We start from the raw sequence: 57,671 nt of genomic DNA, 5'->3' as shown, positions 1-57,671 counted from the left end.
ATGTTGTGCGTGAATCTCAGCTTCTTCAGGCACATCAACTGGACCAACGTAAGTTGGTTCTGAGCCCTCCGCTTCGTATGGAAGGCCCTCAACCTCGTTTTCTTCAACTTCTGGCTGGTTAATTTCGAAAGACCAGTCCCCTTCTGCCTCAACGCTAAGCAAGTATTCTCCTCCAGTCACTACACGTGCTAGTTCTGCTTCAAGTGGACCTGACCAATTTAACAGAAGTGTCTCGGTCCCGTCATCCATTGAGACAAGATGTGCAGTTGTTATATCCTCTTCAGGTATTTCATAGTCTATTTCAACAATTCCTTCATTGAGGTCAAATCTGTCTGTTTCTTCCATACCGCTGCTTTCGAATTGGTGGGTTTCACCCCCGTCGAATATCTTTCCGTCTTCATTACTTCCAGTATTATCTTCTGCACACCCAGCTAAGCCTGCAACAACAACTGCTGAACCCGCTAAGTATTGTCTCCGAGTCCATTTTTCATTCATGTGAGATTTCTTTTTTCTGGATAACCTTGGTTCCATTGATAATGTACTTAAATATCTATGAGTTTTATTCTTTAATATCCAATCCGAAATATTTTCACCCGTTTATCATTCTAGGCACGAAATCCAGATGTGATGTCAGAACAAGGACCTCGATGCGAGATGATGCAGTCGGACGATACCGTGTTCGTGTCCGTTACAGGCACTCCGAGCGACGACCTAGATACCGTAATACATGCGTGTCACAACCAGTTTCAATTTTTAACTGACGACTGGACATCGGTCTCCGTTAAAGACGTGTCCGTCGTGCGTCCCGATTGACATTCTATGGCTGATTTAGGCGAGGTTGGGTATTTTACTGTATTGTGTGACCATTCATCCATCCTCCGTCGAAGAGGTTATAAAAGTAAATCTCAGAACGGGCAGTGCATGGCTGAATTCAGAAATAAACTCGACCTCAGCGGATTGAAGAAGCACGACACTCTTCCACTATGGTGGGACAATAACGCATTCAAACCATGGGAAGGGGACCAGTTAATGCGCATCTATCCTCGTATTGACTCGGACAAGTACATCTCAGTCACGTGGGGACGTCATCAAAACCTGTCGTCGACCAATCCAAAGCACAATAGCAAGTACATCGTTTGCGGCGACCGGAAGGCGAAATTCGCTACAGTATGGAGCGATAGGGCACTCATCGCCGCACAAGTAGTCGATGACGACGTGGACCCAGAGGGGCACTTCCAGACACAACCACCACGAGAGCGTCGTTAACGCCTCTGGAAGTGCTCGTAGACTCGTTTAGTCTGACTCGTTTTTCATCGGTTGAGCCGTGCATAGTATTCTTCGTTGATGTGCCCCGGTGCTCCTACTGTCCTATAGAATATCTTATATTCAAGATTGTCTCCAGTATAGATATTCTCAACGTCATACGGCCTTTGACCGTGCTTATCGATGTATCCTTCGTAGTAGCCGTCATTAGCTTTGTACACCCATCCCGGCAATGACGATACCTGAACCCAAAATCCAAATTTAAACTTGAGGTATCCGAACAACCCCATTTCCTCTTTTGGTGACCAATCAGTCATACGAAGATATTGTTTATTCTAACTAAAAGTAGCTATCCACGCAAAAGGAAAAGCCGCTGGGGGTGGGCGAGAGCGAACATGCTTGACAGAAATAATACTACCTTTGCAGTGGATGGTGTGGAAAACACTCCCCCACTATTCAGATGGTGTTTGTTTTAATTCCACATTATCCAATTTTTCGCAAATCTCATTAATAAACTTGGTAGCAATCATCGAATCATGTTCTAAATTGACGTTTAGTGTAGAATCATTCCAATACTTTTCCCATCTCACGGCAATGTTCTGTTCTGAATTGTCTATGTATTGAAGATTGTACTTATCACAAATTTCCATGATAGCGTCTCGGTTAACTTGGCCACTAATAGGAATCTGATGTATAGTCGAGATATATTGGTAGATTGGGTTTTTATCATTTCCCGAGAATGCATTCATGTACTGGGAGTTGCTGAGAAGGTGTTCTCTAATCCCATCACGAATAAATGTGGGTACCGTTACATCAGGTACCGGGTCGTCTTCTGCTATTTTTGGGAAGTCGTTGTCTCTATCATACCCTGATAATGTCCTACTTTCTGAATTCGATGATTCCCGGTCTACCTCGGTCGGCTTCTCAGATGTTTCAAGTTCAGCAGCATCGTTCACGCCTTTGTAACCATTTGGCTCTCGGGTGAATTTTGATAGTTGGAGTTCAGATATATGCTCATCAATAAATCGTTCAATCTCGCTGCGGTCAACTAATTTTACCCCAATCTCTCTGGCTTCATCCCGTGCTTGCTTAGTGAAGAATCCAGTAGTCACAATGACAACTCCATCAACATTTGGTCGATGAAGAAGCGAACTATATTCTCGTACGAATTTCACCCCAATCTTATTATCAATTGAGTAGTTCTTTACCTGAATTAATATTCTTTCTTGATATGGCACGCTCCGCTCGGCAATGACATCTATCCCTCCGTCCCTTCCGGGCGGCGTAATCCTAGTTTTGTAGCCAAATTTCTCCCACAAAACGGCAATTAACTCTTCAAACTCTCTCCACTGAATATTCTCTAAATTCATGAAAATTGGATGTACTCTTTACCTATATTGTATGGTGTCTCATTATATTTTCCACCCATGAAACAGGTGTGGTCATTGAATCCTCACGGTCAGAGTCGGTGTTTTGTAGAAGCAACTCCAAGTGTTCCTCCAAATAATGGGCATGAAGTCTCATCGGCATCTCAGCCATTTCGTCGCTTTCGTAATGCCAGAACACGTGACCTATAGTTGTCTGTGTTTTCCGCAAAAAATCGGTTATAGCGAATAAATCGGTAGATGGAAAGACGACTGTTAGAGCAGGTGCTTTGTAGGATTCAAATAGTTCGGCCCCTCGTATCTCTGGTGTTTCCTTTGTTAGCAGGTTGAACGTCCATGCGAGGTCTTTAGCCGCATCATTAGCGACATCATCATCACGAGAATCCCACGGGAATTCCTCGATATCAAATTCAATTACAACCAGTGTATGCCACTTCCACGGACGACGGCCACTCTTCACATCGATGTTCACGACCTCGAAGCAGTTGGTTTCATCCTCACCTGTGATTTCGAACTCATATTCATTGCCAACGATGGATTGGTAGATGTCCCGTTGCTTTTCGTATTTATATTCCCGGTATTTGATATACGAAATTACAACAGAAACGCCAGCAATAGTTAGAGATACTGCTTGGAACAGACTCAGGCTCATTGAGTTGTCGAATACTCTAACTGTAGATAAATAGAATTATCGGCGTTGGAAGTGCTCATAGACTCGTTCGGTCGTCGTGATGCTGCGGTGACGGAGTCTGTTGCGCACGTCGACTAATCGTGTGGACTCGTCCGCCAGCATGTAGTTGGCGAGTGAGTGCCGGAATGCGTGTGGATGCGCTTCTGACGGGTCGGCAGGCTGTCCGTCTGTTCTCCGGGGCGAAACGTCGGCTTCGACAGCTAACCTACGCACGATGTCTCGAGCGGCCTCCGTCGACATGTGGTCGCTCTGCCTGCTCGGAAACAGGTAGTCGTGACCATCGTCCTCAAGCTCTTTGAAGTACACTCTGAGCAGTCTGACCGTCCCGAAGTGGCCGTACGGGTCCAGTCGGAGCGTCGCAGCCTTTGGCGACTTACCGTCTACTGGATAGTCCTTCTGGATTCCAGCAGGAAGCGTTACTTCCCCGTTTTCGAGGTCAAACATTTGGTGAGTCAGTGGGACGGTCTCGCCTACCCGGGTTCCAAGGTCGGTTGAGAGTACTACATAGACCTCATCCCGCAGCGACGAATCATAGCGTGCGTCTCGACTATGCGCAGCGTCTCGCAGGTCGTCTATCTGTGCCAACGTAAAGTGACGGTGTACGACGGTTTCACTCATTGCTATCACCTGTTGGTAAGTGAGCATCCGACCCCTCTAATACGGCTGAATTATTTTCGCCAGCCACTTGGCCGAGCTTTTGGAGCAGCAGGTCGGGGTTATCCAGCGCTAATCGCACGATTGCTTCGCCAATGTCACACGAGTCGGCGTCCCAGAGGTCATCGTGCTCGAGTGAGAGTCGGTCGAGTGCTCGTCGGAGGTCTCGTCGGTCGTGGACTTGGAGGGTGAAATTTTCACTCATGTCCAGAACACCCCGAACATCGTGAGCCCGAGCCCGGTTTTGAATATCAAGGCAGCCACGAGCAAGCGTACGTTGGGTCTCATCGTCCGACCACCTCGTTGACCTGCCCTTCGAGCAATTCTGGCAGTTCGCCGTGTTTCTGCCGGTATATCTCAGCGTATTTGACGAGGAGCTTGTCAGAGGTGTTCATCGCTCGCTCACCTCTGCAATGCACTCAATGCTGCAGTAGTAGTCTGTACGGCTACAGACGTAGGATGGTGCATCATCCGGAGTGTACTTGTGCATAATGACCTCGTTCAGGTCACCATCTTCAACCTCTCTCTGAGGATAGTCGGGAAGTTCTTCGCTACAATTCTTACAATTCATGTGTGTATTATAATATGTCAATAGAGTACTAAGGTGTTGTGTGAGTCGGGGAATCTGCAGAGAAGCCTATTTTCGAGGTGAAATCAGGGGGTTATCAGGCCGAAATCACGGTTGAGTTTGGGAGTCCTACAATAGACTCCCAATGTGAGAAATTTGAACAACAAAACCGTCACCCTAACGTATCTGGTTCTACCTGAGGCCAGTCTGAAGGTACATTGTCTATGTAGAATCCCCGGGGATGGAACACATTTTCCATTTCTGGGTCACTGCTATCTGAATTGGTAACTATATCCTTTTTTTCAACCACAGCCGCTAACCCCTCTCCACGACCAATCTCATTCATTGGTATTGTTTTCTCATCTATATCTCCATAGTGACGTTTCCCGGCCATATCTTTGTATGACAGCCCTATCTTCACATAAATCTCATCAACATCCTGCTGTGAATACAACTTTGAGAGAAAACTAAATGGGACTTCTACTACATCTTCATATGTCCACACAAAAAATAAAGGACGAACCCAGAACTTCCCGCTCTTTTTGGATTCAATAAAATCTCTATGATTCTGGTCAGTATCTCTCTGCATTTCTTTCTCACGGAGTGCCTTATTGTTGTGTCGGTACTCAGACATTGGCTTTCCAATTGCCTCTTGGCTGAAGAGTGTAAGACTCTGTTCACTATTGCCCTCAACTTCTACCTCTAATCTCAAATCTTTTGCAAGGCCGTTGCCAACATTGTGAAGAGATAGCTCAACCACGTCAACGTTAAATTCACCCATTTCACCAAGCTCGAATCCTAATTTCGAGTCAGCAATTTTCTTTGAGACACTTATCGGCATCTTCTCTTGTTCAATTTCAATATTTTGCAGGTAAAGGTGCGGTAGGTGTTCCGCTTCCATTATTTTTTGCTGCTGAGTCATTATCGATTTTTGCTGACCCTGTATGTCACTCATACGGAGGTACAAGTATGCAAGAACAGCAGACAGAGATATGGACGCAAGCGCACCAACGACGTTCATCACGTCCAAATATGGCGTTGATGTATGTATTGAAATGATAGATGCCCCGCTAACTACACCTACTAAGAGTGCGACTAATAAAGCACCAAACCAGCGAAAAGATAAGATATCAGTGATTCCCTGCGAATCAGGCTCGTCTGTCATGAAGACAGAATGATTCTGTCTATTCAAGAAACCTATTGTTCTGGCTACCCGAGATAGTCCGGATGAAACTCACTCAACTACGTCTTAGGTACATCTTTGGAGAACCAGATTTATAACCCGTATCTTCGTCATCATTGATACATGACAGACGTTGAATCCCGAATTCCCGATATGGCGGACGACCGTGTTGTCGAATTCTGCACACTCGTCGAAGAAGGAATAGGCAACCGCGTCTCAACAGTAGACCCGATGATGGAGGATTGCCTTTGCTGGTTCGCTCTTCACGCGCCCCTAGAGTTTGCAGGCGAAGAATTCGACGCAGAGTTTGAGATAGAATTGTCAGAAAATGATGTTCGGTTGATTGTCGCGGAGATTACTTGTGAGCGGCCGATGGAAGACGACCGCAGAGAGATAATCGAGACGAGTGCATCACTACTGGACAAGATGGATGACGAATTCCTGTTTGAATACCACCCGAGTGCGCAGGAAGTAGAACCAATACTCTCGCAATTAGAGGATATCCATTCTCGCGTCTTCGCATAGGGATGTCTTGGGAGGAGTTTGACGACCCGCCGTACTGGTTAGAGAAATTATATGAAAAAGATGGTTGGATGGTCAAGGAACTGGAAGACCATCTCATAGCCAAAAGAGAAACTTTTGTTTACAAAATTGAGATCGGTTGCACCCCCACCCCTACAACTTATCCTCATGCTTGATGAATGTTCAATTACAAAGCATGAAAAACCTTGGAGAACTATTCGGGATTGGAGCGACTGCCGCCGTCAGTCTCTTCATGCTATTCTACTTAATGCGTCTTCAAGCGGCAGACGGCCCGGCAGAAGCGATTGACGTCTTCGCCCACACTCTCGTCGTCCTCGTCTTTGTATGGGTTCCGACGTCGCCATTAGGCGCAATCATCAGCATCGTAGCAGGGCTCGTCGGTGCTGCAATTACGCTTGATAAGGCAAAACCGGCGTTACTTGTTGTTGGCTTCGGATTCTGCTATACAGTAACAAATATTGTCATCAATTGGTTTACCATCTCGACGTAACTCTACTCGTTAATGAGGTCTCGTAGCAGTCGGCCCATCGCGGCCGCGATAGTCACTACGACTTTAGAACCATCTTTCCCGTCAACACCAGCGCAGAGACCGGCATTCCTCCATAATATCAGATGTAGAGATAATCCGACTGCCAGAGGTCTGCTACAATTCCGCCAACGAACCGACCGACGTACAGCGGCACATCAACCAACATCCTGTATATGAGGGCGACCAGTGCAGTCAGCCCCTTGTGCGTCAGTATTAGCGCTTGTGACTCGCCGGTTGACGCGGGGTCCCGACTGACGGGTCGAGTGATACGGTCTCCGCACCACGGTTCCCGAATCCATCTCATGAAACTCCCGGCCTTCCTCTTGATGAATACAATCATATCATATAGTGTGATAGTAATTCACTTAAGCAATTCTCAGCGTTTCCTTTTCACGACTTTCTTTAGGTCACCTCGGCTCTGGTGAACCACCTAGAGTACGGCGACTTTCGATGAGAAATCATGTCGCTCGAGAAATCGGGTGGTGCCGAACCAATTGCCCGGGCTCAGAAAGACAGCAAGGCACTAAAACCCGACACAGCATGGCGATTCACCAGAGCCGTCACTTCGGTTTCATGAGGCTTGTCTCCGCAGAATACACCCAGTCGAGATAGAGACATCTTGAGCACTATTCTTGGGTGTCCCTCCCAAAGCAATATTTATGCAAGAGATAGAGTCCCCTTCTTTGACCACTGATTACCTCAATTCACCCAGAGAGTTTTCAACTCTTACTTTATGGAGGTGTGTCTATACAAAGTAGTCGTCGCAGGGCTCTGCTGACGGCTGTTGACGATATTTTCGACAATTCACTTTTGACGGATATTATCCTCTAATGTCTTCGATTATTGACCACAACACCAATGCACAAAATATCATTTAATTACCATATGGAACTTGACGAGGGCTCGCGTGACATCGTTCACGCTATTGAGCGCCATGGCGGGACAGCTTCTACGACAGATGTTCGGAGAGCAACGGGCCTTGGAAACTCGTCTGTCAGATACCGGTTCAAGAAACTGGAGAACATTGGCCTCATCGAGACAGAGTACAACTCCAACGCGACGCCATCAGGGGTAGCTCCAATTACGGTTGCATCCCTCTCTGATTTCGCTCGTGAGGAGATTCAGAAGGGGTTGACGGTCGAAGCTGAACAGCGCCGGGCCACTATCGAACCTGAGGATAACGCAGAGCGGATTGAAGAGTTGGAGCGACGACTCTCGACGAAAGAGGAGGAAGTCCACAACTTAGAGGTTGAGAAGGAGTATATAGAAGCGTGCATTGACGTCCATCGTGACTATCTGTCGAACGCGTCAGCTCTCCCGAATTACCAAGATATCCACGAGGAATCACTCAATGTATTTAAGGAGCGGATGGACTCTAGTAGTTAGGCGAGCATAAGGAATAATCCGTGCAAGAACACAAACAGGAGCTATGACAGAAACTGAGTTTCATTCTCCTCAATGGCTGAACCTCGACTGGTCTGACTGGATGCCACTCAACGCAGGGTCCTTCACTACAGTGCCAAAAGAGCCGGGAATTTACCGAATCCGGCATCAGAAGGAGGAACGGGATTTTCTCGAATACATTGGTGAATCTGGGGATACACGGAGGCGCATCCAAAGTCTTGCACGTGGAACGTTCGCAGACGAAATGCCTTACCGCGACCCACATACAGCGGCCCCCTGTCTGTGGGCGGTTCGAGACGCTGTAGGTTCCGAACTTGAGGTTTCATACACAACACCAGACTACGCCGATAGCGAGCAAGACCGTAAAGGGACGGAGGAGGCATTAATCGCGCTACACCGGCGAGAAACGAGACGAAGTCCAACTGCTAACTTTGGACGGATGCTTGACGGATATAAGCAGTCGTGCTATAGCTACAATGACCCTGCCTACAAAGGTGGCCCACTGGATTCAGACGAGGTTGAACCGAATTGTGTAAGTGGAATAGAGCCTCCAGAATGGCAGAATTGGAAAAAAACCACGTCCCCAACGTGGATGGGGCTCAACTGGTCGGAACCATATGAACTGCAAGAGCGACTCGACGCCAACCCACCCAAAAACGGACTCTACCGAATTTGGTACGAAGATTGCCCAGACGGACCAGCATTAGCCTACATCGGGGAATCTAGTAATATCGCGTCCCGATTGTACAACCACGAACAGACGTTTGGAGAAGACGCTTACTTTACTTATGCTGAGGGGGTTCACCTTGACGCGCCGCACAAGCGAAGCGAAGTCGAGACGGACCTCATCGGGGCTCACTATCTCGCCGAGAATGACGTGCCACTCGCTCAGTTTGGTTACGAGGAACGCCTTCCCTGAGACCTCCTATTTCGACCACTCGATTGACGTAGTATCATATGCCCATGGTGTGAATTTGCATCAAATGGCCGATGGCCGACGTTTGACCACCGACCGATTCTACGGAGGGACCAGTCGACGCCTTCAGCTACTCCAGCGCTTCCTTTCCTATATTGAGATGGAGTCTCCCTCCCGGTCAGAGGCAAAAGACTGGATTTTGGAAAATACAAACGCTACAAGCAGGGATGCCATTGACCATCATTTGGGCTTCTTAGAAGCTATCGAATTGATTGAACAAAATGAGGATGCAGTCATAATTGGACGGAGAGGACAACAATATATCGAGTCTACCGACCTAGATGTCCTATACAGAGCCCTCCAGTCGAATGTGAAAGGTTTCGACACAACCCTTGAACAACTACTGCAAACCCCGCTCACTGACAAGGAGATTAGAGATGTGTTGGTCAGCGAATTTGAAGATATAAATATGGAATCAGTCGGTGTCGCTACTCGCCACCGGGAATGGCTACAGGTTCTAGGCTATATTGAGCGGTCTGGGAACGTAAATCAGTTAACACAGAAGGGACACGACCTCGCAACCTCCGCGGCTACTGAAAGCGAGAAAACCGAGACTAAGGAGAACACCAATACACAGTTGTCAGAAGGTACTTCTGTCACCGAACGCCGCGAGGCCTATCGAGAAGAAGTAATTCGTGATGATGCCCTCGTCCGAGAACTTAAACGACTGTATGATGACCGCTGCCAGATTTGTGGTGAGCGACGTCAAAGTAGTCCTGAGAGTGGCTATTCAGAAGTTCATCACTTGATGCCACTCGGGGAAGATGGGCCAGACAAACCAGAGAACATGGTTGTTGTCTGTCCAAATCACCACGTCGATTTCGAAAATAGAATGGTAACAGTGGACCCTCAAACACTGGAAATCACGCATCAATACGAGTCTGAAATAGATGGGAGACGACTTCTAGTACGAGAAGAACACGACATTGGACCGCAGTATCTCGCGAACCACCATCAAATTGCAGACCATAGTGCCGATTCTGGCTAAAGGATGGTGAGTTACGATTAGCCAGTCATCCACCGGGAGGTGTCGGCAGAGATAGCGTTTATGAAAGCCAGATTTCCTTAGCTTCCTGTTTTAGGCGTTCGTGCCGTTCCCGGAGATTTTCGGGTGTCCACTCATCGTACTCTTCGAGTTCATTGACGAGCGGGAAGTCACTCTTCTTCTTGAAGTACTCCTCATACTTCGCGGTGAAGGGCTTGTTACTCACCTTGTAGTTTTTCCGCCCGTCGAGAGGTACGAGGTTCCCCATACGGTCAGTCCACGTGTCCCGCCAGTGCTCATCGTCGAATCTAATCAGCCAATAGTCGTTGTTTGGCGTCTGGGGGAGAATATGTTCGATAGTGACGTTATTGCCGTACTCCACCTTCGAGTTACGATTGTCGAATCGCTCACCGTTAATCCGCATGAGGATGTACTTCGGCCACTGATAGTTCCCTTTCCGGTAGAAGTTACTGAGGTCAAGTGCGTTCTCGAACGCCTCGCTCTCCTCCACGATTTTCTCGTTGAGCATCGGGAGATTGAGAACGTCTTCTGGCGTACTGGCCTCCTCAATTTCGCGGAGAAGTGAGTATACACGACTATACCGACCTGTGTTCGACGAGCCCGTGAGCCAGTCAACAGTGAGTCGGCGCTCCAGTTGCTCAACAAACGACAACAGAGTAGAGTCATCGTCGAATTTCGCATCGAATTGGATGAGTGCGACCATCCATTCATCGGAAGGATAGAAGTCACGCATCAGAGAAACCAAATTGTGGTAGTAGACCTCCTCCGCGTAGGAGGCAGCATCTAACTCTGCATTATAGATACGATGTCGATGGACATCGAAGACAGTCTCTAGATAATCGACGAACCTCTCACCCCTGAACGTGTTATCTTCGGGGAACACGCGGTCTTTGAACTCGTCGTAGACCGATTTCTGAGACTTTTCCTTCACGATGATATGGCGCATGAAACCGATAAACCGCTCCAGCCCCTCGTTCCCCACCTCTTCTTCCATATCCTCCCACTTTCGCTGGTATTCCTCCCGCTTGTCGTCATCGTCAATGTGGCTCAGGTTCTCCGACTTCAGCAGGTCAGCATTGTTAAGCGGCATCCCTCGCGCATTTGTGACGTTGAACAGCCGGAATGCAGAACTTAGTGAGTTCGTCGAGATGCGAACCATCACGACGCGGAGTGTGAGATAGGTCGCGAAGTCACCGAGGTCGCCGTATTCTTCGTCTTGCCATTCGGCCAGTTCCTCCCGGAAGGTTTGAATGGCCTGCAGGATATTCTGCTTGGGTTCGCTGTCACCCGTTGAAGGGTCGGGGGCGTCCTCGGTCGCTCCCCGGGTGAGAATGTGCTTGTCAAAGAAGTCGCGGTCGCGTTCTCGAATTTCGAGCCGTACCGTCTCTGATTTCCCCTTAATTGGGTCGCTCTCTTCGTAAATGAGTCCGCCGAGCGAATTCGCTCGTGGTTCATCATTTACTAAGTCTCTCAGAACGGCAATCAGAATCGCGAGGGAGGTCAATCGTTGTTGTCCGTCGATGATGTCAGAGCGTTCACCGGAGTCACTCCCATCGTTCAGGATGATGCTCCCGAGGAAATAGGGCTCGTACGCATCGAGAGTCTGCTTCTTTAGTTCGCCTGTTTCGTCGAGCAGCGTCCCGTGAGCATCTCGCCCGACATCGTATGCATCAGTAAGGTCGTCGATGAGGTCCACGAAATGTTCCTCAGTCCACGAAAACGGGCGTTGGAACTTAGGAATCTTGTAGTGGTAGTCGTCGTAGAGTTTGCTCAGAAACTCTTCCTTTGCGTCAATCTGACTTGCACTCATTCTCTCGAAACATTATATTGCGACATTATAGTGATGTGGGTCTACTGTTAGATTCTTCTTGATGTTGATTTGCCATACATTGATATGATGTGAGTTACTTGCCCTGCGTATGGCTCTCCAGCAAATTACGGCGTCTGACATTGCGGGCTGGGACTCTCTACAGGACATCGCAGATTCATTTGAGAAACGCGGGCTCAAACCACGACCGAACCTTGGGGAAGACCACGAACTCGTTCTCCAACTCGCAGATGACGAGTTCGTCACCATCGTTGAGGCCGGACCCGGCGAGTCAGCGACCGACTTCAAGCCACAAAATCGCACGCGTCACACGAACCTTGTCGCCACCAACGACTACGAGGGCTTCACCTTCATCACGCGCGTCCGCAGTTGGGAAGGCCAACAGCACGGTCGAATCAAGCATCAGAAACTCTCGTTTAACAAGGAGCAATTTCGCTCTGAGAGCGGCGAGAAGAACACTATCCTGCAGAAACTGAACTCCATCGAGTACGGTTCGTCCGCGGCCATCTACGACACGCTCTACGACACCCGGCAGGTCGTCAAGGAGTTCTACCAGCAGTTCGAGAGCCTGCGCACCGACCTTGTGCAGGAGGTCTCCGGCATCCCCGACGACCGAGGTGACGCGAAGCAGCGGTACGTTCAGGTCATTCTCGACCGAATGATTTTCCTCTACTTCATCCAAGAGAAACGTCTGCTCGACCGGAACCCAGACTATCTTCACGAGCAGCCTGCTGAGGTTGTGGACGATGGCGAGGACCGCTACGAGGAGTTCTACGCGCCGCTGTTCTTCGACTACCTCGCGGAGGACAAGCAGAACCCGGACTTCGGCAAACTCCCATACCTGAACGGTGGTCTGTTCGCGAAGAACCCCATTGAGGAGGAGTTCGAAGACGCGAAACTGGGCAACTCCGCTAAAGAGACGAACGAACTGTACGACGATATTCTCGACTTTCTCTCCGACTGGAACTGGAACGTTGACGAACGGCTCGACATCGTCGACCCGAAGAACCTCTCCCCAGCTGTCCTCGGGCACATCTTCGAGCAGACAGTCAACCAGAAGGAGATGGGCGCGTACTACACGCCCGAGGAAATTACGGGCTTCATGGCTCGTCGGACGGTCCATCCCTACCTCCTCGACCAACTGAACGAGACCGTTGGAGCATTTTACGACGAAATCGACGATGTATTCGGCTTCCCTGAGGCTAGCGCGAGTGCTGATACGACAGCCATCGCTGACGGAGGAATGGTCACTCATCAGGCTCCGACCGAGAACGTCGATGTTGGGCACGTCGAGACGCTCTACCACGACATCCTGAAGGAAGCAAAACTCCTTGACCCTGCAGTCGGTAGTGGGGCGTTCCTCCTCGCCGGACAGGAGGTGCTGCTCGACCTCTATATGCAGTGTATCGAGTTCTTTCAGCGCCTCGAAGACGAGGGGAAGGGATGGGAACTCTCCTCGCAAACGCGTGACGAATTGGACACTATCGCGTCTGGGAAGGGGAACGCATCGCTGTATGCGAAGCGCACAATCATCCTGAACAACCTCTACGGGGTGGACATCGACGAAGGAGCGGTCGAAATCTGTAAACTACGGCTGTGGCTTTCGATGGTCGCAGACATCGAGGACGAGCCCGGCGAGGTTGAACCGCTCCCCAACATCGACTTCAACATTCGACAGGGGAACTCGCTCATCGGATATACTCAATTAGTCGAAACAAATGACGATGGCGACGCCTCATTGAACAATTGGGGTGGTGGGACTGGTACCGGTGTTAAAGAATTCTACGAGGACGTTATCAAAGCGATTGAGCGACATAGGGATGCGACGACAGCAGAGGAGGTAGCAAACGCGCGAAAGGTCGCTGAATCCAGAATTAAATCATACCGCGACGAATTGAATAATAAAACTCTTCGAGACTTTCATAGTTCCGGTGTAGAGGCCGTGACAATAGAGGATATTCGGTCCTTCTCACCATTCCATTGGGTACTCGAATTTGCCCCCGTTTATCGGGATGGTGGATTTGACATTGTTCTCGGAAATCCACCGTGGCGGGCTCTTACTCCTGACCGGAATGACTACTTCGGGCAGTACGAACCGAGGTTTAAATCGCTGAGTGCGAATGAGAAGGAGGCACGGATTGAAGAATTATGCGAGGATGACGAAATTGCGGAAGGTTGGGAAGAATACAAGGATAATATCGACCGTCTCCGAAAATTCTACGGGGAAAACCCAGCCTACAACTTGCAGAGCCCCGAGGTCGGAGGACAAGGTACGACAGACCTGTCGATGCTGTTTTTAGAACGGTCTTTTGACCTTGCAAGCACGCAAGGTTATACTTCGTTCGTTTTACCCGGGAAACTCTTCATCGGTACTTCTTCTAGCGACTTACGTAATTACTTACTGTCTGATGTGAGACTTGACTACCTCATCGGATTCGAGAATAAAGGAATCTTTGACGACATTCACAACCAATACAAGTTTGGGATAGTCTCGTTCAAGAACTCTGGCACAACTAATCACATTAATACCAAATTCCTCCAGAGAGATTTAGAAATACTACGGAATAAAGAGAACTTACTAGATGTTCCGGCAGAAATTCTAAAGAAGTATTCACCAGTCACGACCATATTCCCTCAAATCACAAACCAGTCAGAAGTGTCTGTCCTCAATAAGGTTGTCCAGTATCCACCAGTTAGCGAAAAGAGGGAGGAGAAGTGGTACATCAACATATACGGTGAGGAACTTCACCGTACGCGAGACACGGAATACTTCGTTGAAGAGAAAGAAGACGGGGATTACCCTGTCTACGGTGGTAAGAATATTTGGCTATTTGCCTACAATAATGAAATTGAGGACCTTGAAGAATTTGAATATTGGAGTGTTGATGAAGAGTCTAACCCAAAAAAGAGTGCCAAAAGGAGGATTAGAGAGAAAAACCAGAAGAGACTGAAGAAAGAGATTTACGAAGCGTTTGATGGAAGTGGTTCCCAAATCGGATTCGTGAACGATTTGCTCGAAACCCATAGAGGTGACCCTCTAAAACTGGAAGACGTACTATTGGACTGTACGTCTCACCGTATCGGATTCCGTGATGTGTCGAATAGTACGAACGAACGGAGTATGGTCGCAGCAGCACTCCCGAGAGGGGCAATCTGCCACAACAAATGTCCCACCATTCGACCATATGAGATTAATCCTGAGCGGGAAGACCTTGCAAAGGAGACTCTCCATGACGTGTATGACCCAATTTTCACGGGTGAAGAGTTATTCCTTGCACTCGGTCTTCTAAACAGTATTCCCTTTGATTATATTGTCCGGACAAAGTTTGATACAACTATGAGCGTGAATACTATTGAGGAATCGCAAATTCCCCGTCTTACACAGGGAGACGACTGGTTTGAATATATCTCGTCTAGAGCAGCCCGGTTAAATGCATATGGAGAAGAGTTTGCTGACATTCGGAGAAAAATTGGAAATCCAGAACCCGTAAAAACGAAGCAAGAGCGTCGTCATGTTCAGGCAGAACTGGATGCCGCAGCCTTCCATGCCTACGGTTTCAACCAAGGAGATGTGGGATTTATCCTAAACGACTTCTATCAAGTGAGCAATCCTCGGTTTATGGATGATGAGTACTTTGAATTAGTCTCTGAGAAGTTCCACCAACTTAGTGAAGATAGTCATCAACAGTAAGTTCTAATCAAGACCCGATAATACCCCAGCAGATAAGGTCTGCGTGTACCTTACTCTCACCGACTAACGTCTCCTGATACTCGGTAGACGCTTCGATGTTCTCCCCGAGGAAGACTTCAAGCGTTTCGAGGAACTCGATGGGCGGCCAGTCCGGGAACGATTCGTACTCCTTGTGGTGCCGGAACGTCTCCCGGAGAATCCTGTCCTCGTCGGTGTTCCCGAGTTTCACGTTCTTCAGCCGACTGTGAAGGTCGTCCGCCCACTCACCTATCGTCTCATATTCCTCGTGTGAGCAGGGGTCGTCCCCGAAGTTCGGCTGGATGTAGTATGAGATGAAGTCTAGAATCGTCTCCTGCTCCTTTGAATAGGAATCGCCCTGCTTGAACGCACCCTCAACCTGTCCTTCACGTATCGCTTCGAGCCGGTCGTCGAGTACCTCCTCAATCTCTTCGCGGTTCGTCAGCACGTGGTCGGTATTCCCCGAAACCGGCTCACCCTCGACAGATGGGCTGATTGAGAGCGTTTGCACGGACCGTTCTTTCACGTCATCGCTAAACGGCTTGTAGTAGAACGCCCGACGTACCCGTCCGAGCGGAGCGTTCTCGTCTTCATTGTCGAACCAGAGGTGTGCGAGCCCGAACAAACCGGGGCGCGGTCCCTTGTCGTGGTTGATGGCGTTCGTGTAGAGGAACTCCCGCTCGTCTGGTGGGTCGTCGAAAAAATCCTCAGCGTACTCAAAGTCGTCAGTCGTGAGCCCGTACTCCTCGTTTAACTCGCGTTTGAGCAGGAAGCGGTCGTACGCGGCCTCTTCATTACTCCCAGCATTTCGCAGGAGCGGGTTTTTCGAGGTGTCGTCAAGTTCATTCACGTCAGAAACCTCGCGAGACTTCCGTAGCGAGTCCTCGATTTCCTCGACCTCCAGTTCCCCGATGGTCTTCTGCGTCTCGACGCCCGCCTTCTCCAGAATCTGGTCCTCGTTCGGGTCGAGGATGTTGTTCTCCTTCCCGACGATGAGCGCGATATCGTTGATTTTCGCTTGCAGTCGCTTCAGCAGCTTAATGGCCGCCTCGATGTCCCCGTCGGGGTAGAAGTTGTGGACGTGCTTCTCCGCCGTACTCCCGATGCGGTCAATACGACCGACGCGCTGGACGATGCGCATTGGGTTCCACGGCAAGTCGTAGTTGACTGCGACTTGAACGTCCTGCAGGTTTACGCCCTCGCTGAGCGTGTCGGTCGCGACGACGTACTGAAGTTCAGTTTCGTCCGACTCTGCGAGCGTACTCTGATACCCGGATGCTTGCGGCGCGAACCGCTGAATGATGTCTTGCTTGTTCTCATCGCCGCCTTTCACGACCGCGCTGTTCTCCGCCGTCAACGGTGAGTCCGGGTTGTCGCGGAGCGTCCGATACACGTAGTCGGCGGTTCCTCGATACTGGGTAAAGATGAGGACTTTCTTATCGTGACTCTGGAGGACGTTTGCGAGGCGGTCGATTTTCGGGTCGCGGAACTCGCGCAGGGAGAACACAGCCTCGTAGAAGTCCCGAGTCGCGGAGTCTACTTCCGTCAGGTCGCTCCTCGGGTACAGGATGGGATTCATCTCTTCCTCCGGTACGTCGGGGAGTGTGCCCGCGTTGTGGTCGTGGAGCCACTGTCGTACCGTGACTGCGTGGTCACTTACGTCTCCAGTGTCCCGTGCCACATCCCCGATGAACTGCGTGAGGAAGTGCGCGAGCAGCGTCAGGTCCTCGCGGATGTAGGTCTTGACCTCCCCAACAGTCGCGTCTACCAGTTCGTCCTGCGTCTCCGATTCACCCTCATCAGCACGCACGGCGGTCGAGTCGAAGCCGAATTCTTCGAGCGTCTGTTCGAGGTCTTCGGCGGCGTCCTTCCCTTCAACGAAGTCGTCGATGGTTGCAGGGGCTTCTCCATCCTGTACCGCACGGAGCATTTCGATGTCTTCGTCTTCAGGCAGGTCCTCCAGCAGACCGAGCAGTCGCCGCTCACTCTGGTGCAATGTTTCGATGGACTGCACGAACGCGTATGTTGAGGATTCCAGTCGCTTGAGGAGGTTCAGTTTGTAGAGGGCTTTGAGTGTACTCCCTGCCTTCGGGTTCTTCACCGTGATGTGCGGGAGATGGAGTGCGTCCATTACGTCGGGGAGCATCCGGTAGATTGGCTGGTAGGCGGGCGGCAGTGAGTACTGTTCCTTGTTGAGTTTCGGTGGTTTGAAACTCATCTCGAAGTCCTCGTCGTCCCGAATCAGGTCCTTGACATGCTTGCGCGTCCGCAGAACCATTACTTCGTTGAGGATGTTCGAGATTTCTTTCGACTGGCGCTGCAACTGCTCGGTGATTTGTTGCTGCTTCTCGTCGGAGACCTCCTCTTTGCCAGCGGCGATGCGCTTGCGCGTCTCCGCGAGTTCGATGTACTCGTCGAAAGCGTCGAAGTCAAGTGAGGCCTTGTTGCGAATCTCCTCCGGGCTCGTAAACAGGCTGATGAGGTTCTTCAGGTCGGTAGCGCTGTTGTTGATGGGCGTCGCGGTCAGCATAATCATCGTTTTTCCACGCAACTGACGGAGGTTCGCGTGCCGCCGCGTCCCCTTGTAGTCGTCATCGTGGTCGGGGTTCGGTCGCCACTTCCCAAAGTTACGGAAGCGGTGGGCCTCGTCGATGAGCAGCACGTCGAAGTCGTCGCGGAGTTCTTGAACCTCCTCGTAGGTGAGATTTTGGAACTTACTGACGCTCATCACGTCGAGGTGAGTTCCGTCCATCTCCAGCCCGAAGTAGGGATTACCGTCCTCGTCAGTCCCATCTTGGAGAAGGTCTTCCCACTGGTCAGTCAGGTTCGCGGGGACGATGAGGAGACAGCGGTCACCGCGCTGTCGATAGTCGTAGAGGAGTTCACCACCGATGAACGACTTCCCGAGCCCAACAGAGTCCGAGATGATACAGCCGTCGTACTGGGAAAGTTTCTCACGTGCGCTCTCGTAGCCGAGTTTCTGGAAATAGTATAGCGGGCTGTCTCGGGCACTGACGTTGCCGCTGAGTTCGTCGTATGCGAGGAGTTTGTAGAGTTCGAAGGGTTCGAGATAGGTTCCGAGTTCTTCGTCGTCAGGCCCACCATCGGACGTTTTCTTTTCTTGCTTCTCCTTCCACTCCTTGTACTGGTCGCTGTTCTCGATGATGCGGATGATTTCTTCGGAGAATTCCTCGGCGTTCGCCCACTGATTATCGTACCACTCTTCGAACTTTTGGGTCTGGTAGCGGTCTTGGCTGGTGAGGTTGAGTTCGATGTTATTCCGATGGCCGCTTGCCGAGAAGTTTGAGGAACCGACGATAGTTGCGCAGGCACGTGTATCCTCTTCGTCCTCTGACGGGGGGCCCTCATCCTCTTCAAGTGGGGCGCGGAACGCTGCCCCCTTCGCGTGAAAATACCCGTTCTCGGGGTTTCGAACACGGACTTCAACGATTCCCTCCGCGACAAACTCTCGAAGCCGGTTGAGTCGTCCGAGTTGCGCGTTGTTCAGACTCTCGATGTCGTCCTTAAGTTCCTGTTTGAACGCTTCCCGAAGGTTCTGTCCCTCCTCGATTTCATCGGCGGTCTGCTGGTTGGTCTGACGGCCCATGAGAATGCGAAGCGGTGCATGACCGAGTTCGTCGGGGTCGGCTAGATTGCCCAAGTCCTCCTTGTAGAGGTCGAAACCGGAGAGATAGAAGTAGCCAGTCGCGATTCGCGCCTCTTCGATTTTCGGAATAATTTTTTTGTAGACTTCTTCGAGATTTTTATTCGTGTTATCGACAAGTGGGGGGACGGAGAGCATTCTGGATACTTGGAATTCTCATCAAATCAACTTAGTCTTTCGCTGCAGTATCTGGGGATTCGCAGTTAGACCAAACTCAGAAAGGTAGGTACCCGAATACGGATAACATGGCTATAGGGACACCGCGAATCAGAGCATGTCGTCGGTCGTTTCGGCTGTCCGAAGTGCTCCGAGCGCGGAATAGCGAAGATTCTGCGGATATTTCGTCTCGTAAGGAATGGGGTCTTCCAATTCATACAGACTTTCCGGCTTAAATCGAATAATCATCTTGTCCTCCGCTATTTTCTCCCCGTCAGCATATTCTTCGATGGGACGAGATAATTCGGCTGTCTCCGGGCGAACAACATCCTTGACCGTAGCGAAGTATTTGACCTGACGCACGTCGCCGGTCACGTACATCGCCACGTATTCGAACTCGCTCCCAATGCGAACGAATCCCCATGCGTTGTTCTCCTTTAAGAACGATAGACCTGATTCCTTTGTCGGGAAAACAGCGACTTTCGCCTCATCCCCACCCTCAATTTTAGTCCGTTTGATTTGACTGACAACGTGATTATCTGTGGGTTCGACACCACCACTACCGCCACCACCTATCAGGACGTCTATACCACCGCTGTCAGCGTCTATCTCGGATTCAATATCTGCGACAAGCCTGTCAATCATCTCCTTTGTTTGTGTTTCAGCGAGTGATGAGATAGAACCGGAAACGCGGTCGGCCAGCACGTTTGAGAGTTCAACAGCCAAATCATCCTTTTTGGCTTCAAGAACCCGGCGTGCTTCTCGTAACTCGTTAATACGACCGAGTATTTTTCCGGACTCTCCCGACTCGATAGCATCTCTCTCATAGGCCTTTAGGACGGCGAGACGGCTAGGCAGGTTTCTGAGGTCTACGTCACCAACCATCTGTACGTCCACGTTGGACGCGTCCACCCGCCGTTGGAAGAAACGATATTGCTTGCCGTTCGTGAGGATACCATAGGTGACATTCTTGTTCATCATATAGGAGGACAATTGTTCGTCGTGGTCGGCAGTCAGGGCAGTGTCAGCCCCTTTTGCTTCAAGAAAGGCGACGGGTGTGCCTTCGAGAATGAGCGCGTAATCGACTTTGTATGTCCGTCCGAACGCTTCAACGGGATATTCGAGTTGTGTATTCTTCGGAATTTCCCAATCAAGAAGGTCTAAGAACTCGCGCAGAACAGCGGCCTTCGTGTTGGCTTCATCCATCTGCGGAGAGGAGTCCATGACGGCTTCAGATTGCTTCACAAACTCCTGAACTGCATTTCTATCCATCTTATCTTGCCACGTCTTACTGACAGCATATCAATCCCTGTGAACAAATCTCTCTTTTTGTTCTGAGGCAGGTTCAAATTCTGTGGTGATGTGAGCAGTTAGCCCGTTCCACTACCACGTCATTGCCAACAAACGGCGGCCTAACTAAATATAATATATTCTATTAGATAGGTCAAAATTCAATGCATGTTATATGAGTTTCAACAGAACTACATGACTATGATTCAACAAAGAGTGACAGTCATGGGAAATTGCTTTATTGGTGGCGTGCATAGAGTAGAGCGACTGAAGTCCTCGGTTGGCGTGGCGGAGGACGCCTTCCACATCCCCCGCTGGGTCCTAACAGCGTTGTTAGGACGATTCGAAGCGGTCCTGTTAGGCAGGAGGTGAAATGGCTTCATCACACACTGCAGCCTGATAGAAAGAAAGGGTGTGTATGTGTGTAAGTAATACTAGAAAACCTTCGTTAGTGTCCTGTCTATTAACGAAGAAGCGAAGAAAAGAAGCTTCGAGTAACAGGGTAAGCCGTTTCTCGCCTAACAACACTGTTAGTACGTCAAGAGTTAACACACTATGGCTGGACAACCGCCATGCTCAAGCCCAAGTATTGTTTGCTTCATTCGCTGAGGTACTCCCTTAAGAGACCCTAGTAGTTCTGCGCAATTCGGAGAAAGACTAGTATGATTTACGAGAGCAATATCGAACGATGATGGGAGCAGTGATTGAGGGTATTAACCAAATATCTCCTTCATTTCCTCTTCCAACTCCCCATGCCACTGGCTGCCAACAATATCGTGCAGGGTCCTATCTACGTATAGTTCGTAGAGTTGCTGATGATTTTCGATATCGTGTTTCAGTAGTAGATATTCCGCAGTTCGTTCGCTGATTCCTGTAAACTCAGTCAAATCCTCCTCGAACTCGATTGAGGACGTTTCCATCCAACCAATAGCAAATCCAACGGCCTCTTCAACCGTTTCTATTCCATCCTTCAGAATACGCCGCTCCTGCTTCGTCTGACGTGGATTATGGTTTTCGTCGTCTTTTGGGGGTTGAATTCCGCTCACTTCGAATGTCCATCCGTTGCCATCGCGAGTGGACTGGTTAGTGATGGTGACCGAAAAATCGGAGGGAGAGAGCCAGACGATACGGTCCCGGCTCTGGCGCTCCAACACCCATCCGTCGACATTTTCGATAACATTAACCTTGCGTAAGTCCGGTGGGTCTTTGACCTCGGACGCGGTCTGAAATCCACCGCCACTGGCTTGCTCTCTGGATATTGATATTATCTGCTCTGCCTGCTGTTCCCCGATTCCGAGAGTCGCACGCAGTTCAGCGGGACTGGCGACAGCGACCGTCATGTAATCGCTATAGCCCGCGTCCTCCATCCTCGCCGCCGTGTCCTCGTCAATGTCAAGCAGGCCAGCGTCAAACATGACAATATGTACTAAAGTAAATAACAAAATTGTTTCGAATGAGTTGACTGCTACTTGAATCTCGTTGCGCAGAACCAATTTGGACACGAAGTCCATCCCTCTACTGTCCGATTCCCCTTACCAGATGTGGATGGATGTCCGCGAATACCTCAAAATACGACGTTAGCTCTCGTCAGTACGTTGTCTGCTACTGGCCTTCCTTCGGTACATCTCACGGCAGGTAGAAGAACAGAAAATGTTCGGGCTAAACCCAGCTGATACTCCTTCCCCCGGTCCGACCCTCTTGCTACATTCGTCACAAGTTGCCATAGTGGGCGTCTATCGTTTGTGATTATGAATCTATTCTTAGAGTCGGAACGTGAGTGAGCTACTACTTGTCGGCGGACCGAGTCGGAGAACACTCCAAATACGACAGGTGGGTGCAAAACCTTTTCAACTATACATACAGTCATTCTAAGTAATGGGTACAGTACCCCCAAGAGATGACTTCATGACCCTTAGCGAATGGGTTGACGCTGCCTCTGAGAATACAGACATAGAGCGAGAAACCCTATGGGACATCGTAGAGGAGTTCAAACCCGGTGCGGGGTTGATGACCGGAGGCGAGAAGGAAGTTCAGTTATTAACTCTCCTTGAACACCATCACGAAAAATTAACTGCCGCAGGAGACAACCCCGGCCCCGCTCCTTTCATTAACGTATATTTTCCGTATGAAGGAGAGGTAGAGAGTCTATATCAATTTCAATGGGGGGCATACAACATAGTCAATCTTAACGACGAACGTGAAAAGGCATTTAGAGAACTTATTGATGACGAGGACTTAGAAATAATGATTGAAGACAAGTCCCATATCACGGCAGCAGACTACGATTGGACTCCTGAAGAAGCATTGAGAGTCTCAACCCGGGTATTGAACCATGTTTTTGGAGTTTCGCTAGAAGATGTAGAGCGAGCCGTTGAAATTGATGGTAAAACGGGCGAAGAGGTTGCTTGGACCCAAGTATAACTCGCCATCAGGATATCGGAGAACTCGTAGGAATACGACGCTATTGATTGCGAACACTAAGACTGCGAGCCCGTTTTGCGTAGCACTGGTCCAGAAACCTTACAGTAAAGGGAATAGTTCGGGGTAGCTTTGGCTGACTACTACTCAGGATATCCCGATATCTTGAGTGGGGCGGAGTAACACCTAATGTAGTGCAATAAGTAGTGCAAACCAGAGATGGCTAAATCAACTGTTTCTGTGACCGAGTATACGGTCGAAAATGAGGATGGTTCAGAACGAACCGTGACACAATATCGCACGACTGTCCCGAAAAGTATCGCTGAGGCCATGCGACTTGGGGGAGCCGAGATAAGTTGGGAGGTGAAAGGTGCTGACGCACTCCGAGTAAGCGTGAAAGAGCGTGACGACGATGAGTAAGACGGCCATCGGCTACACCCGGCTCTCCCAAACGAGCGATACCAGCATCCCGGACCAGAAACGAGAAATTCGGGACCTCGCCGACGAGCAGGGGTTCAAACTGCTTGAAATTTTTGACGACGGGCAGAAATCATCTGGGTTCGACAATGAGCGTGACCAATACCTCGAAATGCAGGCCGTCCTCGAAGACGAGGAGATTGACGTTCTCATCGTCCGCGACCGTGACCGGTTATCGAGAGACAAGCGGGAACGGTCGATGCTCTACTACGACCTTGATGAGTGGGACGTGGAGTTGTGGACAACCACTGATGGACAACGCGTCGATTTCGGCGACGACGAAAGCTGGCTCATCGAGATGATTCGAAACTATATGGACGACGTCGCCAAACGTAGAGATATCCAGAAGGCCAAACGAAAAATCAAACAGCGTGTTGAGAACGGCTACTATCAGGGACGACCGCCGACAGGAACACAGTTCGATGAGAATGGACAGTATCTCGTCCCAGACAAGAATTTCGACGCCGTACTTCGCGTTCTCAGCATGCGAGCCCGGGGATATTCGTACTCAGAGACGGAGGAAGAGACGGGAATCGCACAGGGAACCATCGCGAACATCATGGACCGACAGGACGAATATATCGAACTTGGACTCGCATACGGATATGATGTTGACGGCCTGCTTAACGAAGACGATGAGTCAGAGGAGACTGTCGTCGCCTAACCCGTGCGTATTCTTCTCACTGAGGTTTAAATGAGAAAACGCAGGGAGCAACTGTATGCACCGCTTTGCACGTGGTGAACGCGTCCGTATCGATATTCCAGATGAAACACCCCCTCATCACAAGTTGCACTCCGAACACGGGATAATTATCGACATTAATGACAAGAATTCGATGGTTCGGGTTGGGTTGAAAGACCTCTGGATAACGTTTGATGCCCACCCGTGGGAATGGAGGCCATCAATCGAATAATGAAATACGGTGAAGATGAGAAGTTTGCATACATGCAAGTCTCACTCCCAGCACATCCACAGAGTCAAGATGAGCCTGCCACGTTTCCCGTGGAACTCTTCGAAGTCTACGCTATTGAAGCCACCATTAAATTATAATTATTATTTACATATATTTGGTAGCAAATTTTATAAATCAAACCCCAAACAATCCCTCCTGATTTCTTATATTATACAACTGACTATTTATGCATATTGTTGGTTCATGGTTGAGCGGGCAGAGACCCGCACGAAAGTACTGTATTTGCGTGAGGCCTAAATTCTCACAACGGATAGACAAATATAGAGCATTCATCCAAATATATGGGTTAAAACCTTCGTTCGTAAAGTTTATATCTGGATAAAGCAAACAGTTAATCACACGATGACTGAAGAAACGGATAAGCGGCTCGCGAATAGTCGACAACCGAAATCACCCGAAACCGACGCGGTCTCGCTCGAAGAGCCAATTCAGAGACTCATCTCTGAGGGGGCGGCTGCAATTGGACTCGAAAAGGAACTATCCAGTGCGAATGGGCTCTGCTTCAAAGTCTATCTACCACCGGCTACCGGTGCTACTGTTGTCGAACAGTGTGACACGGTCGAGTTCAACGGAGAGACGTATAATACTGACTGGATATTCGACATGGACGGACCAAGCTTCTTCGGTAGAGTCCCGATATACTCCGACTTCGCAATTGGGGAAATACAGCCGGGGCCCGCTAAGACAGAAGAAGTAGAGCCGGTTCCCGTTGAAGCCGGGTGGGAAAACCTTCGAGAATTCCTCCATGAGAGGGAGGAAATGGGGCATCATGAGTGAATCATCACTAGAGCCGCTCCGAGTCGGGCATCTTACAGCCACTCCGGTTTGCCAAACACGTGGCTGTGATGAGGATGCCAAATATGCGATATCCAGTCAGCACGGCCATCCAGATGAAGAGTGGAAATTCTGTGAGGACCACTTCGAAGAAGTCGATGGACGCGACCCGTATTTCCTCACGAATAAGGGGTGGACACTCCGAAAACTGTACTATCAGTGTGATGAATGCGATGAATCGATATCTCACAACGCTATAGATGGACACGACCGCCTGTGCTCGTCAACATAGGGGGCCCGCAGATTTCCAACAGATAACGCTCACAATCGATAATATCGAGGAAATTGCAAATGGTCGGAATCTCTCCAAAGTGGTTGAACTATTCGACGAAGCACTCGGTGATTCCGATATAGCGTATGTCGAATACTGGCAGAATAACCAAGAACTCGTGATGAATGTTCCATCCAACACACAAGTGAACGAACCCACCATTGCATTCATCTTAGCAAAGATGGAACGTGCAGATATCGTTCGAGAGGTGAACTCCACATTAGATAGCGACCTGTTGTGTGTCCGCTTTGTTGACAATCGATAGGTCCTTCGGACACATGTGGAAGTCATCTGCAACGATGGTGCGACCGACTAACAGCTAGAAACCGCCGAAGGCTGCCAATTCTACTTCGAAGGCTAATTCCCTGTGGTCGCCATTCGACTCCCGGATGGGCAGCCAATCAACGTAGACCTCGCGAGTGGGGAAATCTACATCGAAGGCATGGACGTCGAATACATCGACCTGCAAGAATATTTCGTGGGTGAGTAAGCATGGGTCCATGCGAGAGAATCCGATGCCGGGGCGAGACCACGGACGGAGACCAGTGCAGTACGTGGTTCGGTATCGACCGATACACTGTAGACGCCGAGGACCACTACTGCCATCATCACGAAGAGCAAGCAACCGAAGTATGACTATTATATTCAATCAAACCCATTCTATCCCTGCCAGCGCAGCCGCTATTCGAGTTCTATGTCGTACAAAGGTAATTAGTCAGTTGACGAAGGAACGTCGCATATCAGGACGTGTGGAGGTCATCTCGAACATCATCCAAGTCGATATCCAGTTTGTCCTCTATGTCCCGTGCATTCACAGCGACACAGCGATTGAGCCCCCGTGTTTGTTTGGATGCAGCAACCACGTAGCTGGTCTCGTCACTCTCCATGTCGCCAAAGCGGTCCTTGTAATCATCCGGACCCAGCAAGTCGATATCTAGATTGTGGTCCTTCAGGTATTTGGACACGGCGGGGTAGACCCGGCTGAATTTCAGACGCAGTTCCTCGCCGTCATCATCAAGGTTGACGAACGTATAGTCTCCACGTTGGGTCGTTGACTGAAGTGGGGTAAGGTCGCCGTTGTCGATGCAACGGACTACTTGCTCCATCAACTCGTCGACGTGTGTCTTACGATTCTCAACCCCTTTCTGCCCAGCAACGTATGTAATTGCGTCGTCGATGGCGTCAGTGTCTACGGCTGGTGTAGCGCCTACACGGTCGCAAAGGAGGCCGTAAACGACCATCCCGAGCTTGACCATTGCTAAAGCGTTGATGGCGAGACCTCCAACATCATCGTCGGCGAGACCTCGGACGTGGTCCTTACACTGCTCCCAGATTCCGTCGAGGTCTTCGTCGCTCGCAATCCGTTGCAGGACTTGCTCGACGGAGAATTTAGCGTGGTCATTCAGATTCAACTGTTGAATCTCAGTGAACGCTACTTGGGTCGGGGTCCCCGGGTCCGTCGTCGACCGTTGGAATTGCGTCATAATCGCTCGACGCTGCTCCGCAGACCCTTGGATTTGCTGCTCTCCCGTGATAGCCACAGGTGCCGTCAATCGATACAGATTCTCACCCATACTCTTCTGCCCTCGGGTCTCCGTACGGCCATTCGTTGCAGCACGCAGGAGTGCCTGAAAGCGGTCCAGTTTGTATGATTGGATATCTGCTGGCTTGTACTCATCATACCAGACAGGAACGTTGTTTATAGCACTCAGATGCTTGATGAGGGAGAATTTCGTCGAATCGATAGCGAACGCTGTTCCATCCGACCCGAACGCTCGAGAGACCACACGCATTGACGACGACTTACCAGACCCAGTTTCTCCAGTGATAGAGAGAATCGGAAGCTCCCCCTCAATGTCTCGGATGAGTGGGGCGAACAGAGCCGAATAGTAGTATCCGATAACTGGTATCCATCGTTTAGTGTCCCGAATTTGTGGAAGCAATTCGAGGATGTCACGCACTTCATCCTCGTTATAGTCCAAATCTTCGATTTGGATTTTCTCTGCCACGGAAGCCCCCGTATCTCGGTATACGTGCGTGTGTTCATCGTTCGGTGAGAACGTTGTCGATGGTGCCACAAACTCCCCATCATGTAACCCAATTTTCGTCGTCGACGTACGCTCTGGACTGTCTTGCCTGAGGACGACCTTTCGCAGTTCAGGGAGGTCATGGCTCGAGCCGCTGAATGATGTGCTCAGGCGAGTGCAGACCGCATCTTTGAACGAACGGGAGTCGTTGAACACCTCTGGTTTAACAGTGACTTCGAAATTCTTCCCGTTAGCAGGCCGTACTTCGAGTTTGACGTACTGTTCTCCATCCTCTCGGAGGATTTCCTTGCGAGCCAGAGTAAAGTTAGTAACCTCTCTGAACACGGGGGTGCCAACCTCATCGGTGCCAAGATGGCCGTAACAACCATCCTTGACGTTGAGGTTGATATCATCAGGCAACCCGGTGTGTCCCTGATACACATCAGTCGTGGACTGGACTGCCTTATCGATAGTCATCTCCCCATATGTCTGGTCCCCACGCTTCTCGTCCCATTTGCCACGCATGAGGTCCGATTTTCGGAACAGCGAATCCATCATATCCCGGTCACAGGCCGTCCAAAACGCCAGCTTTGAAACCAGCGCCAAATCTGCAGCCGAATGGTCCCCGGAGTGCATCGACTTATCTCCGTTCCAGAGCTTCACGAACTTCTCATCACTCGATTTTGCCTTGTTCAGAATCTCCTCTGCCGTCATCGAGACCTCTACGTCGTAAAAGCTGTCTCCTTCAGACGGCTCTTGCTCTTCACCGTAGTAGTCTGTGTAGATGGCTTGGAGGTTATCACAAGTTGTGATATCAGTAGACATAGGTTCGATGTGGTCGAATGTGAATATCGCAAACCGACCATCGACGTACACCTCGATTTCTGAGGTCTTGTCCACGTCCACCTTCTCGGCCTCCATCTTCTGCTTATGCGCATGCAGAGCTATATCCCCACGTGCGAGGATGTGATATCCAGTGCCCGATTTCGATAATTCTGTGTACGAATCCACACGGTCTATGATATCTACTGCCCAGTCCTCGACGACACCAGTCTCGGGGTTTCGGCACCCGTCGAGGTCGATGAACACAATATCTTCAGACCCATCCAGCGCAAACCCGAGGTAGTCCCCGGTGCGCTCACAGTAGCCTGATGCAGTCTGATAATCAGACCACGTGCTGCTGTCGTTGATACGGGCAGCATTGCCTGTTTCGGGATTAATTGGCATTTTGTCGGATGTGAACCCCACCCAACTAGGGTAGTTTTTGAGTGAGTCAACTAATTCCGACTCTCCTCTTGCCGATACGCCTAAACTGTCAGACTTTGTATTATTGATTGCGAACATACTTAATCACCTTCTGGTTACATATGCTGAGCGATATCTTCGCTATGATTATTCACCGTGTCAAACGGGTCTGGTTCGTCGATTTTGCCGAAATAATCGTCGTAGTATGACTCCACCGACTCACGCACGAGAGACCGCTTAGTCGTGCGTCCGGGAGTCACAGCATCCATTATCTCTAATTTGAGCGCTACCTCTCCATCCAGTCTAACCATGTTAGACTGCTCGGCAATGTCCTTGGGGTCGATACCAAGTGCATCAATATAATCCATCTGTATTGTGCTGTTATCGAACATATCCATTGTATACAATGTGATATGGGTATATAGGTTTTTGTCAAGACCGAAATACAGTAAAATATCTATGTTGCTCCACCAGTTGCGACTTGTTGCACCCCAAAACCACCCTTGTTGCGGGGGGTGGTGCAACACTCCTACTGCCTGTTCACAGTAGCTACAGAGCTTCTAACTCGATTGGCGATTTTGTGTTGCGGCAAATAGTTTTTGGTGTCTATGTTCTCACAGAGTTCCTCTCAGCTTCTCTCCTCTCACACGTACCCCTCTAGAGAATATAGTGCAACATAATATAGTTAAGTTAAGTAGAGAGCCTCTGCCTTGTGAATTCTTGAGCGAGAGCTGTTGCACCCACCCCCGCAACAACCCCGCAACAGGGCGCAACAACCCGTATTTGGCCGCAACATGGCAGACTGCGTCGGGGTGGCATAGATGCGGATAGGACACACTGTGATTTAGTGGTACGGAGGAGCGTAGCGAGGACGATGAAGCGTCCTATCCGCATCGTCTACGCACGGGCGCAACTGGAGAGTGTGATTGGACACACCACAACGAAAACCGTTGAGAATCGAATCTGAGCCGTTTAATCTCCGAGCGAGAACGTCGGGTGTTGAGGTGAGCATTTTATCAAACTCTCGTCAGCCGACACCCACTTTTGCATCATCATTTGCATCTCGGCGTCCGCTACGTCGGCCAACTCGTCTGCATTCATTGATTCATCGTTGATGTCGACGACGAGGTCTGCTGCTTCCATTCTGACGTGTGCCATGATTGTTGAGACGCTCTAAATCCACTTATAGGGCTTAATTTCATCCAAACACCAATGTACTAATTTCACACCCCTATAGATATGGACAGAAGTGTCAGGAGTGTTCTCGAGCAGTATTACGAGTCGACTGATGATGATGGGTGGTATCGATGCAAGCGGTGTGGTAAAAAGGTCTATTGCGGCGATACTCGACAAGACGACCTTTGGATGCATGAACAACGAGAACATTAGAAGACTAACTCAAAAACAACCCCTGTTCATAAGCAACGTGAATGAAGTAAAGAGCATACAGAATCAGTGAATAGTACATATAACGTTTAGGAGATGCTATTTCTGTAAATGGGGTTTGACCATATCTTCCGTACAAGAACCGAAGTGAGACGATAAGATAGTTAACAGCGATTGCGAGAAGTCCCCCGTCTATGATGATGGATGTAACATTTGGACTCGCGACCATTGACATCAGCAAATAAAATACTACGAGGGGGAGAGAGAAAATCAGGACGATTCCTAATATAGCGAGGAGAGTTCCAATCAGATGGAGAATGCGGATTCTCACGCTGACATTGGGAGAGGACTGAGAGTCAACCGTTTGAATTTTACGCACTTCTTTTGGCCATTCAGATTTTGGAAGTAGTGATGATGAGAGGGATTTCTTCGAAATAGTGAGAGCGATTCTTCCCAGTATCGTCCCTTGATGTTCAAGATGCTGGTTATAAGCGAATATACAAATCAAGAGGAAAAAATCACGAAATAGTGCTTCATATAGAAGAACAAAACCGAGGCAAAAAGCTACTGCATACAGAAGTCCTAGCGTGGATGGACGGGGATTAACGAACGGAATATAAGGTTGGGTAAAACTCCCAAGTACAAGTGTCAAATAGAGCAGTCCGAACGCTGTCGAAATGACTAATAGAGGGGTTGTACTTCGGAGGAGGTCTTTTGAGTAAGGATTCAAGAATGACATCCGCCGAACAAGCGTTGTTGTCAGAAGAAGAAACGCCGAACCGATGGCAACCGGGTAGAGCGGAGTACTTACATTGGGAACGAAGAGTAGAGCGGTCGCAAGAAGGGCGGCGAACGTAATTTCGTATCCAATGGCGGACTCTTTGTCGATTTCAATATAATTTCCTAACGAGATATTGGTCATTGGAAGAGTAGTTGAATCTTAGGAGTATAAAGTCAACCAAGAAGGACTCCATAAATACTAATTGAGATTTGGTTATTCTCTCAAGTATCCTGTGCGTCTTTTTGTTTGTTTAACCAAATGTCATCGGTATAAGACTGTATACTTCACGGGCAGGCCCCGACCCCCTATCAAGATGCTCAATGGATTCAAGCACCGCACGCCCTCCGGTGGTTAGGTCATCGACGAAGTATTGGTCTGATTCGCATATTGTCTCGTACCATCCAGCCACAAGTGAAGCTGCTATACCTTCTCCTCTGTGCCCATTTCGCACGTATAGTTGCGACAGTATTGGTCCTCTGTCATGGTCTTCCCAAGTGAGATATCCAGCCATATTATCACTCTGAATATAACAGAGGGCATGCTGATACTCATGCTTGTACGTGCTGATGATGTCGTCTGACCGGCTAGCAATTTGTGACAGAGTGAGTACAGCGTCTTGAATCTGGGTTGAGCCACCGGGTGGATGATGAATTGCGTATGCATCATCCATTCCTAGTTCAATGATTGATTCTGGCGAGGAGTCGCCACTAAGAAGCCAATCTGCGGAGAAGAGTTTATTGAGCGACGCTTTTCGACCCTTTCGGTAACGTCCGTAAATTTTGTAGCAGTCCTTGCATGAGACCAGTCGAAATTCCTGTTCATCGAAGCTTTCGCCAAGTTCGGCGTTCTCGTTCTCGACCAGAACATTGTTTGAGGAGATACGCTTGCAGTCACAGTCGTCTGGTTGAATGGGTGGCTCTTGGCTCTCTTCCTCGAGAATATCTGTGAAATACGAGGCACCAGTTACGTCTTTCACTTTTGAGATATATTTTGATTTTAGTTGTGAGATACGCTCTCCATCAGGCATTGGCAAGAAAACGGCGTATAGGTCGTTGTTACGGTACTGAGCAAATGGTTCTGAAGATAGTTGGTACTCAGTAAACTTCTTCCAAGAATCTCCATCCAAGTATAAGAAAACACACCTCTCATCGCTAACAATGATACTACCGATTCGGTGTCTGTTGAACTGCTTCTGATATTCAACCGGAACCTCAGCAATATGTGTTTCATCTTTTTGCAGCACGCTTTCGGCGAACGGCATCGTATCTACACGTGAAGTGATAGGATATAAATTCATTGTTGCCGATAAATAGCTACTATGTTGGACAGGAAACAGTGAATATACTCCCGTTGAGAGTCTCAGCAGAGTCCCGTCTTAGATGTTGTCCAAATACACTCTCCGTTGCTCCATTTTCTCCCGCTCGTTCCGACGGTCGTAGTGCTTATCAAGCACGTCAGTTGAGACGTTCGCCCGGTCGCTGACGACGGTCTCCGGCATATCGTTTCTCAAAAAGTGCGTGATTGAACCACGCCGAAAGGCGTGAGCAGCGACTGAATCTGGGCATTCGTAAGCGTAGTTGTCGCTTCTCTCGACACTGCCTCGGCATTCGTCTAGCTCCCGGTCGTGTGGGCATTCACCACTGAACCAACATGGCCGAGTGAGTCGATAGCACCATTTACGTACTGTGTTCCGTGCTATCCTTCCGTGTTTCGTCGTCAACAAGGGTTCTCTTCCGTGTTCATCTTCGATATCGACTCTTTTCTCGGCGATATAGTCGTCGAGTATCCGGCATGTTTCTTCTGAGATTGCAACCATCCGCTCTCCCTCGCCTTGATTTTTGAGAGGTGTCTCGCTACCCGGGCGATGTTCGAGGCGTAGGTATTGTTCATTTGGATTGTAGTCGCCCAAATCCAAACTTCGAACGGCACCAGTTCTCATCGAAGTACGCCACAAGAGCAAAATTAGGGCGTGACGCATCGAAGCGTAGTCGAATCTATCGAGGCGCTGCAGTATCTGGGTCGCTACGTCGGCTTCGACCTCGTCATCTCGGACGTTATCGCCCTTTGAGAGTGTCGGAGAGTCGGCTACGTCGACGAGGTCGTCATCGACGTAGTCGAGACGAGCCATATACGCCAGAAATCCACGGAGTGTGTCGATGTGGGACTTGATTGTGGGCTTCGCTAAGTCTTGGTCATTGAGATGTTGTTTCCACTCGTGGACATCTTGCTTCGTCATCTCTCCTATGTCCCGGTCGCCCCACCAGCCCTCAAATTTGTTTAATCTATATTCGTAGCTCTGTACTGTTTGATGCGCACAGTCGCTCTCTCGATAGTCTAGGTACACGGTCGTTGCTTTCTTTGTATGCATGGGGTTCGTCCTCGATTTATCAGGCGAACCGTCAGACAGAATAGTGAAGGCCTGTAGCTCGGGTCACGAGTTAGGTTGGACTTCGGGTCAGGTCGTGGGTGAGCCGACCCGTGGTCGGCGAACGTTGGAAGGGTTCTGACACGCAGTGTCAGGTTCCTGACTTAAGTTCGAATCCCATCGTGCCCGTTCCGTCGACGAACGCCAGTGAGTCGTGCGGAACGGCTCACGTGGGGTTCGAAGCAGGGAGCAGCTTTGCTGCGATCGTGGTTCGAATCCCATCTCGCCGGTTATTTTGCTAGGAGTAAATTTAGCATCTCGATGCTAGTCAATCCTCGAGTTTCGAGAGCGCTCAAGCGGTCGCCCGCGAGGCGATCGAGAAGTGGCGGCATTCAGGGAACGACCCAGCTCGCTTCTCGAGGCACCTGATGCTGTGGAAAACTCCTGGTCGAGACACTAGACCGATTGGAAAGCTCGAACCCGACTGGTAGCGCCGGAACCGTGAGTGGCAACACTCTCCCGTCCCCAGCAACGCAGACTGGCCTCGAGGAACTGTGCAACTTCGGTCTGGCTGAGCCAGACTTTCATGTCGTCACGGTTTCGGTGTTGTTTGAGATTTATGTCCGGGATGTGCGTACTGGTTCGTTACGCCCGACTGTGGGTGTCGAACCGATAGCGGTTGTCCGGTTCGACACGCACATCGACGCGTAACGGAGTAGTATGCCGGACGGCAACCCGGTGGGTAGTGAGTGTTTTGGTGGGCATGGGCGGCCCGATCGGGCCGATTACGTCCGAGATTTAGTTCTTATCGGACAATATGATGGACTATTTTACAGCAATATCAGTTCTACCTCGCTAATTGAACTGATTAGGGGATTTCGAAACTGTTGATTGCTGTTTCGTCATCCGTATCGTCGGCGTCATTTCCGGTGTATGCAACTACAGAATACGAACCAGTGCTATCGAAAGTAGCAGAGGCACCAACTCTCGTCAGATCAATATCATTGCCATCTGAGTCGGTAACCCGGTCACCTGAGTCATTAACAACAAAGATGCCATCTGCGTTCCCCATACTTTGTACACTGACTGTCACTTCCGAGGTACCATCACCATCGATACTCACACCTGCATTGACATTTGCACTCGAGCTCTGCCCGAGATCCAGCACAAACGCCGCAATCACGGCAGCCAGAATAACAGTAATCGCAACCATCAGGATGACTCCAATGACCGGCGATACCGCCCGGCTGGACGATTCGTCTTCGGTTTGAATTTTGCTTTCCATTCGCATTGTTGAATCACAGCACCTGTGAACGGTAAGAAGACTTATTTGCCGGGACGCGAATCCCGAACCGACGGGGCCGGGTAGGGGGATGCACCCACGCACACCCGAACCGTCACTTTCTGTCTCTTCCGTTGCACCCGATGCTGATAGTGTGGCCTCAGTACTCCCTAATAAACACATCGGCCACCCCCGAAGAAAAGACTGTCACCAGACCTGATTGGCTTTCAAAATTGATAATTAGCGTCTGACGGAAGCCCTACAGCGACCCCTTGAAGCACTTCCGTCTGTCGATTCCCAAAATTTCGCCTCGAGACCGACACACACCCCTTTCGCCCACACTGTGAGTACCGATATGACAAACCCCGTGTTCGTGACCGACAAAACGCTCGCGCGCACCTTCGACGGCGGGGCCTATTCCGACGCCTGGGAGGCCGTCGAACAGTATCGGAAGGCCACCCAGTACGCGAGCAAACACGGGGTCAAATCCGGGGCCACCGCGAGCACCCTCGAGTGCGAACCATCACTTCCTGGGCATTCGCTTATCACAGTTCGTGCCGAAGTAATTCGTTCGCCTCGAGCGACGTACCGACATCACACGGTTGATACACCCCTCCAGCCTCGAGGCCACCTACGGTGACGCTGCGGTTTCGGACAGGGCAGCGACAACGCTGGTAGCGTCTCCAGGAACGGTGAACGTGCGACTGGTGTCGTCGTGATTGGTGGTTACCGAGGCAGTGATAAACGAGTCGCCTGCTTGCTCCATTTGTTCTCTCGCCCAGAGGGCACCGAAGGCAAATAGGAGCGTCAGAATCACCCCGGTGACGCCGATGATCCCGTTCGAGTCGATGACACTGTATCCGAACAGGCCGAGTGAGATGAGTGCCCCGAGCATAAATAGCTCCGACCAATTTTTCATTTCGACATCGTACTCGTCCTCCGTGTATCGATAGAAGGAGACGGCTTCGACATCCTCGAGCGAAGTCGCGGTCAACGACTGGATTTCGTTTTCACCGACGTGCAAGGAGATGAGGCGTCGGTCAGTGACAGCGATGACCTCGCGTTCGCCCGTCCCATTCCTGGCGGCTTTCAGCTGTTCGCCGCTCGCGAGGTGAGGCCGAACCACCTGGTGTGTCTTTTCCGTGAAACTAGTCATGGCTGGAACGATCAAGCAGGATCGTATAAATGCAGCGACATATGGGCGGAGGCAGTGTCTCGAGGTCACTGCACACCGTCCCAATCACATGGGGCCGTCAAACGGTTCGATATCGCCCCGAACATATCGGAATCGTCACTCACTCCTCGAGGCGAAACGGCTGTCTGCTCCGATACGTAAGCGTTCGCCACACCCACTCGACCGGGCCAAACCGGAATCGCTCGAGCCACCAGACCGACAGGGGAATCTGGATCGCCCAGATCAACACGACCACGCCGAGCAACTCGAGGCGGCTCAACTGGCCGAACAGGCCCAGGCCGTAGCCGTAGAAGATCGTCGTCGCGAGGGCGGTCTGGAGCAGATAGTTCGAGAACGCGGTCCGTCCCACGGCGGCCAGGCCGGTAACGATCATCCCGTCACTGGCCCAGCGACAGAGGAGCATGATTCCTGAGAGATACCCAACTGCGAGCAGCGGCGCACCCCAGTAATTGAACTGGAACGAGAGGGTGAGCACCGGCAGCGTCTCCCAGGAAACCGCCTCACGGGACCACACCCCGGCGAGTACGAGTGCTAGGCCAGCCCCGCCGAAGCCGACGAATGCCCGCCGGTAAAAGCGGGTGCTCCGCTCGTTGGTCAACACGCCCCACTTGTACAGCGCCATCCCGATTATCATCATCCCGCCAACCATCCAGAGCACTTCGAAGAGGAATCCGATGGTGTGAAACTCGAGCATGACGGGAAAACGATGTGCAACCTGGTCGACCCAGCCACCCTGGTAGACGGCGATCTCCGCCTCGGGCGACAGGTCGGCCCCGAACGCACCGAGCAGTTCCGCCTCGAGTTCGGTCTGCCCATCCGCCGAGAGTGAGTAGTAGCCAATCGCCGTGAGCAGATAGAGCACGGACGGAATCGCGAACATGACCGTTCCCAGAATGAACTGGCGCGTCGGACGCCACCGCCACACCCAGACCACGAGGAATCCTGCGAGCGCGTAGAAGACGAGAATGTCGCCCCACCAGAGCAGGTAGGCGTGTCCGAGGCCGATCACGAGCAGCCAGAACGTTCGGCTGAAGTGTAGCTTCCGCCCGGCCTGTCCTTTCCGATTTTTCGACTCCAGAAAGAGGACCATGCCGGCCCCGAACAGGAACGTAAACAGGGTGACGAACTTCTGTTCGAAGAAGACGTGACTGACCAGCCACGCGAGGTAGTTACTGCCGGTAAAGTCCCCGTAGAGCGTCGGGTTGAGCGACGCCACCGTCGGTAACCCGAATAGCCAGATGTTGATTACCAGAATGCCGAGCAGGGCAAACCCGCGCAGCGCATCGAGTGAAACGATCCGCTCTGACGGGTCCGTCGGCCCGGGGTCGGCTGTTTCCTGTGTCCCTTCCGACGAAGCCATTGACATAGGTGGCTGCTTCTTTTCGAGTGAGAAAGAGATTGTTATTTTGAATGGGCACCCACCATCTCTCACGCGCTCTCATCATTTCGAAGGCCAAAGCGGTTTCCACTATCGCACTCTTTTTCAGGTGGTTACCTGCCCTCCAAGGCGACCAGCGAGTCGACGCGAAAGCAGAACACCTACGCCTCCTGTCCAGACAGGGCCTGAACAAACGAAAAAACAACTCGGAAAATCGACAATCCGGTTAGCCGAAGACGAAGACCGGGCCACCAGCGCCGTTCCCTGCGCCGGGTCCGCTAGGACCGCTCGAGTCCTCGGACACCTCACCGTCGACGACGATGTCGCCGCCAACGGTGGGATTCCCGCGTCGCTCGAGGCTGCCCTCGAGCGTCTCGATGGTGAGATCGCCGCGGACGAGGGGCACGCCCTGCAAGCTGACATCTCCGCCGACGGCACCCGAAGTGAGGTCGCCGCCCACGGTCGAGACGCCCTGGAGCGTCAGGTCGTCGTCGATCTCACCTGCCGAAAGATCCTCGCGAACCAGGCTGGCCCCCCGGAGTTCGACCGATTCGCCGACGCTTCCCATGACGGTCAGTCGGTCGACCGTGACGAACCCGGTCACGAGAACGCCGCCGTCGACGTCCCCCTCGACGGTCAGATCGCCGACGGTGCTCCCACCGGATAGCACGACGTCGCCACCGACGTCGCCCCGAATCAGGAGTTCGTCTTCGATTGTGGCCGCGCCGGTGACGATCACGTCACCCTCGACGCTTCCCACCTCGAGAGACTCCGTCGCCGTGGTTCCGTCGATCACGACCGTATCGACGTCCTCGACGGTCCGATAGCTGAACGTGGCTTCGGTCGTTTCCGCGCCGATATCGAGGGTCACCGGTTCGGTGCTCCCCAACTCGGTCGTCGTCGCGGTGACGGCGTAGGTTCCGGGCTCGACCCCCGTAATCCGTACCGAACCGTCTTCGATCTGGCCCGTTCTGTCCGGGCCGAAGCCGTCGTCGCCGCTGAACGTGACGAACGTCCCGTCCCGGAGTGGGTCGCCGTCTTCGTCTGTTACGGTCGCTTCGAAAGCTCCGGGAGCCGAGTCGGCCAGCACCAGTTCGACCGATGCCGTCTCACCGGCTTCGATACCCACGGAGACCGACTCGCTCGTGTCGAATCCCTGCCCAGTCACGGCGAGTTCGTACTCCCCAGGTTCGATATCCTCGAGTGCGAACGCGCCGTCCTCGTCGGTCGATAGAAGTTCGACGCGGTCGTCGTCCCCGAAGAGCTCGAGTGCGACGAGTTCGTCGGCCAGGACGGTTCCGTCGGGTGTTCGAACGCTGCCCTCGAGGGCCGTTTGCTCGTCGCCGTAGCCGACTGACACGGCCGTCGTTTCGGCAGCCGTCACCTCGACGGAGACGGGGTCGGTCATCCCGAGGTCGTCGGTCTCGGCCGTAATCTCGTAGCTACCGGGTTCGACGCCCGTAATGTGCACCGAGCCGTCCTCGAGTTGGCCAGTTCTGTCCGGCCCGAAGCCGTCGTCGCCGCTGAAGGTCACGAGGGTCCCGTCGGGAAGTGGGTCGCCGTCCTCGTCGGCCACGGTCGCCTCGAAAGCGCCCGACTCGGCACGCGTGAGGTCGAAAGTAGCGCCGGTCTGGCCGTCGACGGAAACCGTGTCCGTCGCCGTGCCATCACCCTGGCTCGTGACCGTCACGCCGTAGCTGCCGGTTGCAGGGACGTCGACCGTCACGACCCCGTCTTCGTCGGTCGTCACGAAGGCCACGGTTCCTTCGAGCTCGAGCACGACCGGTTCGTTCGCGTACGGCCCTCCGTCTGCGAACACGGTCGCCTCGAGAACCGGTTCGGCGTCGGCCGTCGTTTCGAACGGTGCCTCGAGGGTTTTGGTTCGATCCTCGCTAGTAAGCGTGATCGAGGCCGCGTAATCGCCAGCCGGCGGATTCTCGAGACCGTCGATGGCGACCACGACGTCGCCACCGACGTTCGTGTTGAACACGCCGCTAAGGTCGAAGGTCGCCCGCTCGCCGTCGTAGGAATCACTGTTGACGCTAATCTCGGTTCGCTCGCCGTCACCCGTACGGTCGATTTCGACGGTAACGTCGTCGTTCGTCACCCCGTCGAAATCCGTCCCATCGGGATACTCGACGGTGATCGTCTCGATTTCGTCGTCACCGAAGTCGACGGCCGAAAGCGTCCAGGTGTGGACGGCGGATTCGCCGGCGTCCGTCGGCTCGAGAGCGAGCGTCGCCTCAGCTTCCGGCGGTTCCGGCACCTCGTAGTCCCCCTCGGTCTCGAATGCGTCGGATACCGAGAGCGAATCGTCCGCTCCCTCGAGCGTGAGCGTCGCTTCGTGGTCACCTTCGGGCGGGTTCCTGAGGTCGGCAACCGTCACGATCACGGGACCGTCGACGTCCGTGTTGAAGACGCCGCTAAGATCGAGTGTCGCCGTGTCGCCCGCGTAGGAATCGCTGTTGACGCTGATCTCCGTCGGTTCCGTCTCGCCCTCGCGCTGGATTTCGACGGTGACATCCTCGTTCGTTACCCCGTCAAAACTCGCACCCTCGGGGTACTGGAGAGTAATCTCGTCGACCTCGCCCTCGAAGTCGACCCCAGTCAGTTCCCAGGTGTGTTCGGCCGGTTCACCCGCCTCGTTCGAGTCGACCGACAGCGTCGCGTCGGCGTCAGCCATGCCGAGGACGAACGGGACGCCCGCGACGGCCGCGAGACACAGGACGAGCGTCAGCGCAACGACGCCGAGGCGACTGTTTCGAGAGCGCATTATTACACCTCCGCGACAACAGCCTGCTCCTCGTGAGCCTCGACGACTGCCTCGAGCGTTCGACTGTCGATCCGGTTTTCGGACCAGTCCTCGATTGCGCCGTCGAGTGCGGCCCGGTCGATGAGGCCGTCCTCGTTCGCGATGCGCTCGAGGTAGGCTTGCACCTCGGGAACGAGCATCGGGTTCTCACCGAATGGGTCGAACAGTGGGAAGGACTCGTCGAACCGTCCGGTAACCGGCAGTTCGGGATCGTCGACGAGGTTCGCATCACCGTCCACGATACGGTCGTCGTTGAGCCGCAGGTCAGAGCCGAGGCCGGCCGCGACGTCGTTGAGTTTTGCCCGGGTGTCGGCGGTCGCCGCCGCAGAGCCGACCAGGATCACCGCACCGCCCGCGTCGCGGTACTCGCGCAGTGCCGCCAGTTCCGCCTCGGTATAGGCTCGCTCAGGCGCAGTGAGGAAGACGACCGTCGGGTCGTCCGCCTCGGGCAACGTGTGCACCACATCGTTGATCTGGCGCAGTCGGTTGCCGACCCCCTCGACAAAGCGGAGGAAGAACTCGACGCGCTCGAGGGAGACCGAGCCCTCGGCCCCGAACTGGCCGTGTCCACCCTCGAGCAGGAAGTGGCCGTCGTTGTCCGAGAGGTATCGAGCGAGGTTGGCGAAGAACGCGTAGTTGCCGTACTCGCTGGTGTCCGCCTCGAATCCGGCCCCTTCCTCGTAGGCCTCGTTCACCATGATCCCGCCGACAACGGCGACCGCGTTGTCCTGATCGACGCCGACGAGCGGAGCGTCCTCGTACTCGTCGAACGCCCCACCGTCGTCGAGCGCCTCCTGGTGAGCAGTCTCGCCGGCATACAGTGGCGCACGGTCGTCAGCGAGTGGCCCGCTCGCGGTCGTGACGCTTGAGGCCCGCGGGACGAACACCTCCTCGAAGGGGTCGTTTCTGATCTCCTCGAGGGCGTCGAAATCGGCCGCCGACCAGACTCGGCGTCCGTCGGCGAGGGCGGCTTCCTCGGCAGCGGCGAAGGTGTCGTGTTTCGCGAACCCGGAGGAGTACACGCGAGCATAGCCCTTCTCGACTGCTTCCAGATTGTAGTTGACCGAAAAGTCCCCTGTGTCGGGGGTGGCGTCGTAGTCCTCGGGGTCGTAGTACATGTACGACAGGAGGCGACCGTAGTTCCCCCGGAGGGGTTCTGCCTCGTCGAAGGTCACCTTCACCCGGCGACCCTCGACGTCTGACTCGCCGGCCTGTGCGTCTGGAGCCATCACGTCGAGGGCGAAGTTCGTCGCGTTCGAGCCCCAGGTGTCGAGGTGATCGAGGTCCTCGATGCCGAACCACTCCTCGGGGTCGTTCGTCGCGGGAGCCGTCTCCGCCGTGTCCATCCCGACGTTCCGGATGACGTCCCGGTAATCGAACTCGGTGTCGAACTCGACCTCGAACGTGTCACCGTCGAAGACCCGAACTACGCGCCCGTAATAGGCTTCGTCCCGCTCGAACTCGACCCCGATGGCCTTCTCGCGGTCGGCGAAGTAGTCGTAATCGGTGTTGAAGTTCCCCGTTTCGATGTCGAAATCACCCAGATCGTTGACCTGGTCCGAGTTAAAGCGAAACGACAGGGCCAACGCGTCGGCAATCGCGTTGAGGTTCTCGGTCTCGTCGAAACCGAACGAGTCGTTCCCCTGTCCGCCGAAGTCGGACTGATCGAACAGGAAAATCGCCCCACCATCGTCGCGGAACGATTCGAGTGCGTCGAGTTCCGCCCCGCTGAACGACTCCGTGGGCGAGGTGACGACGAGTCCCTGGGCGTCCTCGAGGCCGGGGCTCTCGAGGCCCTCGAACAGATCGAACCCCCCGTTGAAGTTCGTCGTGGTCGGCAAAAACGGCTGGCCGCTGACGTTGTTCGCGTCGTCTTCGACCTGATCGGCGTTGAACCGGAACGCCACCTCGAGCGTCTCGGCGATTTCGTTCAGATTCGCCGTCTCCTCGTTGACGAACTCGGACTCGTCGAACAGGAAGAGTGCGCCGCCGTCGACGACGTGGCTCTCCAGTGCCTCGAGTTCCGCATCGGTATAGGCATCTGCGGGAGACGCGATGGCGACGGCGTCGGCGGCTGCGATTCCAACCTCGTCGCTCTCGCTCCCACCGAAGAAGTCGAACGCCTCGTTGACGTTCGTCGTCTGGACGACGAAGGGAGCCCAGCCGCTGTTTTCCTCGTCGAGTACCTGATCCGAGTTGAAGCGGAAACTCACCTCGAGCGTCTCGGTGACCGCGTTCAGGTTCGCCGTCTCGTGGCCGCCGAAGTCGGCCTGGTCGTGGATGAAGACACTCCCGCCGTCGTCGACGAAGTCGGTGAGTGTAGCGCGTTCGTCTGCGGTGAACGCGGTCGCGAACGTCGTCAGCATCACGCCATCGGCCTCGGACAGGTCTGCCTCGAGGTCATCGGTCGCCTCGAGCGAGAAGCCGCGGTCGGCAGCGAGCGATTGCAGTTGTGAGTAGTCAGACAGCGACAGTTCCTGGTCGTGGCTCTCGTCGTAGAGCACGGTCCCGTTCGCGCCGATTCTATCTGCCCAAATATCGACGATGAGTTCGCGGTTGGCATCGACATCGCTGGCATCGGGTCCGAGTTCCGCGCCAAACCCGACGACGTTGCCATCGACCGCGACGAGCGGAATGTCCGCATCGGCCTGGTCGTAGCTGACGTAGCCATCGCCGGCTTCGTCGACGTTTTCGGCCGTCGGTTCGGCCCAGACAGCCACCAGCGAGTCGTCGGTCAGCGGTTGCTCGTCGGCGTCGAGCAAACTCGCCGTCGAGAAGAACTCGAGAGTGTCGACGTTCTCCCCGCCCGCGAGCAGGTCCTCGCTGGCCTCGAATTCGTAGCCCTCGGCTTCGATTGCATCGGCGAACTCGCCGAACGTCGACGAGTCATAAAAGCTCTCGTGGGCGTCGTCCCAGACGACCGTTCCCGAATTCCCGACCGTATCCTCGAGGACGTTCAAGACGAACCGTTCGTTCGCCTCGGTCATATCGCCGTCTTCGATCAGTTCCGGCGTCCCGAACCCGACAACGTCACCGTCTCGAGAGACGAGCGGAATCTCCACATTTTCGTAAATATGGGACGCTTCGTCACCGTCGTCGTCGACGTTTTGGGCGCTCGGTTCCGCCCAGACGGCGACGTGGCTCGAGTCGGTCAACGGCCCGCCGTCGGGAGCGACCTGGCTGGCCGTCGACGGGAACAACAGCGAAGCGGTCCCGAGCAGGTTCGTCGTCGCCTCGAGGTCGTAGCCCGAATCGGCAGCGTACTGCCGGAACGAGTGATAGTTCTCCAGCGCGAGACCGCCGAACTGGTCGTGGCCTTCGTCCCAGAGGACGACGCCTTCGTCCATCAGTTCCTCGAAGAGATTCAGTGCGAACTTTTCGTTATCCGCGTCGAATCCGCCCTGATCGTCGCTGAGGAAGTCGACCGAACCGATCCCGACGACCGAGCCGTCCTGTGAGACCAACGGAATCGCTTCGTCCTCGTAGACGACCGTCGTCGGTCCGTCGTCGGTCGTCTCGAAGTTCTCGGCCGTCGGCTCCGCCCAGACGACGACCGTCTCCTCGTCTACCAGTTCGCTCTCGCCGTCTGCGGCGATCTGGCTCGCACTCGAGTAAAACGAGAGCGTCTCGAGGCCCGTCTCGGCGGTGCTCGTGGTCGTTCCCGATTCATCATCCTCGGACGTGACCGCGCCGACGCCCGTAAGTGCGGCCCCGGCGGCCGTTCCGGTTACCGTCAGAAACGTTCGGCGTCCGTAGACGCCTTCGTTTTCGGAAGGGTTTGTCCCCATAGATTTTCGTTTGTGAGGTGGATGTAATAACTTTCTATTGTAAGTCAAGAGTCTATATATTTATATGAAAATTATATGAGATAGTGAATTATACTTTCTCCAAAATCCGACTCACGCTCGAGCAGCACGCGTTTCAGAACCGTCTCGCTGGTCGCGTCGCTCCTCGCTCGCAAAATCTGGACGGAAAGTGAACGATGCCACCTCGAGCGCCTCGATACGCCCCCTCGAGCGCTTCGATTACCATAGCCTGCCTGACCGGTGCAAGGTCCTGCAGGCTAGACGTCTCCACACCAACCCGAACGAAGAACGGAAGCAGCGGTGGCCATACCGCTCGGGACCGTGTTCGTCCCCCATACTGGTTAGGAGAGCGCGAATTATCCTCCCGGGAGAACCCTCAGGTGGGTACCAATTCCATGAAACATCCAAACCGACGGAAGATACTGCAGACACTCGGAGGCACGGGCCTGTTGCTGGCGACCGGTGCCGGAACGGCCACGGCGAGGGGACGACGCGGAGCGAGCGGTGACGATACGATCGTTGATGTGGCCGTCGCAGCCGACGATTTCAATATCCTCGTGGCAGCCGTTCAGGAAGCAGGACTCGTCGACGCCCTCAGCGGAAGGCGACAACTGACAGTCTTCGCGCCCACCGACGAAGCGTTCGTAGCGCTGGCCGAGGACCTGGGTGTCGAACTCGAAGAGCTATTAGCGCTCGAGGATCTGGCGGACATCCTCCTGTACCACGTCACTCCCGGCCGACGAAACAGCGATTCAGTCGTCAACGCGCCGCGTCTACCGACCCTGAACGGCGCCAAAATCGACGTCGACGGTACCGTACTGAACGACGGGCAAGCCGAGATAATCGCCACCGATATCGAGGCCTCGAACGGCGTGATCCACGTCATCGACGGGGTCTTGTTACCCTGATATACGCCTCGAGAGGTACCGCAGAACCTACTTTTGTTTCGCTCGTCGCTACGCTCCTTGCTCGCAAAATCTGGACGGAAACGTGAACAATGCCACCTCGAGAAGTACCTCCCCCTCGAGAAAACCCTCAGAACCCGTCTTCGAACACGAACGTCCCATCGCGCTGGACAACCTCGCCATCGACCTCGATAACCGAATTCTCGCTCATATCGACGATCATGTCGACGTGGACGGCCGACTCGTTGGCCTCGTTCTCCTCGCCAACGGTGTCGTCGTAGGCGCGACCGACCGCCATGTGGACCGTATCGCCCATCTTCTCGTCGAACAGCATATTGTAGGTGAAGCGGTCGATATCCCGGTTCATCCCGATACCGAGTTCGCCGAGACGTCGCGCGCCGTCGTCCGTCTCGAGCACGTCCGTCAGCAGGGATTCGTTCTTGCCGGCGGCGTGGGAAACGACCTCGCCGTTTTCGAACTCGAGGTGGGCATCGGTGATCTCTCGTCCCTGGTGATACAGCGGCATGTCGAACAGCACCTCGCCCTCGACGCTGTCGGGGACCGGCGCGGTGAACACTTCGCCGCCCGGGAGGTTGCGCTCGCCGTAATCGTTGAGCGTGCGATTGCCCGCGACCGACATCGTCACGTCGGTTGTGTCCCCGCTTTTGATCCGCACCTCGTCGGCGGGGTCGAGGAGTTCCACGAGTTGCTGTTGGTGCTCGCGGACGGCGTCCCAGTCTTTGTTGACGGCGTCCCAGACGAAGTTCTCGTAGCCCTCTCGAGACATCTCGGCGAGCTGGGCGTTGGCGGGGGCGGGGAACTGGGTCAGACACCAGCGTTTCGAGAGGCGTTCGTCCTGTACGGGGCGGTAGGCTTTGTTGTAGGCAGCCGTGGTCTCGGCGTCCACGTCACCGGTTTCAGTCGCGTTATCGCCCGCGCGAATTGCGATGTAGACGTCGGTGTTTTCGATGAGCGCGAGTTCGTGTTCGGGCGTCTCGTAGTCGTCATTGCCCGCCCGAAGGAACGCCCGGTGCTGGCGTTTTCCGGCCCGCTTGCTGGTCGTAATAGGGTTCGCGCCGACGTCGCCGATCACTTCGTGCAATGCGACGACGAGGTCCTCGGCGACCGGGTGGGCGTCGACGACGACGTTGTCACCCGGCTGCAGGTCGACCGAGTGGTTGGCGATAACCTGTGCGTGTTCGCGGATTCGCGGATCCATACGTCGCAAATTCTGCCAGCGAGGCCATACCGTTTTCGGAACGAAATACGCCAGCGCGGCCTCGAGCACGGACACTCGAGCAGATGTGCCCCGGTTCGTTTGCACAAAACCAAAGGCCCAAACCATCTCCCGTCGCAGTAGCCTCCAAGTAGGTGGTTCAGTGACAAAGAAACGCGAATACCGAGACGACTACCGCGAAAAGACCCTGTACATCCCCGGCCCGACCGAGGTGCGCGAGGACGTCATCGACGCGATGGCCGAGCCGATGTTCGGCCACCGAATGGACCGGATGACCGACCTCTACACCACCATCGTCGAGGACACGAAAACGTTCCTCGAGACCGACAACGACGTCATCATCCTCACCGCCTCGGGCACCGAGTTCTGGGAGGCTTCGACGCTCAACCTGGTCGACGAGCACATGCTCGTGGCGACCTGTGGAAGTTTCAGCGAGCGTCACGCTAACGTCGCCGAACGTCTGGGCAAATCGGTCGACCGCCTCGAGTACGAGTGGGGACAGGCCGTCAAACCCGAGGATATCCACGAGGCACTCGAGAACAGCGACAAACAGTACGACGTCGTCGCCTGTGTGATGAACGAGAGTTCGACGGGCGTCCGCAACCCGGTCGAGGAGATCGGTGACGTCGTCGCCGAGTACCCGGACACCTACTTCGTCGTCGACGCCGTCTCGGCGCTGGGCGGCGACCACGTCGATATCGACGAACACGACATCGACGTCATCTTCGCCTCCACCCAGAAGGCCTTCGCCATGCCGCCGGGACTGGCGGTCTGTGTCGTCAGCGAGGACGCCTACGAGCGGGAACTCGAGCGCGACACCGCCTCGTGGTACGGCGGTTTCCAGCGCTGTCTCGATTACTACGACCGAAAGGGCCAGACCCACTCGACGCCGGCCATCCCGGTCATGCTCGCCTACCGCAAACAGATGAAGTACCTGCTCGAGGAGGGAATGACCGCACGCGACGGCCGCCACCGGGAGATGGCCGAGTACACCCAGAACTGGGCCCACAAGCATTTCGATATGTTCCCGGAGTCGGGATACGAATCGCAGACGGTGAGCTGTATCGAGAACACCCAGGGCATCGACGTCGCCGACACCATCGAAACCGTCTCCGAGGAGTACGACATGGTCTTTTCGAACGGCTACGGCTCCCAGCTGGGCGAGAAAACGTTCCGTATCGGCCACATGGGCGAACACGACCTCGAGTCGATTCGCGCACTGACCGACGTCATCGAAGACGTCGCTGATCTGTAATCCAGTTGGGGATGGCAGATGGCAACCCAGGGCCAGCACAGCTATAGGCTACACGTCCCTCACTCATCGTATGATCGACTGACATGAGTGGTGGGACAGTCGATATTTCGGTCGCGGACACGACCGTCACCCTCAGCGACGGTGCTGGCAATCGGTTCGAAATCGAGGCGGTCGGCTGGGACGAAACGGACCACTCACTCGATGTTCCCTTTTCGATGACCGAACGACAGAGCGGCCGCGCTTCGAAGTTGCGGTTTCACTCCTCCTCGATCACCCTCGATGCCGTTCGCGAAGACGGTGTAAGCGTCGACCGCGATCACATCGAAACGAACGAACGTCGACAGCTTCCCGACCGACGGAATCTGATCTGGATTACCGGACTGATCGGCGTCTGGATTCGGTTCGACGGCCCGGCAGTAATCGATCAGCGGGGACCGGACGGCTGTGAAATTACGTTTCCGCATCCGACCGTCGTGACCATCGCCGGCCAGAGCACGGTCAACGCCCCCTCACACAGCGTGACCGTTCCCCGAACGCCGGCGGGCGTCGCCGAAGCAATCTCGGTCTTTGCCGCGCCGTTTACCGCCACCGACCCCCAGCGCACTTCCCTCCTCCGCCGGGGCCATCCACCCCGAATCGAGTACGGCGACTCAGTTTCGATTCCCGACGCCGTCGCCGCGTCGGTTTCCGACACCGGAATCGTACTCGAGGTCCCGCCGACACTCGAGGCCCTGTTTCCAGCAGCGACGCTAGCTACCTACCTCGGAGCGCGAGTCGAGACGGTCGAACGCGAGACACCGATACTGAAGATTCCCGCTCGAGACCGTCACTGGACGTTTTCACCCGGCGAACGGTTCAGTGACGAGGCCGCCGCCATGCTCCGCCGAGTGTTCTTTCTCGACGTGGCGGTTCGCTGGCAGGAACGGTCGGATACCGACTGGGTCGAGACGGACGCCTTCGCGATGCTCGATATCGAACCCGAAACGTGTCTCGAAGCCCCGATGGCGACCAGAGTCGACCGTTATCTGTCGGCTGATTTCGAACGGGTTTCGCCGCTCTTTCCGCGCTGGCACGCCTGGGTGTACGCCGAGCCGACGTACGAGCACGCCGCCGTGCTCCCACATCTGGTGTCGACGTTCACGCAGGTGCTCCCCGTGACCGGGAACGGAACACCGACCGTGGGCGAGCACAGAGCCTCCAGCCACCCCGGATCGGATACCCCGGAAGACCCCCACGTCGGCTGGCTCGGTCGTACTCAACCAGCGGGCGTTCGTGGCTACGAGCTGACGCCGGCAGCCCTTCGCCACAGACAACGATACCTCGACGAGGGGGAGGCCATCGACGTCGCTCTCGTCGTTGGACCCGACGCTGACATCGACCGGTTCCGGGCCGCTCGAGACGCTTACAGGGGTAATCCGCCACCGATCCGCTGTACCGTGTATCGGAAACCGAGCCGGAGGGACCTCCGAGCGATCATCGAAGACGGTGCGGACTGGTGTCACGTGATCGGCAACTGTGAGGAGGGGTTGCCCACCGCAGACGGTCCCCTCCAGGTGGAGGTACTCGACGAGTCGGGGATACAGGCGGCCTTGCTCGAGGGGAGGGTCGAGACTTCGGTCGCGCGTGAACTGCTCGAGGCCGGGAGTCAGGCGGTGGCGACGGCGGATGTGAGAGCGACCTCGGACACGTCAACCACGGGGATGACGGCCTCAGACACGTCAACCACGGGGATGACGACCTCGGACACGCCGCTCACACCGAGTGACGCCCACGCCGACGAGGCAATCGACACGTTCCTCCGCGGGGTCATCGGTGGCTTCACGATCGATCTGGCGCGTCGGTTCGCGACCAGGCCGCCCCAACGCCACGGCGACGTAGGGAAGTCGACGACGAGCGCTACTGCATCCGGGCAACGTCCACCGGTCGAATCCTCGTCATCGGCTCTCTCACTCGAGGTGTACGGAGACGGGCTCACCGAACTGTGGTCGTTCGATCAGATACAGGTGTTTCCACTCGAGATTACCCCCGCCGGGTCCGAGCAGTTCAGGGTTCGAATTCCGACGTGGTACACCGACGCAGGCCTGGGCTTTGGCGGGCTTATCCTCGAGGCCTGGCACATCGGGGGGAATCCGTTCGACGTCACCCTCGAGTGGTACGAACTCAAAGAGCTACTCGAGACGCGGTGGTATCTCCCCGTTGTCGATGGGGCGCTCTATCGTCCCGACGAGATCGGCCCATTCTATCCGTTCGTTTGAGAGCAGTCGCTGTCGTCGTCTCACGCTGTTCGCACGAAACGGGAGACGAGTAGGTGTACGCTGGCGATGGGCTGACCGTTATCGAGCCACAAGTTACTTCGCCTCGAGCCAACTCCTGTGTGGTATGACTCTGCGGTCGGAGTCGGTGACGCTGATCGGCGACACCGCGAGCGTCGCTCGCGCGCTCGAGCGATACGGCCCGGACCAACTCGCCGTACGCCGGGTGGCATCCGTCGACGCCCTCGAGGAGGGTGAGAGCGGGAGTGAACCGGGAGCGGTGGTAGTCGCGGTGAGTGACGAGGGAGCTATCCGTACGGTCGTCGATACCGTTCCAGCCGGTGTCCCCGTCGTTGCGTTCCTTCCCGAAACCGGGGTAGACACCCCCCTGGCGCTCGCTGCCGGTGCGACGGAGGTCGTCACTCCCGAGGACCATCCGACCGTCGTCGCTCGCCGACTCGAACGCCTTCTGACATGTCGGCCCGAATCGAGTCAGTCGTCGAACGCGGTCGATTCGGAAGCACTCGAGACGCTCGAAGCGGCCCTTTCCTGGACCGTTGGCGACGGTGAACTCATCGCCCTGGTGACGGCCGGCTTTCGCCACCGGGCTGTCGCCGGCGAATCATTCGAGTCACCGCTCGAGGCGGCGACACTCGAGGGAGCAACCGTCCGAGAGGCCTTCAACGAGTGGCCAGCCGTTCGGGCACAGATAGAGAGCCTGTACGCGGCGACCTTTCAGGGGGACGCGAACGGACGCGAGGTGGGCCTCCGTGATCGTACCTATCGAGTCGAGACCCACCCGATCTCGGCGACGTCCAACCCAGTGTGTATCGTTCGGTTTGTCCCCGTCAGCGTCGATAGAACGCGACGGAGTACGGACGCCGATGTCAGGCGAAAGGTTCGCCGGTTACACGACATCGCAACGGCTCTCGATGACGCGGACGTCGAGAGCGAGATTTTCGAGCTCGCGGTCGAATCCGCGAGCCGCGTCCTCGAGTTCGACGCCTGTTCTCTCGGCGAACTCGAGGACGGTCGAATCGTCGCACGAGCAGCCACAGCCTCCAAGCTATCGATCGATTTCGACCAGTTGAGAGTCACGGAGGGGGTTGCAGGAAAGACCATCGAGTCGGGCGAAACCATCGTCGTGGACGACGTTGCGAACGAGCCGGACGCCCAGCCAGCCCACGAGGCGTTTCAGTCGGCCGTCTCGATTCCAGTGGGCGACTCTGGCGTCTTTCAGGCGGTTTCGACGAGTGCCGATGGGTTCTCCGATCGGGATCGTATGCTCGCTGAGTTGCTCGTCACCCACGTGACCAACGCGCTCAAGCGAGTTCGCTATCAGGCAGCCCTGACCGTCGAGCGCGACCACTTCGCGGCCCTCTTCGAGAACGTTCCCGATCCCGCGCTTCGCTATCGTCGTCAGCCCAGCGGGGGATTGGAGGTCCGGGCCATCAACTCGGCGTTCGTACGGGTGTTTGGTCGTGAACCGGCATCCATCGTCGAGGAGCAGGTTAGCTCGCTACTCGCCGGCTCCGAAGCGGGTTCGACACCCGAGGCACTCACCGACAAAATAGCAGCCGGCAACCCGATCGATACCGAGGTTACTGGCCACACAGCCGATGGGACTCGGCCGTTCTTGCTGCGGAGCGTCCCCGTTGGAAGCCGACCCGACGTCGACGGCCCCGAAGGGTATCTCATCTTCACCGACCTCACCGAGTTGAAACGCCGCGAACGCGAACTCCTCGAGAAGACCGAACGCCTGGACCGCTTCGCGAGCGTCGTCAGTCACGACCTGCGCAACCCGCTCAGCGTCGCGCAGGGGTATCTCGAACACGTCCGTGACACCGACAATCTCGAGTTTCTCGAGCAGATCGAGCGCAGTCACGACCGAGCGTTTGCCATCATCGACGACGTGCTCGAACTCGCCAGACAGGGCGCTGCTGTCGAAACGACCGACACCGAATGGGTATCGCTCGAGGCGGTCGCCGAGCGGGCCTGGGCAGGGGTCGAGACCCAGGATGCGACCATCGAGATTGGACCCGGCAGTGACGCCGAGTTCGAGGCCGCCCCCGGCCGGTGTAGACAGCTGTTCGAGAACCTGTACAGGAACAGCATCGAACACGGTATGCCACCGGCTACCGACGACGGTTTCGAAGAGAGCCACCCCGAGGGGAGTGAACCGGGGGCACTCGAGACGCAATCGACGCCAACGTTGACCGTCACCGTCGACACGTTCGAGAACGGCTTTTACGTGGCCGACGACGGCGTCGGCTTCGACCCCGAGACACGGGAGTCACTGTTCGAGTACGGCTACACCTCGAGTCCAGATGGAACCGGCCTCGGCCTCGCCATCGTTCGAGAGATCGCCGAAGCTCACGACTGGTCGATCACGGCAGCCGAAAGCAAAGCGGGCGGCGCTCGGTTCGAGGTCTCCGTTCCGGAGCTGGCCGCTGACCGATAAACGGGAGTTCGGGTCCGGGAAGCCAGGACGGCAATCACTATGCGTCTCGGGAGACAATCCCGGCCCATGATAGACCTGCGTTCGGACACGGTGACGACCCCAGACGAAGCCATGCGAACCGCCAGCGCCGAAGCCGCCGTCGGTGACGACGTCTACGGAGAGGACCCGACCGTGAACAAACTCGAGGCCCGCGCGGCCGAACTCGTCGGCAAAGAAGCGGCGCTGTACGTCCCCACGGGGACGATGGGCAACCAGATCGCGATTCGCGAGCACACCGAGCGCGGCCAGGAACTCATCGCCGACCGCGAGAGCCACGTCGTCAAGTGGGAACTCGGCGGCATCGCCCAGCACGCCAACGTACAGGTGCGGATGGTCGACGGCGAGCGCGGATTGCCGACTCCCGAACAGGTCGACGCTGGCTACGTGGCCGAGGACCTCCACCGGCCCGGCACCGGACTGCTCTGTCTCGAGAACACCCACAACGCCCGTGGCGGCCTGGCTATCGACCCCGAACGAGTGGCGGCGACCGCGACGGCCGCCCACGCCCACGGCGTTCCCGTTCACCTCGACGGTGCACGGGTGTTCAACGCGGCCACAGCCCTCGAGGTCGACGTCACCGACATCACCGAGCACGTCGATTCCGTCATGTTCTGTCTCTCGAAAGGACTCGGCGCGCCCGTCGGGTCGATACTCGCTGGCTCCGAAGACTTCATCGAAGGCGCCCGGCGAACGCGAAAGCTCTTCGGCGGCGGCATGCGCCAGGTCGGCATCATCGCCGGGCCCGGACTCGAGGCCCTCGAGAACCAAACTGACCTCGCGACCGATCACGAAAACGCTCGCGAACTGGCAGACGGACTGGCCGACATAGCGGGTCTCACCGTCGACACCCCGGAGACCAATATCGTCGTCATCGACGTGGCGGGAACCGGTTTCGACGTCGACACCGTCCTCGAGCGACTGCGCGGTGAAGGCGTCCTCGCGACGCCGTTCGGCCCGACCACGATTCGATGTTGTACCCATCGAGACGTCTCTCGAGACGATATTACGGCCGCACTCGAGGGTGTGCGGCGAGCGCTCGAGTGAGATCGAAGGGTCTCGAGTGAGATCGAAGGGTCTCGAGTGAGATCGAAGGGAGTGGCGGTACTCACTCGAGACGGCGCTGGTCGGAGACCGCCTACCGATCCATGCCTTCGCGGAACTCGAGGACGGTTCGTCGCAACAGCAGATACAGGAAGAAGATGAGCGAGAGCAACACGAGCACCATCGCGATGATAACCGGGTCGCTCGGAATGAGATCAACCATACCGACCGTTTCACTGGAGGTATCAAAACCGTTTCGCCAGTGGTCGAAGCCAGGCTACCGGTCATACTACTGCCGACGGGATAGTAGCCAGTGAGGCAATTTACACACCAACCGCGATCCAACCTCGTAGGGTGTACAGTGACTTTCACGGGCGACGATAACTAAAACCGATATTTCAGCTTGCGGTGGGGCTTTTTACCCAACTGACATACACCAGCGTAGACCCCGGGTGTCACGCGGTCACCCTCGACACTACACCGGGGTCATCCAGCGAACCGTCACGACCGAACGTCAGCAGCGACACGGTGCGGTCGGCTGCTCAGACGCCAATGCGTGATGGAGTGCTGATCGCTCGAGCCACCACCTCCCATCGCCCCTGACATGGACGGGCCCCCTTCCAGGCCCAAGCGACACCGGTGGTTCGGGTGTGTCCCCTCTGACGCAGGCCCACGCCTCGAGAGCACTCCAGCGTGTGTGGTCTCATCCGCTCATACTCGAGTGTGCACTACTTGCCACTATAATCAGAGTGTATGGCATTATATAAGAAGTGTATAGTATAGAAACCATAGTAAAATACGCAGAGAGTGTACCTTACACTTCAGTTGTAAGACCATACACTACGTGTTTCATAGTAATATGGAGTCAGGTTTCCTCGAGAACGAGATGCTGCCAGCTCGAGCGTGTAAAAACGGCAACGGTGTACGCGATCCCCCCAGATCGGCCGTTGCGATGGGTTCCCCTTTGGACGCCCGGCACGCCGGCGAGATGGACCCGCCAAACGCAGGGCAAACGGGGAGGGCAGCAGTGTGGTAACGTGCTGCTATATATTGCTTATGGCCCATCCTATATAATTGTGTAGGTTAGTCCGGTGAGACGACGAACGAATCGCCGGCACAAGGGAACCTTGAATCGGACAGGCGAGCATCGGTGGTTCGAGACGCCCCGAAACGTCGGCCAGGAACCGCCGAGTTATGGGGAGAATAGGTCGCCGTCCGCGCGAGTATATAGCAATGCCGACACCACCAGCACGGCAGCCGTGGACGCGAGTACCACCGTGGCTACTGTGACCGATTGAGGCACCAGACCGAACCAGAACGCGATGGCGACCAGTGCCACAGTCAGCCCCAGACCGAGCCAGTACGTTCCCCAGGAAAACGCCGCTGGGTCATCGCGCTCGAGGTAGGTCTCGAAGAGACTGTGCGTATCTGTCAGACTAACTGTCCCCCTCGATTTATCGTAGGCAACGATTCCGTCACGTTTGAGCACCGGCAAGTGTGATTGATACAGCGAGGTGTACACCCGCTTGCGTTGTTTGTACGTGACTTCCGACGGTGAAATCTCGTTCTCCGTCGCTGCGACCCACTCCGAGAGATCACGCAGCCGAACAACGGTACCCCGATTCTGGCTCAGATACTGCAACGTCAGCCGTCGTCGACGATTCGATAGCGTCTGAAATATCTTGTCTCTGGACAGCTCGCCGTCCCCCAACGGCTGCGCCATCGTGGTTCCCCCGGTGGCAAGGGTGTTGCCACTTCTATTCGAGTCATTTCCCCCCATGTTTACTACTCGGTAGCAAACAGCATAATCTTGACTGAATTACCATTTTGAAGTAGTATTAAAAGTAACAGACATTCACGGCAAACCAAATTAACTCACAGAGACTATTATCGTCTCTGATAGGTGAGTCGTCGGTCCAGTTGGCCAATCACTGATAACCAGTTACAACAATCCTTACCAGCGTTTCGACGGACTGGAACTGTTAAGGGTTGGAGACGGGCGAAACGGTAGCCGACGATTTCGCCGTGGGTAGGTATCAAGCAGACGGCTACCGCGATTGTAATGTGGAATAAAACCCAGCAGCCACCAACACCAGTCCAAGCCCCATAGTTGCATACTGTACGTGCCAGGAGGCGCTATCCAGAACAACCATACCGCCGACAGCGAGCGCTAAACCCGCAGTCAAAAGTGCGACCCAGACCTGCTCTTCGTCATTCATGTGCGTTACTGGATAATACATCAGTGTTAATATTTTCGCTCGGGTGCCCCTTCGCAAGGCGACGCCCCCGCCAGGTGTCGGCCAACTGGTGACAATCGAACCCACACAAGACAACGAGGAGACGGTAGGATACACGCAACTACACCCTCGAAAAACGATGAGGAATCATGCATCCGGTAACGCGAGCGCGAGCGGCCCTTCTAGCAGTCAAAAATCCAACGTACACCGGCGAAAACCGATGTATCCCGTGTACAGTACTCAATCTGGCCATCGCTGGCGGGCTCTCAGTAGCCGTCGGACTGATCACGGCGCGGTCGGACGGCGGATTTGCGCTCGGCGTCGCCGTCGGGACGTTCGTGTTCGCCGCCGCCGTCATTTACTTCCGCGGATTTCTGGTCCCGGGAACGCCCCGATTCACCAAACGCTATTTCCCAGACCGAGTGCTCGCGTTCTTCGACAAAGCGCCTGCGCACGCGACAGGCAGCGTCGCCGACCCGCAGGACGTGTTGCTCGAGGTCGGTATCGTGGTCGACGACCCGTCGGTCGGCGACCTCGTGCTCGACCCCGCATTCGAGCGTCAGTGGACCCGGTCGATTGCACAGTATCGTTCGAACGAGTCGGCGCTGAAAACCACCCTGGCGGATCTCGCTAGAATCAGCGCGGACGCGATCGAACTCGAGGAACGTCCACACGCCTTCACCGCCTGGGCCGACGGCGAACGCGTCGCCAACTGGCCCTCGCGGGCGGCCTGTATCGCCGACGCGGCCGCTGTGGACAGCGTCACCGAGTGGGATCCAACGTGGGAAGAGCGGTCGCTCCCGTTCAAAGCCGACCTGCTCGGCGTCCTTCGACTGTTCCTCGAGACGTGTCCGACCTGTGATGGCACGGTCGACCTTTCACAGGACGTCGTCGAATCCTGCTGTCGGCGACGGGACGTGGTCGCTGCCACCTGTCTGGACTGTAACGCGCGGCTGTTCGAGATGGACGTCGATCTGTCTACCCTGGGCGAGGGGTAACTCGCCCACTGGCAGCTACAGGACACACAACGAGCGAGAAACGCACGCCACAGACCGGAACGCACAGCCGGCCAGAACATACCGTCTCTGTCGGCAAAATCGTTGCCAGCGCTCTTTTTCGATGCCGAATACGGGTCCGGTAACGATCCAAAAAAGGACGAAGTCGTCTCGAGCAAGCGATCCGCAGCGGGGGTTATCGACGGAGCGTCCGCAACAGGAACCAGCGGTTCGACCAGAGTTGAGCACCGATCACGACGGCAAATGCCGCGAGAAACGCGCTGGTCCACAACAACGGATCGATCAGGCTCACCAGCGGTACCTCGAGCAACGTCCCGAGAACGATCAGCAGCGAGACGATGCCGAGCGAGCGGTACACTTCACTCCAGGTGACGCCGTATGGCGTGACGACCTCCATGTACCGCTCGACGTCACGTGCGTGATCACACAGTGACACCGTGTGTGCGGTCCGGTCGTAGGTGACGACCCCAAGTTCCTGCAGTTTCGGCAGGTGGGTCTGATGGAGCGAACTCCGGACGCTCTCGAGGGTCGTTCGTGGCGGTGGCGACTGGCCGGTTTCACTGACCGAGATGGCCGTCGCCAGCTCTCGTAAGTCGATCGATCCCCGCTCCGCGGTCGTCAGGACGCGTAAGGTTTCCCGGCGACGACCGTTTGCCAGGATTTCGTAAATCTCCCCCTCCGGTAATCGTGTCGTGTTGAACATAGTTTGGGCCTCCCCCACCGGAACCACTGGACCGTACTGACCCCCCATCTCGGATTCGGTCTCGTGATCCTCCACACCGGCTCAGGGAACGGTTTGTCACCTGTTAACCGACGTAACGACAGTCGGCAAGGCGTGATGACACCGTATCCCTATCACAGGTCGGTACGAGTCTATCGTCGTCAACACTCGTCACTACGCGGACCGTACCGTGAGTGGTACGCAAGCCCTGTTTCGAGCAAGGACCACTCATCAGCCGAGATGACACCGGTAGGGTCGCAAAGCCGGTGCTCGAGGAGACCGGTAGCCGTGACATGACGGCGCGTCAAGGGAGCCTCGAACGACCGGCAAGTCGGGCCTACAGCCTCCGAATGGGTGATTTGGTCGGGCGTCTCGAGGCCGAACGTGTCGTTCGAAGATGACGTTCT

At 54.5% G+C, this 57,671-nt stretch carries 48 protein-coding genes (1 of these 48 cut by a window edge); 20 read left to right on the top strand and 28 right to left on the bottom strand.

Features of this window, described 5'->3' with window-relative positions:
* The 7 genes from NLK60_RS14390 to NLK60_RS14360 form a co-directional block, all read right to left on the bottom strand.
* Positions 1-531, bottom strand: partial view of a hypothetical protein gene (locus NLK60_RS14390; protein ID WP_254808468.1) — the 5' portion only. It extends 180 nt beyond the left edge of the window; the window shows 531 of its 711 coding nt (coding positions 1-531); the start codon lies at positions 529-531; its stop codon lies off the left edge, out of view.
* Positions 532-1,310: 779 nt separating this feature from the next.
* Positions 1,311-1,580, bottom strand: a complete 270-nt coding sequence (locus NLK60_RS14385) for a hypothetical protein (protein WP_254808467.1) — start codon at positions 1,578-1,580, stop codon at positions 1,311-1,313.
* A gap of 135 nt (positions 1,581-1,715) precedes the next feature.
* Entirely contained in the window at positions 1,716-2,633 is a 918-nt protein-coding gene (locus tag NLK60_RS14380; protein WP_254808466.1) for a restriction endonuclease, read from the bottom strand.
* A 22-nt stretch (positions 2,634-2,655) separates the two neighbouring features.
* Positions 2,656-3,300, bottom strand: coding sequence for a hypothetical protein (locus tag NLK60_RS14375; RefSeq protein WP_254808465.1), 645 nt, complete (start codon positions 3,298-3,300; stop codon positions 2,656-2,658).
* Positions 3,301-3,336: 36 nt separating this feature from the next.
* Positions 3,337-3,957, bottom strand: a complete 621-nt coding sequence (locus tag NLK60_RS14370) for a tyrosine-type recombinase/integrase (protein ID WP_254808464.1) — start codon at positions 3,955-3,957, stop codon at positions 3,337-3,339.
* Positions 3,950-4,198 (bottom strand): hypothetical protein, encoded by a 249-nt coding sequence (locus NLK60_RS14365; RefSeq protein ID WP_254808463.1) that lies wholly within the window; start codon positions 4,196-4,198, stop codon positions 3,950-3,952. The genes NLK60_RS14370 and NLK60_RS14365 overlap by 8 nt, the downstream gene beginning before the upstream one ends.
* A gap of 535 nt (positions 4,199-4,733) precedes the next feature.
* Positions 4,734-5,726 (bottom strand): hypothetical protein, encoded by a 993-nt coding sequence (locus NLK60_RS14360; protein ID WP_254808462.1) that lies wholly within the window; start codon positions 5,724-5,726, stop codon positions 4,734-4,736.
* Positions 5,727-5,867: 141 nt separating this feature from the next.
* Between NLK60_RS14360 and NLK60_RS14355 the strand changes: the two genes are divergently transcribed.
* Genes NLK60_RS14355 through NLK60_RS14345 form a run of 3 tightly spaced genes read left to right on the top strand, consistent with a single transcriptional unit; the run spans position 5,868 to position 6,777 of the window.
* Positions 5,868-6,269 (top strand): hypothetical protein, encoded by a 402-nt coding sequence (locus NLK60_RS14355; RefSeq protein WP_254808461.1) that lies wholly within the window; start codon positions 5,868-5,870, stop codon positions 6,267-6,269.
* Between the two features lie 2 nt (positions 6,270-6,271).
* Entirely contained in the window at positions 6,272-6,442 is a 171-nt protein-coding gene (locus NLK60_RS14350) for a hypothetical protein (protein ID WP_254808460.1), read from the top strand.
* A gap of 20 nt (positions 6,443-6,462) precedes the next feature.
* On the top strand, positions 6,463-6,777 hold the full coding sequence (locus NLK60_RS14345; protein WP_254808459.1) for a hypothetical protein: 315 nt from the start codon (positions 6,463-6,465) through the stop codon (positions 6,775-6,777).
* Positions 6,778-6,895: 118 nt separating this feature from the next.
* On the opposite strand, the gene NLK60_RS14340 is transcribed toward NLK60_RS14345, so the two are convergent.
* Positions 6,896-7,156 carry a hypothetical protein gene (locus NLK60_RS14340; protein WP_254808458.1) on the bottom strand — a complete coding sequence of 87 codons (261 nt, stop codon included), beginning with the start codon at positions 7,154-7,156 and terminating at the stop codon, positions 6,896-6,898.
* 545 nt (positions 7,157-7,701) lie between these two features.
* Between NLK60_RS14340 and NLK60_RS14335 the strand changes: the two genes are divergently transcribed.
* The 3 genes from NLK60_RS14335 to NLK60_RS14325 all read left to right on the top strand — a co-directional run bounded on the left by NLK60_RS14335 (position 7,702) and on the right by NLK60_RS14325 (position 10,184).
* Positions 7,702-8,202, top strand: a complete 501-nt coding sequence (locus NLK60_RS14335) for a winged helix-turn-helix transcriptional regulator (protein ID WP_254808457.1) — start codon at positions 7,702-7,704, stop codon at positions 8,200-8,202.
* A 610-nt stretch (positions 8,203-8,812) separates the two neighbouring features.
* Positions 8,813-9,139 (top strand): hypothetical protein, encoded by a 327-nt coding sequence (locus NLK60_RS14330; protein ID WP_254808456.1) that lies wholly within the window; start codon positions 8,813-8,815, stop codon positions 9,137-9,139.
* A gap of 64 nt (positions 9,140-9,203) precedes the next feature.
* Positions 9,204-10,184: an HNH endonuclease gene (locus NLK60_RS14325; RefSeq protein WP_254808455.1), complete on the top strand. Its 981-nt coding sequence runs from the start codon at positions 9,204-9,206 to the stop codon at positions 10,182-10,184.
* Between the two features lie 58 nt (positions 10,185-10,242).
* On the opposite strand, the gene NLK60_RS14320 is transcribed toward NLK60_RS14325, so the two are convergent.
* Positions 10,243-12,012, bottom strand: coding sequence for a DUF262 domain-containing protein (locus NLK60_RS14320; protein WP_254808454.1), 1,770 nt, complete (start codon positions 12,010-12,012; stop codon positions 10,243-10,245).
* A 109-nt stretch (positions 12,013-12,121) separates the two neighbouring features.
* Between NLK60_RS14320 and NLK60_RS14315 the strand changes: the two genes are divergently transcribed.
* Positions 12,122-15,721, top strand: a complete 3,600-nt coding sequence (locus NLK60_RS14315; RefSeq protein ID WP_254808453.1) for an Eco57I restriction-modification methylase domain-containing protein — start codon at positions 12,122-12,124, stop codon at positions 15,719-15,721.
* Between the two features lie 7 nt (positions 15,722-15,728).
* On the opposite strand, the gene NLK60_RS14310 is transcribed toward NLK60_RS14315, so the two are convergent.
* The 3 genes from NLK60_RS14310 to NLK60_RS14300 all read right to left on the bottom strand — a co-directional run bounded on the left by NLK60_RS14310 (position 15,729) and on the right by NLK60_RS14300 (position 22,264).
* Positions 15,729-19,541 carry a helicase-related protein gene (locus NLK60_RS14310; protein ID WP_254808452.1) on the bottom strand — a complete coding sequence of 1,271 codons (3,813 nt, stop codon included), beginning with the start codon at positions 19,539-19,541 and terminating at the stop codon, positions 15,729-15,731.
* Positions 19,542-19,670: 129 nt separating this feature from the next.
* Positions 19,671-20,831 carry a type I restriction enzyme HsdR N-terminal domain-containing protein gene (locus NLK60_RS14305; protein ID WP_254808451.1) on the bottom strand — a complete coding sequence of 387 codons (1,161 nt, stop codon included), beginning with the start codon at positions 20,829-20,831 and terminating at the stop codon, positions 19,671-19,673.
* 731 nt (positions 20,832-21,562) lie between these two features.
* Positions 21,563-22,264 (bottom strand): helix-hairpin-helix domain-containing protein, encoded by a 702-nt coding sequence (locus NLK60_RS14300; RefSeq protein ID WP_254808450.1) that lies wholly within the window; start codon positions 22,262-22,264, stop codon positions 21,563-21,565.
* Positions 22,265-22,724: 460 nt separating this feature from the next.
* Between NLK60_RS14300 and NLK60_RS14295 the strand changes: the two genes are divergently transcribed.
* The 6 genes from NLK60_RS14295 to NLK60_RS19555 all read left to right on the top strand — a co-directional run bounded on the left by NLK60_RS14295 (position 22,725) and on the right by NLK60_RS19555 (position 26,313).
* The gene (locus NLK60_RS14295) at positions 22,725-23,270 is read left to right on the top strand and encodes a hypothetical protein (RefSeq protein WP_254808449.1); all 546 of its coding nucleotides are present in this window, start codon (positions 22,725-22,727) and stop codon (positions 23,268-23,270) included.
* A 409-nt stretch (positions 23,271-23,679) separates the two neighbouring features.
* Positions 23,680-24,408: a recombinase family protein gene (locus tag NLK60_RS14290; RefSeq protein WP_254808448.1), complete on the top strand. Its 729-nt coding sequence runs from the start codon at positions 23,680-23,682 to the stop codon at positions 24,406-24,408.
* Between the two features lie 55 nt (positions 24,409-24,463).
* Positions 24,464-24,658, top strand: coding sequence for a DUF8139 family protein (locus NLK60_RS19810; protein ID WP_484555224.1), 195 nt, complete (start codon positions 24,464-24,466; stop codon positions 24,656-24,658).
* A 402-nt stretch (positions 24,659-25,060) separates the two neighbouring features.
* Complete coding sequence (locus NLK60_RS14285; protein ID WP_254808447.1) at positions 25,061-25,495, top strand: hypothetical protein; 435 nt, start codon at positions 25,061-25,063, stop codon at positions 25,493-25,495.
* 257 nt (positions 25,496-25,752) lie between these two features.
* Complete coding sequence (locus tag NLK60_RS14280; RefSeq protein WP_254808446.1) at positions 25,753-26,088, top strand: hypothetical protein; 336 nt, start codon at positions 25,753-25,755, stop codon at positions 26,086-26,088.
* Positions 26,089-26,190: 102 nt separating this feature from the next.
* Positions 26,191-26,313, top strand: coding sequence for a hypothetical protein (locus NLK60_RS19555; protein ID WP_256530377.1), 123 nt, complete (start codon positions 26,191-26,193; stop codon positions 26,311-26,313).
* 250 nt (positions 26,314-26,563) lie between these two features.
* Here the strand turns inward: NLK60_RS19555 and NLK60_RS14275 are convergent, their stop codons facing one another.
* The 7 genes from NLK60_RS14275 to NLK60_RS14245 form a co-directional block, all read right to left on the bottom strand.
* The gene (locus NLK60_RS14275) at positions 26,564-29,194 is read right to left on the bottom strand and encodes a phage NrS-1 polymerase family protein (RefSeq protein WP_254808445.1); all 2,631 of its coding nucleotides are present in this window, start codon (positions 29,192-29,194) and stop codon (positions 26,564-26,566) included.
* Between the two features lie 17 nt (positions 29,195-29,211).
* A complete protein-coding gene (locus tag NLK60_RS14270; RefSeq protein ID WP_254808444.1) occupies positions 29,212-29,487 on the bottom strand; it encodes a hypothetical protein in 276 nt (91 codons plus the stop codon).
* A 580-nt stretch (positions 29,488-30,067) separates the two neighbouring features.
* Positions 30,068-30,253 (bottom strand): hypothetical protein, encoded by a 186-nt coding sequence (locus NLK60_RS14265; protein WP_254808443.1) that lies wholly within the window; start codon positions 30,251-30,253, stop codon positions 30,068-30,070.
* 235 nt (positions 30,254-30,488) lie between these two features.
* A complete protein-coding gene (locus NLK60_RS14260; RefSeq protein ID WP_254808442.1) occupies positions 30,489-31,403 on the bottom strand; it encodes a hypothetical protein in 915 nt (304 codons plus the stop codon).
* 109 nt (positions 31,404-31,512) lie between these two features.
* Positions 31,513-32,523, bottom strand: coding sequence for a hypothetical protein (locus tag NLK60_RS14255; protein ID WP_254808441.1), 1,011 nt, complete (start codon positions 32,521-32,523; stop codon positions 31,513-31,515).
* A 114-nt stretch (positions 32,524-32,637) separates the two neighbouring features.
* Positions 32,638-33,630, bottom strand: a complete 993-nt coding sequence (locus tag NLK60_RS14250) for a tyrosine-type recombinase/integrase (RefSeq protein ID WP_254808440.1) — start codon at positions 33,628-33,630, stop codon at positions 32,638-32,640.
* 865 nt (positions 33,631-34,495) lie between these two features.
* A complete protein-coding gene (locus NLK60_RS14245; protein ID WP_254808439.1) occupies positions 34,496-34,918 on the bottom strand; it encodes a type IV pilin domain-containing protein in 423 nt (140 codons plus the stop codon).
* A gap of 346 nt (positions 34,919-35,264) precedes the next feature.
* Between NLK60_RS14245 and NLK60_RS14240 the strand changes: the two genes are divergently transcribed.
* Positions 35,265-35,549 (top strand): hypothetical protein, encoded by a 285-nt coding sequence (locus NLK60_RS14240; protein ID WP_254808438.1) that lies wholly within the window; start codon positions 35,265-35,267, stop codon positions 35,547-35,549.
* Here the strand turns inward: NLK60_RS14240 and NLK60_RS14235 are convergent.
* The 4 genes from NLK60_RS14235 to NLK60_RS14220 all read right to left on the bottom strand — a co-directional run bounded on the left by NLK60_RS14235 (position 35,541) and on the right by NLK60_RS14220 (position 44,082).
* Positions 35,541-36,065: a hypothetical protein gene (locus NLK60_RS14235; RefSeq protein ID WP_254808437.1), complete on the bottom strand. Its 525-nt coding sequence runs from the start codon at positions 36,063-36,065 to the stop codon at positions 35,541-35,543. The two genes, NLK60_RS14240 and NLK60_RS14235, sit on opposite strands and share 9 nt — an antisense overlap.
* Positions 36,066-36,204: 139 nt before the next feature.
* Complete coding sequence (locus tag NLK60_RS14230; protein WP_425499052.1) at positions 36,205-37,470, bottom strand: DUF418 domain-containing protein; 1,266 nt, start codon at positions 37,468-37,470, stop codon at positions 36,205-36,207.
* A 238-nt stretch (positions 37,471-37,708) separates the two neighbouring features.
* Positions 37,709-40,255 (bottom strand): MSCRAMM family protein, encoded by a 2,547-nt coding sequence (locus NLK60_RS14225; protein WP_254808436.1) that lies wholly within the window; start codon positions 40,253-40,255, stop codon positions 37,709-37,711.
* 2 nt (positions 40,256-40,257) lie between these two features.
* Positions 40,258-44,082 carry a thermonuclease family protein gene (locus NLK60_RS14220; protein WP_254808435.1) on the bottom strand — a complete coding sequence of 1,275 codons (3,825 nt, stop codon included), beginning with the start codon at positions 44,080-44,082 and terminating at the stop codon, positions 40,258-40,260.
* Between the two features lie 413 nt (positions 44,083-44,495).
* Here NLK60_RS14220 and NLK60_RS14215 point away from each other — a divergent pair, with 413 nt between their 5' ends.
* Positions 44,496-45,008 carry a fasciclin domain-containing protein gene (locus tag NLK60_RS14215; RefSeq protein WP_254808434.1) on the top strand — a complete coding sequence of 171 codons (513 nt, stop codon included), beginning with the start codon at positions 44,496-44,498 and terminating at the stop codon, positions 45,006-45,008.
* 127 nt (positions 45,009-45,135) lie between these two features.
* On the opposite strand, the gene NLK60_RS14210 is transcribed toward NLK60_RS14215, so the two are convergent.
* On the bottom strand, positions 45,136-46,224 hold the full coding sequence (locus NLK60_RS14210) for an aminopeptidase (protein ID WP_254808433.1): 1,089 nt from the start codon (positions 46,222-46,224) through the stop codon (positions 45,136-45,138).
* A 160-nt stretch (positions 46,225-46,384) separates the two neighbouring features.
* On the opposite strand from NLK60_RS14210, the gene NLK60_RS14205 reads away from it, so the two are divergent.
* From NLK60_RS14205 to NLK60_RS14190, 4 genes are all read left to right on the top strand, one after another.
* A complete protein-coding gene (locus NLK60_RS14205) occupies positions 46,385-47,497 on the top strand; it encodes a pyridoxal-phosphate-dependent aminotransferase family protein (protein WP_254808432.1) in 1,113 nt (370 codons plus the stop codon).
* A gap of 83 nt (positions 47,498-47,580) precedes the next feature.
* Positions 47,581-49,752: a hypothetical protein gene (locus tag NLK60_RS14200; RefSeq protein WP_254808431.1), complete on the top strand. Its 2,172-nt coding sequence runs from the start codon at positions 47,581-47,583 to the stop codon at positions 49,750-49,752.
* Between the two features lie 124 nt (positions 49,753-49,876).
* Positions 49,877-52,210 carry a sensor histidine kinase gene (locus NLK60_RS14195; RefSeq protein WP_254808430.1) on the top strand — a complete coding sequence of 778 codons (2,334 nt, stop codon included), beginning with the start codon at positions 49,877-49,879 and terminating at the stop codon, positions 52,208-52,210.
* A 66-nt stretch (positions 52,211-52,276) separates the two neighbouring features.
* Positions 52,277-53,293, top strand: a complete 1,017-nt coding sequence (locus NLK60_RS14190; protein WP_254808429.1) for a threonine aldolase family protein — start codon at positions 52,277-52,279, stop codon at positions 53,291-53,293.
* A gap of 91 nt (positions 53,294-53,384) precedes the next feature.
* On the opposite strand, the gene NLK60_RS19550 is transcribed toward NLK60_RS14190, so the two are convergent.
* From NLK60_RS19550 to NLK60_RS14180, 3 genes are all read right to left on the bottom strand, one after another.
* Positions 53,385-53,513, bottom strand: a complete 129-nt coding sequence (locus NLK60_RS19550; RefSeq protein WP_256530376.1) for a DUF7859 family protein — start codon at positions 53,511-53,513, stop codon at positions 53,385-53,387.
* A 969-nt stretch (positions 53,514-54,482) separates the two neighbouring features.
* Positions 54,483-55,013, bottom strand: a complete 531-nt coding sequence (locus NLK60_RS14185) for a DUF7344 domain-containing protein (protein WP_254808428.1) — start codon at positions 55,011-55,013, stop codon at positions 54,483-54,485.
* A gap of 325 nt (positions 55,014-55,338) precedes the next feature.
* Positions 55,339-55,509 (bottom strand): hypothetical protein, encoded by a 171-nt coding sequence (locus tag NLK60_RS14180; RefSeq protein ID WP_254808427.1) that lies wholly within the window; start codon positions 55,507-55,509, stop codon positions 55,339-55,341.
* Positions 55,510-55,676: 167 nt separating this feature from the next.
* On the opposite strand from NLK60_RS14180, the gene NLK60_RS14175 reads away from it, so the two are divergent.
* Positions 55,677-56,525 carry a DUF8054 domain-containing protein gene (locus NLK60_RS14175; RefSeq protein ID WP_254808426.1) on the top strand — a complete coding sequence of 283 codons (849 nt, stop codon included), beginning with the start codon at positions 55,677-55,679 and terminating at the stop codon, positions 56,523-56,525.
* A gap of 193 nt (positions 56,526-56,718) precedes the next feature.
* Here the strand turns inward: NLK60_RS14175 and NLK60_RS14170 are convergent, their stop codons facing one another.
* The gene (locus tag NLK60_RS14170) at positions 56,719-57,246 is read right to left on the bottom strand and encodes a DUF7344 domain-containing protein (protein ID WP_254808425.1); all 528 of its coding nucleotides are present in this window, start codon (positions 57,244-57,246) and stop codon (positions 56,719-56,721) included.
* Positions 57,247-57,671: the final 425 nt, after the last annotated feature.

Source organism: Natronosalvus amylolyticus (assembly GCF_024298845.1).
Taxonomy (GTDB): Archaea; Halobacteriota; Halobacteria; order Halobacteriales; family Natrialbaceae; genus Natronosalvus; species Natronosalvus amylolyticus.
Note: the sequence above shows the minus strand (reverse complement) of the source record. Positions and strands in the feature narration are given on the sequence as shown.

Excerpts from the sequence above, each read along its gene's own strand:
- NLK60_RS14385 (WP_254808467.1), bottom strand. The coding sequence starts at position 1,580 with ATGACTGATTGGTCACCAAAAGAGGAAATGGGGTTGTTCGGATACCTC.
- NLK60_RS14380 (WP_254808466.1), bottom strand. The coding sequence starts at position 2,633 with ATGAATTTAGAGAATATTCAGTGGAGAGAGTTTGAAGAGTTAATTGCC.
- NLK60_RS14375 (WP_254808465.1), bottom strand. The coding sequence starts at position 3,300 with ATGAGCCTGAGTCTGTTCCAAGCAGTATCTCTAACTATTGCTGGCGTT.
- NLK60_RS14370 (WP_254808464.1), bottom strand. The coding sequence starts at position 3,957 with ATGAGTGAAACCGTCGTACACCGTCACTTTACGTTGGCACAGATAGAC.
- NLK60_RS14365 (WP_254808463.1), bottom strand. The coding sequence starts at position 4,198 with ATGAGTGAAAATTTCACCCTCCAAGTCCACGACCGACGAGACCTCCGA.
- NLK60_RS14360 (WP_254808462.1), bottom strand. The coding sequence starts at position 5,726 with ATGACAGACGAGCCTGATTCGCAGGGAATCACTGATATCTTATCTTTT.
- NLK60_RS14355 (WP_254808461.1), top strand. The coding sequence starts at position 5,868 with ATGACAGACGTTGAATCCCGAATTCCCGATATGGCGGACGACCGTGTT.
- NLK60_RS14350 (WP_254808460.1), top strand. The coding sequence starts at position 6,272 with ATGTCTTGGGAGGAGTTTGACGACCCGCCGTACTGGTTAGAGAAATTA.
- NLK60_RS14345 (WP_254808459.1), top strand. The coding sequence starts at position 6,463 with ATGAAAAACCTTGGAGAACTATTCGGGATTGGAGCGACTGCCGCCGTC.
- NLK60_RS14340 (WP_254808458.1), bottom strand. The coding sequence starts at position 7,156 with ATGATTGTATTCATCAAGAGGAAGGCCGGGAGTTTCATGAGATGGATT.
- NLK60_RS14335 (WP_254808457.1), top strand. The coding sequence starts at position 7,702 with ATGGAACTTGACGAGGGCTCGCGTGACATCGTTCACGCTATTGAGCGC.
- NLK60_RS14330 (WP_254808456.1), top strand. The coding sequence starts at position 8,813 with ATGGGGCTCAACTGGTCGGAACCATATGAACTGCAAGAGCGACTCGAC.
- NLK60_RS14325 (WP_254808455.1), top strand. The coding sequence starts at position 9,204 with ATGGCCGATGGCCGACGTTTGACCACCGACCGATTCTACGGAGGGACC.
- NLK60_RS14320 (WP_254808454.1), bottom strand. The coding sequence starts at position 12,012 with ATGAGTGCAAGTCAGATTGACGCAAAGGAAGAGTTTCTGAGCAAACTC.
- NLK60_RS14315 (WP_254808453.1), top strand. The coding sequence starts at position 12,122 with ATGGCTCTCCAGCAAATTACGGCGTCTGACATTGCGGGCTGGGACTCT.
- NLK60_RS14310 (WP_254808452.1), bottom strand. The coding sequence starts at position 19,541 with ATGCTCTCCGTCCCCCCACTTGTCGATAACACGAATAAAAATCTCGAA.
- NLK60_RS14305 (WP_254808451.1), bottom strand. The coding sequence starts at position 20,831 with ATGGATAGAAATGCAGTTCAGGAGTTTGTGAAGCAATCTGAAGCCGTC.
- NLK60_RS14300 (WP_254808450.1), bottom strand. The coding sequence starts at position 22,264 with ATGTTTGACGCTGGCCTGCTTGACATTGACGAGGACACGGCGGCGAGG.
- NLK60_RS14295 (WP_254808449.1), top strand. The coding sequence starts at position 22,725 with ATGGGTACAGTACCCCCAAGAGATGACTTCATGACCCTTAGCGAATGG.
- NLK60_RS14290 (WP_254808448.1), top strand. The coding sequence starts at position 23,680 with ATGAGTAAGACGGCCATCGGCTACACCCGGCTCTCCCAAACGAGCGAT.
- NLK60_RS19810 (WP_484555224.1), top strand. The coding sequence starts at position 24,464 with ATGCACCGCTTTGCACGTGGTGAACGCGTCCGTATCGATATTCCAGAT.
- NLK60_RS14285 (WP_254808447.1), top strand. The coding sequence starts at position 25,061 with ATGACTGAAGAAACGGATAAGCGGCTCGCGAATAGTCGACAACCGAAA.
- NLK60_RS14280 (WP_254808446.1), top strand. The coding sequence starts at position 25,753 with ATGGACACGACCGCCTGTGCTCGTCAACATAGGGGGCCCGCAGATTTC.
- NLK60_RS14275 (WP_254808445.1), bottom strand. The coding sequence starts at position 29,194 with ATGTTCGCAATCAATAATACAAAGTCTGACAGTTTAGGCGTATCGGCA.
- NLK60_RS14270 (WP_254808444.1), bottom strand. The coding sequence starts at position 29,487 with ATGTTCGATAACAGCACAATACAGATGGATTATATTGATGCACTTGGT.
- NLK60_RS14265 (WP_254808443.1), bottom strand. The coding sequence starts at position 30,253 with ATGGCACACGTCAGAATGGAAGCAGCAGACCTCGTCGTCGACATCAAC.
- NLK60_RS14260 (WP_254808442.1), bottom strand. The coding sequence starts at position 31,403 with ATGACCAATATCTCGTTAGGAAATTATATTGAAATCGACAAAGAGTCC.
- NLK60_RS14255 (WP_254808441.1), bottom strand. The coding sequence starts at position 32,523 with ATGCCGTTCGCCGAAAGCGTGCTGCAAAAAGATGAAACACATATTGCT.
- NLK60_RS14250 (WP_254808440.1), bottom strand. The coding sequence starts at position 33,630 with ATGCATACAAAGAAAGCAACGACCGTGTACCTAGACTATCGAGAGAGC.
- NLK60_RS14245 (WP_254808439.1), bottom strand. The coding sequence starts at position 34,918 with ATGCGAATGGAAAGCAAAATTCAAACCGAAGACGAATCGTCCAGCCGG.
- NLK60_RS14240 (WP_254808438.1), top strand. The coding sequence starts at position 35,265 with ATGACAAACCCCGTGTTCGTGACCGACAAAACGCTCGCGCGCACCTTC.
- NLK60_RS14235 (WP_254808437.1), bottom strand. The coding sequence starts at position 36,065 with ATGACTAGTTTCACGGAAAAGACACACCAGGTGGTTCGGCCTCACCTC.
- NLK60_RS14230 (WP_425499052.1), bottom strand. The coding sequence starts at position 37,470 with ATGTCAATGGCTTCGTCGGAAGGGACACAGGAAACAGCCGACCCCGGG.
- NLK60_RS14225 (WP_254808436.1), bottom strand. The coding sequence starts at position 40,255 with ATGCGCTCTCGAAACAGTCGCCTCGGCGTCGTTGCGCTGACGCTCGTC.
- NLK60_RS14220 (WP_254808435.1), bottom strand. The coding sequence starts at position 44,082 with ATGGGGACAAACCCTTCCGAAAACGAAGGCGTCTACGGACGCCGAACG.
- NLK60_RS14215 (WP_254808434.1), top strand. The coding sequence starts at position 44,496 with ATGAAACATCCAAACCGACGGAAGATACTGCAGACACTCGGAGGCACG.
- NLK60_RS14210 (WP_254808433.1), bottom strand. The coding sequence starts at position 46,224 with ATGGATCCGCGAATCCGCGAACACGCACAGGTTATCGCCAACCACTCG.
- NLK60_RS14200 (WP_254808431.1), top strand. The coding sequence starts at position 47,581 with ATGAGTGGTGGGACAGTCGATATTTCGGTCGCGGACACGACCGTCACC.
- NLK60_RS14195 (WP_254808430.1), top strand. The coding sequence starts at position 49,877 with ATGACTCTGCGGTCGGAGTCGGTGACGCTGATCGGCGACACCGCGAGC.
- NLK60_RS14190 (WP_254808429.1), top strand. The coding sequence starts at position 52,277 with ATGATAGACCTGCGTTCGGACACGGTGACGACCCCAGACGAAGCCATG.
- NLK60_RS19550 (WP_256530376.1), bottom strand. The coding sequence starts at position 53,513 with ATGGTTGATCTCATTCCGAGCGACCCGGTTATCATCGCGATGGTGCTC.
- NLK60_RS14185 (WP_254808428.1), bottom strand. The coding sequence starts at position 55,013 with ATGGCGCAGCCGTTGGGGGACGGCGAGCTGTCCAGAGACAAGATATTT.
- NLK60_RS14180 (WP_254808427.1), bottom strand. The coding sequence starts at position 55,509 with ATGAATGACGAAGAGCAGGTCTGGGTCGCACTTTTGACTGCGGGTTTA.
- NLK60_RS14175 (WP_254808426.1), top strand. The coding sequence starts at position 55,677 with ATGCATCCGGTAACGCGAGCGCGAGCGGCCCTTCTAGCAGTCAAAAAT.
- NLK60_RS14170 (WP_254808425.1), bottom strand. The coding sequence starts at position 57,246 with ATGTTCAACACGACACGATTACCGGAGGGGGAGATTTACGAAATCCTG.